Source organism: Nocardia sp. NPDC052001 (assembly GCF_040680615.1).
Taxonomy (GTDB): domain Bacteria; phylum Actinomycetota; class Actinomycetes; order Mycobacteriales; family Mycobacteriaceae; genus Nocardia.
Map to the genome: position 1 here is coordinate 288,358 of NZ_JBFAXC010000004.1, position 55,951 is coordinate 344,308.

Genomic DNA, 55,951 nt, shown 5'->3' on the forward strand with positions numbered 1-55,951 from the left:
ACCACCCTCTCCCCCGTAATCGGCTTCATCTCCAACGGCCACCGCGACCTCCCCGCCCGCCTCACCGCGAACTGATCCCGACCACTCGGGCCCGGCCACTCGCCGGGCCCGAGTTCGATCTTGGTAACTTCATGTCCTCGGCCTCGAATCGGCTGGGACCTGAAGGGGGACGGGTGAATACGGCACAGCGGTACGAGTTCTTCGCCGAGCACGAGGCGCGCGGCCATTCGGAGTGCTACGAACGGTGGTCTCGCGAAATCGCTCATGACGATCAAATTCTCGCGCTGATCGAACAACTGCCCACCGACAAGCGGCAACCGAACCTGATCCTGGGTGCGGCCCGCTATCTGGGCGCCGAGCCGTCGGAGTTCACCGACTTCAAACCGTGGTTGATCCGCCATTGGGCAGCGGTCGCCGAGACTGCGATCGCACGCCGCACCCAGACCAACGAGGCCGGGCGCGCGGCGGTGCTGCTGCCCGCGCTGGCGCGAATTCCGGGGCCGCTGGCCTTGATCGAGGTCGGCGCGTCCGCCGGACTGTGCCTCTACCCCGATCGCTACAGCTACCGATACGACGAACGAGTGGCCATCGACCCGGCGGACGGCATATCCGACGTTGTGCTCACCTGCGCCACCTCGGGCAACCCGCCCCTACCCGCCGAACTCCCGAATGTGGTGTCCCGCAACGGCGTCGACCTGAACCCCCTCGACGTCGAGAACGCCGACGATATGCGCTGGCTGGAATGCCTGGTCTGGCCCGAACAACAGCACCGCCGCGACCGCCTGCGCGCGGCCATCACCATCGCCCGCACGGACCCACCCCACTTGGTCACCGGCAACCTGCTCGACACCATCACCGACCTGGTGGCCCAGGCCCCCTCCGACGCCACCCCCGTCGTCTTCGGCAGCGCGGTCCTCGCCTACCTCGACCCCGCCTCCCGCCTCACCTTCGAAAGAACAATCCGCACCCTCCCCTGCCGCTGGATCACCAACGAGGGCGTCGGCGTACTCGATTCGGTCACGACCCGCCTTCCCCACTCCCCCAGCACAACTCGCGGCTCCTTCGCCCTCAGCCTCGACGGCCACCCCCTGGCATACACGGGCCCACACGGCCAATCCCTGGACTGGATCGCCGCGGGGCACGCGTAGTTCGGTCAGGCGAAGCGCCAGCTTGTTGCGCCGTGGGGGTCGGCCAGGGCTACGCCTACGGCGGTGTGGATGGTGAAGCGGTAGAGGTACCAGGGGGCGGGGCCGGCGCTTTGGGCGCTGTAGGGGGCGTTTACGGTGTCGCCTGCGCGTTCGGCGGGCCAGCCGCCGGTGCGGTAGATGGCGGTTACGGCGTCGAGTTCGGGGATGTCGGTGGTGCGGTGGGCGTGGCCTTCGAAGACGAGGTCTACTTCGGGGAGGCGGAAAGACAGTGTGCAGGCGGGGTTTTGGGTGAGGTTGCGGGATTTGCGGGTGCCGGGGCCGCTGGTGAAGTAGAGGTAGCCGTTGTGGGCTATCGCGCCGATGCCGGCCGAATGCGGGCTGCCGTTGGGGGCGACGGTGGAGAGGAAGGCGGCGGTTTCCATTGCGCCGATGCCTTGTTCGGCGGCCTTGAGCGCGCGGCTCCAGGGGAGTTCGTCGTCGCCGTAGATATTGAGGTTCTTGGCGGTGATCGGGTCCGGCAGCATGGCTCCTCCTCGTATCGGATATTGCCTATGGAGACGGTGCGCCGCGGCGGAATTCATCGCCGCGGATGATCAGGGCACGTGCAGGGTGGCCTGCGCCAGCATCGCGGGACCCATCCAGCGACGCAGGTAGCGGCGCAATTCTTCCTCCGAGCGCGGCGGATGACCGGGCGAGACGAAGAAGGATTGCATTGTGCGGAGCAGGTATTCGACCAGCTCCCGCAGGGATTCGTCGTCGTAGCCATACTGCGACCAGTCGACGTCGAAGCGTTTGATCATGGTCATACCGAAGGCCTGCGCCTCCTCGGAGGTGATGCCCTCCGGATCGGCGGCGGAGTAGGTCGGGGTCAGCAGAATGCCCAGGTGCGGGGTGCGATGCACCTCGGTGAGGGTGTAGACGACCGCATCGGTCATGGCCTCGACCGGATCCTCCTGTCCGCGCACCTGTTCGGTGAGCCGGTCCAGGAACCCCGCCACCGACGCCAGGGCCGAGGCGCGCATGAGCGCTTCCGCGCTCGGGAAGTAGCGATACACGGTCTGCCGGATGACACCGAGCGATTCGGCCACGTCGGCAATGCTGATTTCGCGGCCCGTACGACCGATCAGGTCGACGGCCGCGGCCACGATACGGCTCGCCGCCTCGTCGTCACTCTCCGGCGGACTACCGCCCCACCCGCGCCTTCGTGCCACGAAAACCGACGTTAGCACGTCGTGGTCACCCAATATTTCGATTGAACATACACCTAGACGTCAGAGTGTATGTTTGTATGGTCACCATGACGGATCTGATCGTGCGAAAGATGAATTTCGCCTTCGAGGACTACGACGTGCCCTTCCTCTGGAACGAGGAGAATCCGGCCTTCGCGAGCATGGCCAATGCCGTGTCGTTCCTGGCCATCGGCTTCGAGAAGATGATCGTGCAGATGATCATGCAGACGAAACCGCTGATCACCGATGCCGAAGTCGCCGAGGAGGCGGACGCGTTCATGCGGCAGGAGGGTCAGCATTCGACCGCGCACCGCCAGCATGTGCGCGGTCTGATCCGCAGCCATCCGGGTCTGCAGGAAACCCTCGACGAGGTGATCGGCGAATTCGACCGCCTCACCGCCAGCACCCCGCTGAACTACCGGCTCGCGTACACCGCGGACCTGGAGGCCACCTTCACCTCGGTCTTCAAACTCATGCTCGACAATGAGGCCGCGCTGTTCGCGCCCGGCGACGATCGCGTCGCATCCCTGTTCATCTGGCATTTCGTCGAAGAGGTCGAACACCGCAGTTCGGCGCTGATCATCTTCGATTCCGTCGTGGGCAGCGATCTCTACCGCATGCGCATGGCCCCGTCGATCTTCCGGCATGTGCTCAAAGTGGTCCGGATCGCCTGCGCGGGCTTCAATAAGCATGTGCCCGTGGAGGATCGGAAGGTGGACGCGCTCGCCATGTTCGCGAACTACCGCAGACAGCAGCACCTGCGCCGCCTGCTACCCGGCCTGCACCCGCGCAACAGCGGCCCGATGCTGCGCGCGTTCGACGCGCTGCCGCTCGGCGAGCAACTGGTGGCGTTGAAGGGCATCATTCGCAGTCAGCTGCCCAAACACAATCCCGCGCACGAGAAACTACCCGCGCTCGCGGACGTGTGGTTCCGGCGTTACGAAGCCGGATACGACGTATCCCGCTGGTACACAGCGGATTCGATCGGAGCGAAGTAAATGACCGACCACTGTGCCCCCACCTTCGATCAACTCGCGCACTCGCTCGGCTTCTCCTGCGAGGAAGCGGGCGGCCTGGTCGAATTCCGTAATCCGTTCGGCCTGGAGAACTGGACCCTGACGGTCCTGGAAACCACCGTCATCCTCGGCTCCATCCTGGCGCTGATCTGGGCGGTGATCCGGCTGCGCCGGCACGGCGACCCCACCAATCTGGCGCTCTGGTTCGGCGCGACCGCCTACCTGTTCATCATCGAACCGCCGCTCTACTTCCCCGCCGCCTTCGGCATCGAAGAGCACGTCGATACGATGTTCGCGCACAACGTCTTCACGGTGGATTTCCTATGGGGCCGCCTGCCGCTCTATATCGTCGCCATCTACCCCTTCATGGCGACCGTGGCCTATGAGATCGTGCGCTCACTGGGCGTATTCCGCCGCCACGGCGCGCTTCTGGGCGCGACCTGCGTGGGCTTCGTCCATCACGCCTTCTACGAGATCTTCGATCATCTCGGCCCGCAATTGCGCTGGTGGGAATGGTCGACCGGCAATTCGCTGAATCAGCCGTTCTTCGATTCGGTCCCGCTTCCCAGCGTGGTGGTGTTCGCCGCCCTGTGGCCGATGTCGCTGGCGTTCTGCGTCTACTGGTTCGTCGGCCGCAAGGTCGACGCGGGCACCCGCTTCACCGGCCCCCAATTGGTAGGCCGCACAGTCGGAATCGGCCTGCTGGCCTCCCTCGGGACCTTCATCCTCCCGCTCCCCGCCACCGTCTTCGGCGCGGGCAGCACCACCGTGCGCGGCACCCTCTACGCCGCCGAACTGATCGTGCTGTCCCTGGTCGCCATCCCGATCCTGTTCCGCAGCTGGCAAAGTCAACGCCAGTCGACCGAAATCCCGCATTACACAAACGCTTTCGTCCGCGTCTACAGCCCCCTCTACCTGCTGGTGATGGCCATTCTCTGGATCACCGCACTCCCCGATCTCCGCGACGCCACCAACGGCCTGACCGCGAACGGCGATCCGATCGGCAACCCCTGGTACACGCTGGCCTGCTTCGTCATCGCAATCCTCTGCGTAGCAGCCATATTCACCACGGCATCGCCCGGGCACCGGTCGGCGCAGCCGGAAATCAGCGATGGAAGTCAGCGCTCGACAGAGCGTGCAGCGACCACCACAGAAGCGGCACCGTAGCGATTACGACAAGCAGCGTGGCGCGGATGACCAGGAGGGCACGATTCAGGACGACGGCTTCGACCACCAGGGTGGCGAGAACAATGGCCGTGACGCCGGTGGCCACCCAGACCGCGTCGGGCTGATGCGTGAATCTGCCCAGGGTCCAGCCGAAGAGCAGCAATAGCGGCACCGTGAAGATCAGCCAGCCGAAGGCGAATCGGAGCAGGCGTCCGCCGTGCGCCGGGCGGTCGGTCTCGGGTACACCGTCGACCAGTTCGTCCGGCACCGTGCGGGCTCGGGACAATTGCACGACGGCATGACCGATACCGGCCAGCAGGCAGGACACCAGCAGGGTGCGATAACAGGCCGCGAGATAACCGGAGGACTCCCGGGGATAGCGCCACGCCCACAGCGCCGGGAGCCATCCGGCGGCGAACATCAACGCCAGGGCCGGAATCGTTTCGGGCCGCACGGATAGCCGCTGCCGCAGATAACCCGGCGGCAGGGCACGGCGCGTGCGGCCGAACAGCAGATAGATCTTGGACAGCGATACGATGCCGATGATCAGGGTGAGCCAGCGCCAGCGTGCGGCATCGGTGAACATCGAGACGACCGCGAGCGGCAGGCTGGTAACCCAGATCGCGGTCGCCGCCCTGCCGACCGCCATCCACATGGCATCGGCCGCGACCAGACGCGGATCCGGGACGAACTCGTGTTCCGAATCCTCCTGCGCCGCAAAATATTCCGCGACCGCCTCGCCCTCGGGCACGGGCCATTCGCCGGTGTGTCTCGAACCCGGGCACAGCAGCGGGCTGTCGTCGGTGTCGTAGTCGTAGTCCGGATCGACCAGGCCGCGCCACCGCATGGCCGACATGCGGGCGGTGATGGCCAGCCCGTGCCAGGGCTCATCGCAATGGGGGTTCGGGCAGTCCGGATAGGTCGGATCGTCGAAGTCGTAACCGGTTTCGGGTTCGCCATCGCGCATGCTGTCCTCGACGAGCGCGTCGATCTCGTCGAGTAGCCGCAGCACCGGATCGACGGGTGCGGCGTCCTCGGCGTCGAACGGGTTCACGGCGGGATTCGGCCGGGGCGCACCGGCATCCTCGGCACGGCGTCCGATCGGGCGCACCCGCTGTTCATCCCCGGCAATACTCACCCGCCGATAGTAGGGCGGGCCCCCGACACCCGTCATCGAAAAATACCGCGAACCAACGGGATACGTCAGTGCGCGTTGAGGGCGTCCAGAATCATGGGGCGGGCGTTCGCCAGCGCCTGTTGCCAGTACGGCCAGGTGTGCGTGCCATTGCCGAGTTCGATGCGCGCGGGAATCCCCAAGGCTCCCAGCCGATCCCGGAACATCTGATTCGCGATCAAGGTCATCGCTTCCAGACCCATGGCATTGAGGGTATTGCCCAGCCCGAACGGCAGATCGGCCAATCCGGGCAGCGCATTGCCGGACCAGATGTACATCGGCAGCCCGCGCAGCAATTCGGCCTGATCGGTGGCGTCATTGCGCACCCACGCGGGATCCGAAGCCGGACCCCACATATCGTCCACATTGAAGTTGCCCTCATCGCGCATGGCGGCGCGCATGGCCTCATTCCACATCGGGAACGTCGGGTGCACATAGCCGGAGAAGGATCCGGCGAAGCGGAATTGATCGCGATGATGCGCGGCCAGCGTCAGCGCCGCATTACCGCCCATGGACGCGCCGACGATCGCGTTATTGGTGCGCGAGACACCGTAGCCCGCCAGATACGCGGGCAGATCCTTGGTCAGGAAGGTTTCCCACTTGTACTTCGTCGCTTGCTGATTGGTGCTGCTGGGCCGATACCAGTCCGTATAGAAGCTGGAGTGCCCGCCCACCGGGAACACCAAAGTCACATTGTCCCCGACGAATTGGCGCAGCGCGTCGGTATCACTGGTCCATTGACTGTGATCCCCCGGTGCGCGCAACCCGTCCAGCAGATACAGCGCCGAACTCCCGCCCCGCGCCGCCCACTGCACCTGAACCTTGATCTTCCCCATCGCGGACGGTACCCAGAGCTCCTGGTAACCGCCTGCGGGAGAACGCAATACCGGACCGTGTACCGGTGCGGCAGCGGAGACCCCCGTACCCGCCGCACCCAGTAGCGCCGCCGCCACCGCGATAATGCCGACTTCACGCAGTCGACCGCCCCATTGATTTCGAGTTCGTTTTGCCGTCACCACTCGTATACCTCCCACCTGCCTATCGTAAGTTACCCGAACTACCGCGAATTCCGCTGTGTCTCAAGCGAAATTGCAGCTCATCGGGTGTCGCCGGTGGGCGCGGGACGCATATCGGGAGGATTGGCCACACCCGGGGCGGTGCGAGCCGCCCCGGGTGGTCCGGTTACGGAAGCAGCAACCTCCCGAGGAGGTCGTTGACCGCTGCGACCAGGTCACCGATGAAATGCGGGATCATGCCTTTCCTCCTTCGCGAAAGATACTTATAGATCAACTAGATTCGCCCTTCCCTGCGAACCGGAATCCGGATCGAAGGGTGTGCTGATCATTTATTCGTTGCCGGGAGCGGGAAGGATGGCGACCGGTACGAAATCAGCAGGCCGTAGAGCAGCACGGCGAAATAGACCAGGATGTGGGAGTTCTCCAGGATGGCCTCGCTGTGCCAGGGTTTCGGTAGCAGGAAGATTCCCACCGATACATAGTTCTCGCCCCAGTGATACGCCCACGCGCCGGTCGCGACGAACAGCGCTGCGGCGGCGATCCACCAGCGGGAGTTCGATTGCGCGCGATGGACGAGATGGACCAGCAGCGGGACGAACCACACCCAGTGGTGGCCCCAGGCGTACGGGGATACCGCGCAGGCCGTCATACCCGCGATGGTCACCACCAGCAGGCGTTCGCCGCGGCGCTGCAGGGCCACGGTGAGCGCGAGGCTCGCGAAGGTCACCAGTACGACGACCGCGAACCAGAGCCAGATCGGCGCGGAACCGCCGGTCCAGTGGGCGAGCATGCCGCGCAGTGATTGATTGGCCGGGTTGGTGTCGGGTGCGATGCGTTCGGACTGGAAGAAGGTCTCGAACCAGTAGCGATGCGAATCGGCGGGCAGAATGAGCCAGGCCAGTGCGATCGAACCGAGGAATCCGGCCACGACGGTTGCCGCCGAACGCCATTGGCGCAGTGCGAGGTACTGCACAGTGAAATACGCGGGGACGAGTTTGATGCCCGCCGCGATACCGGCTCCGATACCGCGCAGGCGGCTGTCATCCGCGCGCGCGAAATCCCAGAGCACCAACAGCATCAGCACCAGATTGATCTGGCCGTAGAAGAGCGTGGTGCGCACCGGTTCCAGGAACAGGCAGGTAATCGCAAGCAGCGCACTGATTCCCGCCAGCCGGGCGTTCAGGCGATATCCCAGGATGCGCCAGCTCAGCAGCACGCAGCAATACAGCACGACGACATTCACCAGCAGCGATGAGTATGTGACCCAGCTCCAGGGCAGCACGACGATCGGCAGGAAGACCAGTGCCGAGAACGGTGTGTACGTGTAGAGCAGCCCGAAAAACGTTGGCTCCGTGTACAGCGGACGCCCGTGCAGCACCCGGTCCGCGCCGTCGCGGTACACGTGCGCGTCCAACCCGCCCGCGAGGATGCCGCCGGATTCGTGCATCCAGGGGTCGACCGTGGCCAAGACCAGCGTCAATGCGATCACCGCACCGAGGGATAGTGCGAAAACCGTTGCACCCGAACATCTGAACTCGCGTAGCCCCTCTTTCAACACAGGTCTTTACCTTACGTAAAGATCTAGCCGTGTCATGACCCGGAAAGCTGGGTTTCGCCGTGGGGTTGCTCACCCCGAACCCCGCGCTGTGATGTTTCGGATGCGATCAGCGGGTAGTCCAACCAATGGCGCACTTCGCGCCATCACCCAATGTCGATGCGAAGGACCAGAATCCATGAGCACACGCGACACCACCACCCTGCTGACGCAACTGCGCACCGTGCGCGATCTGACCCATACCGAAATCCAGATCGCCGAAACCCGTACCGCGCAGGCTCGCACGGAGGCCGTGCGCCGCGAGCTGTCCGAGAACGCGGACAACGCCCGCGCCCGCGCGGAGGCCGTCGAGGCCGCCATTCGCGAACTGGGCGGCGTACCGCAGCTGATCGGCCCCTTCCTCGGACGGGCCGCCGCGACCTTCAAAACCGTTGGCGAGCAGGCACAGTCGTTCGACGAGGCACTGCTGAACGACCTCGCCCTCGAACACCGGCTGCTCGACCGAGCCCGCTATATCAAGGCTCTGGCCACCGATGCCCAGCGCGCGGATCTGGTCACCCTGGCCGACCGCCTGATCAGCGCGCACACCGCGACCGTGCAGTGGCTCACCACCGTGCTGGCCGAGGACGCCCTCGGCGGCCCGGCCGCCCTGCGCCGCACCCCCTTCCAGGCCGCCACCGGCACCGCGGTACGCCTGGCCAACCTCCCGATCACCTGGTCCACCCAGGGCATAGACCGCCTGCTCGACCTCTTCCGCTCGGCCGGCCCGGCCCTGGAGGAAGCCCTCGACCGTGGCGCCCACGCGAGCCAGGTAGCGGCCAAAACCCTGGGCGCCTCCCGTGACTCGGCCCTGGCCACCGCCGAGCGAGTCACCCGCCGCGAGGGCGTCGACAGCGCCGCCGACACCCTCCACTCCCTGCGCACCACCACCGGCGTCCTGGAATCCGACGAGCTCCCCGTAGACAACTACGACAACCTCAACGTCAACCAGGCCGTAAGCGCAATCAAATCCCTCACCCGCCCCGCCGATATCCGCGCGGTCCTCGCCTATGAGGAAGCCCACAAAAACCGCACCAACGTAGTCTCAGCAGCCGAAACCCGTTTCGCCGCAATAGCCCAGGACATAACGGGCCTCAACTGATAGTCATTTCAGCCGATAACGTGGTGGTGCGTCGTGGGACGCACCACCACCAGCCCCGCAGTGACCGAACAGGAATTTCACGGGTGACCGAGCCTCCGACTCGACAGCCGCGGTACACGAGAAAGACGGGTCGCGCAGCGGCCGCCCTTTCAGCTGTACTACTGGCCGCCGCCTGCGCAGATAACAGTGAGAACCTCCCATCGGGAGCAACGACACCGGTCAGTCCAGATAGTGCGTATGAGAAGCTGGGTTGTCTGCCGGTGCCCGAGGACCTCAGGTGGGAATACGGGTACCTGTATGGCGGTGATGGCCGGCTGAAATCGATGAGCGAGATTCGGGCTATGCCTGCCGATCGAGAACGAGGCGAGAATCCGGTGAGCGATGTCGTTGTGCTCTACGGGTATTTGACTGACCGGTATGGCCATCCCCCGACGTGCGGAGAGCCATATCCGAAGGGGAATTCCGGGCGGCTGAACCTGACCGCGCTGGATCATAAGGCGCTGAGCTGCAGCACAATCCCGGACAATCTTCGAGAGAAGTACGCTCAACTGTTCGATCGCAGTGGGCGGTTGAAGAGCTGGAGTGAGATTCAGGTGACGCCGGCATCCGGCGGCTCGATGGCGGTCAATACCGAGGACATGATTCCATCCCTGCGCAACGAGGTCGAAGCCGTTCTCGGCCATCCGATTTCGTGCCCTTCCTAGTCTCACAGTATCCCAGAGCACCGCTTGCTAGGCTCGTGCTGCCGGGGCGAGAGACGCTGCGACGGAGTTCATTCCGCCACGCTCGTCCGCGTTTCCCGTACCAAGGGCGTCTCCGATTCGAGGAGACGACGGATGAATGACAGCGCGACGACCTGGGGTTCGGGCGATTACCCGCTGATGGCCCGGTATCTCGAACCCGCCGCACTGGCCGCGGTCGAGGCGGCCGGTATCGCACCCGGTGATCGGGTGATCGATGTGGCGACCGGTACGGGGAACGCGGCACTGGCAGCGGCGGCGCGTGGCGGCGCGGTGGTCGGGGTCGATTTCGAACCGGCGCTGCTGCGGGTCGCGCGAGAGCGCGGCGTGAAGGCGGGGGCCGAGATTCGATGGCTTACCGGTGCGGTGGAAGAGCTTCCCGTGCAGGATGATTCGGCCGATGTGGCGCTTTCCGTATTCGGGGTGATGTACGCGGGCGATCATACGGGCGCGGCACGGGAACTCGCACGGGTGACCGCTCCCGGGGGGAGGGTCGCGCTCGCCTCGTGGGTGCCGGGCAGTGTGCTGCCCGATATGGGTCGAGTACTGGGTGAGTTCCTGCCGCCACCGCCCGCGGCGAGCGGGCCGCCCAGCGCGTGGGGTGACGCGGCCGGGCTCGCGACCATCCTCGAACCACACCGGTTGCGAATCACGGCGGTAACGCGTGGGCAGCTCACCCTGCCGTTCTCCGGTGTCGGCGCGGGTGTGGACTTTCTGATTCGCACGGCGGGCCATATCGTGCGCGAGCAGGATCGGCTGACCGCCGCCGGGCGCTGGGAGGATTTGCGATACGCGTTGCGGCTGTTCATCGAGCAGCGGGCGGAACACCGGGGTGATGGGCTCGCCCTGCCACTGGACTATCTGCTCGCCGCCGCGGTGAAGGAGTAGCGGATGGGACGGGACGCCATCCGGCGGCGGTCAGTGCGCTTCGTCAACCCCTCGACATCGAAGCGACGCAAACCGGATGGTCGTTCCGATCTCCGTTATCGACTCTAGGAAGTAGCGGGCGGGCGCGGTATCGGGCATTTGCCCTAGGTGTGTATTTGGTTGCCACCCGTCAAGCCCCCATCTTCACCTGCGTGAATCAAGCTCCACGCAATTTGAAGCGTGATAATTTCACTTGATCGGCGTGATCTCGAATTCGTGCCGGAGGTCCATGAACGCATGGGCATTTCGTAGTGGAAGGGCTCTCATGACAACTTCTCGGGTGCGCGGCGCCAAGCTCGCCGCGACGGCGATCGCCGGACTCGGCGCGGTATTGCTGGCGACCGCCCCGAACGCGGCGGCGGCCGACTACGGCGCCGTGACGCTGGATGGCTCATCGGCGCCGCAGGCCGGGTGCGGTTACACCCTGACCAGTGGAGATATCGTCGGCGGCGGTAGCAGTTCGACCAACAGCATGCCGATCACGTTCTCCGACAACGGCGCCGTCATCGGCACCGGCAAAGTGGGCGGCCTGATCCCCAGCCCGGCGAAGGTCACCTGGACCCCGAAGACCGCCGGCCAGCATGTGCTCACCGCGACCGGCGGCTGGGGCTCCGACTGGATCACGCTGGCACCGCTGACCGTTCAGGTCCGCGCCTCCGCCGCCACCGGCAGCTTCGGCTGCCCGCTGCCCAGCATCTCCGGCTAGCGCGCTACGGCACGAATATCTCGGTCACGGCCGGGATATTCGGCTTATCGGTGCGAAGCGTGAGTCGCACTCGGCCGGAACCGGTTTCGGCGAGGATGATCGCCGGACTCAATCGCTGGCCCGCCGGAATGAAGCGGGTCACCGTACCGGCCTGACCGCTGTCGAGGTTCTGCCAATCCACGACCGCCGTCACATCACAGGCCAGCAATTGCGGCCCCCATTCGCCCACCGGCGAAAACCCCTGTGTCACACGCAACACGACCGCATGCGCGGCCCCCGGAGCCTCGGTGTACTGCCCGAGCGGACCATCGAATCCGGTTCCGCCCGCGGACAACATGCCCGCGCACACACCGTTCCCGAGCGTGAAAACCGGGCTGAGCGTGAAGTCGGTCTTGGCGCAGGTGCGCGGTCCGACATTCGACCAGCCGAGCTGACAGGCATCCCCGGGATCGGCCGTGGCGGGTGCGGCAACGGCTACGCCCGCACCTATGAACGCGGCGGCGACAGCGCCGAACGCGGTGAATCGCATTGTCGTACTCCCCTCATCACGAACTCTCGTTACCAAAGGCAAGCATTGCGATGGTAACGATCGGACGAGCCCGAGTGGGTGGACGACTCGCTAATCAGGACCCGCGGCCCGGTCGGCGAGTGTGCGACGCCATTGATCCACCGCCTGCCGCAGCGCGTCGTTCACCAGGTCGAGAAGTTCGGCGGCGTATTCGAAACGCATTCCGGCGGGGGTGGCCGGGCCGAGTATCTCGGCGGCTCGTTTCGAGGCGTCGGCCACGGCGTGATTGGTCTGCACGGATGTCAGTAGACCGTGCAACCAGACCTGATCATCGATGACATAGCGCTCGCGGCGTGTACCGGCGACTCGCTCGCGCCGGAGCATGGCCTGGGTTTCGAGGTAGGCGACGGCATGGGAGACCGATGCCGGGCTGACGCCCAACCGCCGCACCAGATCGGCGGAGGTGAGCGCACCGGAATCGGCGAATTGCAGGCAGGACAGCACCCTCGCCTCCATACGGGGCAGACCCTGCGACATCAGCAGCTCGGTGAAGGTCTCGGCGATGTCCCGGACCGCGTGCGGGTCGCGGCCGTGCGCGTTGTCCAGTAGTGCCGGAGCGGCGGGACGGGGCTGTTTGCGGCGGCGGGCCCGCTGCCGAGTGTCCTTGTGCGCCTGGGCAGCCCGATAACCATCGGGGCCGCCATTGCGGGTGACCTCGCGCATGATGGTCGACGCCGGGCGGTCCAGTCGACGCCCGATCTCCGCATAGGCGAGCCTGGCCGCCAGTCCGGCGGCGATGCGCTGACGGTCTTCATCGGTGAGTCTGCCTCCGGGCATCGGTGCCGAGCTCCTGTCTGCCGAGTAGGTGCGCCGCTTCAGTATGCGTTCACGTCCATCTCATTGCAAAGACATACCGGCGCACATTTTGCATTCATCACCAGAATCATTGCAATGCAAGCTGATAGAAGCCGACAAAGATATTGAACAAACAGTAAACGCAATGTATTTTGGCGATCGTTCAAGAAATCCCGAACACTGCGTTGAGCCCGGCTTCACGATGGAGGACCACACATGCTGGAGCGGCTCGAACTGGAGGCGTTTCTCACGCTCGCCGAACAACTGCACTTCGGTCGCACCGCCGAACGCCTGCACGTCACCACGAGCCGAATCAGCCAGACCATCCGCAAACTCGAAAGGCGGATCGGCGCGCCACTTTTCGAGCGCAACAGCCGCACGGTCACGCTCACCCCGCTCGGCAGACAGCTGCGCGACGAGCTGCGCCCCGCCTACGACCAGATCTCCGCGAGCATCACCGCCGCCAGCCGGGGCAATAGCGTCGAACGAACCATCACCCTCGGTTTCTCGGGAGCCTGGAGCGGGAATCTGCTGGTGCGCGCGACCGAGCTGTTCCGAATCCGCTACCCGCACACCGCCGTCGACATCGAGGAAATCCAGCTCACCGATCCGCTCGGCCGAATGCGTTCCGGCGCGGTGGATCTCCAGCTCACCGAATTCCCGATCGCCGAACCCGACATCACCACCGGTGCGATCATGTTCGCCGAGCCACGCGGATTGCTTGTCCCGCAGGGGCATTCATTCGCGACGCGGGAATCGGTGGCACTGGAGGACCTCGCGGACACCACACTGGTCACCCTCAATGACGCGCTGATCCCGCGCTACTGGATGGACCACCACTTCCCACGCCGAACCCCGTCCGGCCGCCCGATCCCGCAGGGACCGGCCACCACCTTCTGGCCAGAAGTTCTGGTACACGTGAGCCAGGGCATCGGCGTCAGCACCGTGGCACTGCGCGCCGAACAATTCCACGCCCGCCCCGGCATCGTGTTCGTCCCCTTCCACGATGCGCCGACCATCGACTACGGCCTCATGTGGCCGAGCGCGGGCCGGAACCCACTCGTACCGCCCTTCCTCGAAGTCATCGCCGAAGCCGCACAACACGAGTGAGCGTTGAGCCCGGCTACACCCGGCGTTGCCGACTCGGCGCTTGCCGGGCCCCGCGGCCAATGGCGAAGATTGTGCTGCGGACCGAAAACATATGTCGCGCATCACAGTGAGCGAGTGATGAATTCCGGCGCGAACCGTCGTCCTGACAGGTGAGCGCGCCGGATATCGCCGCTGAAAACCATTCGCCGAGAAGGACATTACGTTGGAAACCATAATTACGCCCGGGGGCGTCGAGCTGGCATACGATCGCGTCGGTGGCGGTGACGCCGGAACGGTGATTCTTATCGGCGGAGCGTTCAGCTACCGGAAATTCCCGAAAATGGTGGAATTGGCCGAGAAATTGGCGCACGACTACGGTCTCACGGTGGTGAACTACGACCGGCGAGGGCGTGGCGACAGCACCGATTCGCCCGGCGAATATCACGTGGGCAATGAGATCGACGATCTCGCCGCGCTGGTCGAGGCGGTCGGCGGCCGGGCCGCGATCTTCGGCTGGTCCTCGGGCGCGGGCCTGGCATTGCAGGCCGCCGCCTCGGGCCGGATTCCGGGCCTCACCAAGGTGATCGCCTTCGAACCGCCCTTCGTCACCGATCGCGAGAACTTCGTGCCACCGGCCAATCTGGCGGTGCGGCTGCATGAGTTGATCGCCGCGGACCGGCGCGCCGAGGTGGTGCGCTACTACATGATCAATGCGATGGGTATGCCCCGCGCGTTCACCGCGATCATGCGCTTCACCCCCTTCTGGAAGAGTCTGCTGGCCACCGCACCCGCCGCCGCGCACGATTGGGCGGTCATGGGTCCGTTCATGCGCGGTGAGGCTTTGCGCCCGGCCGATTGGGCGAATATCGAAATCCCGACCCTGGTTATCTCCGGCGGTAAGAGCGGAGCACTGCTGCGCACCGCCGCACGCGCCATCACCGCGGTACTTCCGAACGCGCGTCATACCGAAATCCCCAAGCTGAGCCACAATCCGAATATCGGACTGCTGACGCCGGTTTCGGGGGAATTCCTGATCAGCGCGGATCAATTGGCGCACTGACGCGCCCGCTTGCTTGATATTTTCGAGAGGATCAATTCCATGCGAATCCGCATTCTGCCGCTGACCGCTCTGGTCGCATTATCGGCAGTGATCGTCAGTGGCTGCGGCAACGACGACACCGCCGATGCGGGCACGTCCACGACCATACCCGCCGCGGCGGCCGATCGCGCATCGGCCGACGGGAAAGGCCACTACGCCCAGATCAACGGCGGCAGCGTCTATTACGAGACGCAGGGATCCGGACGGCCGATGGCGCTGCTGCACGGCGGGCTCGGCACCGCCGAATCCACTTTCGGCCCTTACGTTTCCGAGCTCGCCAAGACCCGCCGGGTGATCTCGGTGGAGTTGCAGGCGCACGGCCACACCCCCGACCGCGATCGGCCGCTGGCCTACGAATCGCTCGCCGACGACGTCTCGGCGCTCATCACCCATCTGAATCTCGGCAAGGCCGATATCGTCGGGTACTCGCTCGGCGGGTCGGTGGCCATGCAGGTGGCCGCGCGCACACCGGAGCTGGTCAGCGGGTTGGTCGTGATCGGCGCACCGTTCCGATCGGACGGCTGGCGGCCCGAAAGTCGCGCCGGCATGGCCGCAATGGATCCCGAAGCCATGCGCGGCACCCCGCTGCACCAGCTGTACACCGGTATCGCCCCGGATCCGAACGGCTGGACCTCCCTGGTCACCAAGACCAGGGAACTCCTCGCCCAGAACTACGACTGGACGGCGCGACTGGCCGAGATCCAGGCCCCCGCCCTGGTCGTGACCGCGGAATCCGATGTGATCTTCCGGGAGCACGCCGCCGATACGGTCACCCGGCTCAATGCCGCGCATCCCAACCTGGCCCGTCTGGAAATAGCTCAGGGCACAACGCATTACGACATCATGTACCGCCCCGACCTGCTCCTGCCGATGCTCGCCACCTTGCCGAAACAGTAGTTAGGTGCCATATTAGTCGGGTGGACACCGATTCGACCGGGATGGCGACCCCCACCCTGGCGCAGGCCCGCTCCCAGCTCCGGCGATACGGACTGGAGCGCGAGGCGGACCCGCAGGCGGTACTCGTCGCGGTACGGCTGCTGGCCACCGGGGCGAGACTGAGCCAGGCCACCGAGATTCATTTCGCCAGATTCGGGCTGTCCACCGGCCGCTATCGGCTACTGGCCCACCTCGAGGACTGCGACGGCGAGCAATCGCCCTCGCAGCTGGCGGCCGCCCTCGGTGTCACCCGGGCCACGGTGACGGGCCTGATAGACACGCTGGAGAAGGAAAAGCTGGTGTGCCGCACGCGATCCGGTGAGGACGGCCGTTCCGTGATGGTCGTCCTCACCGCTCGCGGTGCGAGCAGGCTGCGGGAGATCGCACCCGAACACTTCGCCCGCCTGCAATCCATGGTCGCCACCCTGACCCCGGAGGAGCGCAAGCTCTTCCTCGATCTGCTCGAGCGCATCACCTCCGGTATCGGCGCGCTGGTCGCGGACTGAGGTCCGTCGCCCCGCGCGCTTTTTTGCAGACACATAGTTAGGTTCCTAACGATATGTCCGATAAGCCGCCACCGAAGTTCGTGCTGTGGCGCGAAGTCCTGGTCGCCTATCTCGCACCCGCGCTGTCCGCCGGTATCGGCGGCCTGCTCACCGGACAGCGGGACCTGCTGTACGCGGCGTTCACCTCGATCGCGGGAACTTCTGCCATCGTTGCCGCGCTCATTGGAATGTTGTTGCGAGGCAGCAGATATCGACGACATTCGGGCACACCGAGGGTTCCCGTCGTCGCTGCCGCTGCCGTCGCCGCAGCCGTGCTTGCGGCGGTAATCGCTTGGCTCGCAACGCATTACCTGCCCGGCCTGCCCGACCGCATCCGCATCGACTTCCCCATCGCCGCGGCGCTCGCGGCGACCATCACCACCTGGCGCTGGATCGGCAGCACCCGAAGGGATTCGCAATGATCGTCGTCATGGGCGCGTCGAGCGCAACGGGATCCGCGTTGATACGCGGGCTCGCCGCGCTCGGCAGGCCGAGCCGGGCCCTCACCCGCGACCCCGAACGCCTGCGCACCGAGCTGTCGCCAGCCACACTGCGCTGGACCGAAATCCACCCCGCCGACGCGACGGATCCCGCCACGCTGCGAGCCGCGTTCACCGATGCCCGGCAACTGTTCCTCACCATGACCAACGGTCCGCGCCAGGTCGAACTGGAGAACCGGTGCATCGATATCGCGGCGGCCACCGGTATCGAGCACATCGTCAAACTCTCCGCCCCGGCCGCCGAACCCGGCTCCCCCGTTGCCTTTTCACGCTGGCACCACGCCATCGAAGAGCAGCTGCGGGCGTCCGGAATAGAACACACCATCCTGCGCCCCTACGCATTCATGCAGAAGCTGCTCACCCTGGCCCCCGGCATCGCCGCTCGATCCCTGTTCACCGGAGCCATGGGCACCGCCGCCTGCAACTACATCGACTGCCGCGATATCGCCGATGTGGCCGCAGCCGTCTTCACCCGCCCCGAACTCACCGGCCGCACTTACACACTCACCGGCACCGAGGCGATCACCCACGCGGAACTCGCCACTCGCCTCACCCGGCTACTCGGCCATCCCATCCGCTATCTGGACCTGCCGCCAACCGCGTTCCGCGACAGCCTCATTCGAGAAGCCGGTATGCCACCCTGGCTCGCAGCCCACGTGATGGAAATCCAGCAGCTCGCGGTGACTCGTCCCGAACACCCCACCGACACCGCCACCCGGCTGCTCGGCAGCAGTCCGCGCACCCTGGACGACTTCCTGTGCGAAAACCTCGAACTGTTCCGGCGGCCGTGAGAACCCGAAAACAGACTGGTCGATTGTGTTGCCTGGCAGTGCAGGTACTGTCTGGCAATTATGGGGTACGACGTTAGTTTTCATGCGGTTGATATGCGGATGGCCGAAAGCCGAGTGCTTCCGTATATCGCCGGTTACGGCGACGACCGGGATCTGGATGATCTGATCCGGTTCGGCGTGGAGCAGGCCAAGGTCCGGTTCCGGGCCAACGCCTGGGGGCTGGGAACGATGCAGGCGGTCGGGCACGACAGTGGCTTCGACGCACAGCTGTATGTGTGGGGGCGACCGTATTTCGTCACCGCGCAATCTCCGGAGGATGTCGCGGAGACGGTGCTGCAGTACAACCGGTGCACCCCGGATCAGGTGGATCAGATTGCGATGCACCAGCTCTCGATTCTGGACTCGCGACTGCCGGGCCGGGTGCGGCCGGATACCGAGGGCAGCCTCCCGGCGGATCAGCATCTCGCCGAAGGGATTTCCGGTAAGGTCGTGCTGCTGCGCAATGCGGTGCGGGCGCTGCGTGCCGGGCAGCCGTTCACCAAACCCAATGGCGAACAATCTCATCCGGGCGAAGTCCTCACCGGCAACCTGCAATTCGTACTGGTCGAGTTCCTCGCGAATATCCTGCCGGGCTGGATCCAGCGCGGTAAGGCCTGGCCGACGCTGCTCGAGCGCGAGGCCGAACTGACCGGCTATTCGGGCCTGGTCGACAACTCGGCGCTACTGGGCCTGCTGCGCACGGAATTCCCGGCGCTGGAATGGGAAGCCAACTACACGATTCCGACCAACTACGAGATCGGCGGATTCGTCAGCCCGCCCGCCGTCCAGCTCACCCGGCATTGGCTGGCGCGCAATGCCGAGGAACTGCTCGAGCTGGGCGAGGACGATGACGATCGCGACTTCTATCGCGTCGCGATGCGCAAGACCGATGAGGCGCTGGCCCTGGCCGCGCGGATCGGCGGTGCGTTCGTGGAGGCGGCGGAGATCTACATTCCGATGGAAGGCTCGATGAACTGAGCCGGGCCGGGGCTAGAGGTACGAACAGGCCGAGAAGCTGCCGTCATCGCAGACGACCATCAGGTGGTACTGCAACTGCACCGTCCCGGCCCGCACCGCCTCCGCCAGTGCGGGTCTGGCGCGCAGCGCTTCCGCGAAATCCGGTTCCGCGGCGAGCATTCCGTCGAGGTACGGACGGGAGCCCTGGTGCGTATCGACCTCGTCGAATTCGCGGAGCGCCAGGTACGCGCCGACATCCTCGCCCGCGGGCACATCGAGCACCACATCCATTACCAGCAGACTCGTGGGACCGGTCTGCGCGATGACATCCAGGGTGCGCTCGCGCGTCGGGGGCCAGTCGTCCTCGGCACCGATCACCAGCACCTCCGCGTGCTGGTTCCGGGCATAGGATCCCGCGATCCCCACCCGGAGCCGGTGCGCGCGAGCGCCTTCGGACCGCTGATAGTCGAGCATCTCCTCGTGGATGGCCAGCAATTCCTCCAGACGTTCGGCGGGGAAGCTCGTCATCGTCTCGGCGTCGACGGGATCGTGTTCGAACAGCGGGATCTCGAGCTCGGCGTCGGTTTTCACATCGACGGCGATGGAGACGAGTTCCTGCGGCCATTCCGCCGAACTGACGTACCGGAACGCCTCCACCGCGGCATCCGCGACCTCTTCGAATTCCGCGTAGGCGCCCGGCCATCCGATGATCCGGAACCAGCTGTCCATACCCTTTTTCGGGTCCGGCTCCTGCCATTCGCCATAGCTCCACATATCGACGCTGCCGCGCCGCTTCTTGGGATTGCGCTGTTCGCTGTCGTGCGTCGTCGAGGTCTCGCAGAGCAGGAACTCATCGAACCTGGTGAATCGCATGAACCTGTCGGTCTCGCCGTCGACCAGATTGGCGAAGATCAGGCGGCTGTCCGGCGGCAGCGTGAACAGCGTGTACGTGAGCGCCTCGGCGAACCAGTCCCACATGCGTGTTCGCACCTCGGCGGACTCCGACATCGGACTCGACCCGAGCGATGCGAACGCATCGGCCATCGACATGGTCTCGACGACCTCGTCGCTACCGTCGAAGGAGACCGTGGTGACGGTGAAGTTCATGGCGCTGAAGTCCGTGGCGTCGAACGCCGCCCGATCCCGTGCCTCCCGTAGCTCGTGCTTCCAGAATCGGCTCACTGTGGCCCTCCCCAATCCAACCCATGAAACGAACAAAGCCGCAGGCTCAATGCCTGCGGCTTTGCCAATGCGTGGAGCTAAGGGGATTCGAACCCCTGACCCCCTCACTGCCAGTGAGGTGCGCTACCAGCTGCGCCATAGCCCCGTTGCCCCGATTGCCCGGGGCGACTGGAAGAAGTTATCGGAGACCGGTGCGGAACCGCAAATCGGCTGGTGAACGAGGTGTGGGTGAATACGCGTCGGTGGGGGCTGAGGTTTTGCTGAATGTTTTGCGGGACAGCGGAATATGGGGAGGTGCCGGGGTGGGCGCGCGCGTAGACTCGGCGGGGATTCGAGTTGTCCTAGGTGGGCCGAGGGAGCGCGGTTCATCGGGCTTGGAGGGATCGCACGCGGTTGAGGCTGATCAATGGCCGGTATGAGCTTCGGGAACTCGTCGGCAGAGGGGGTATGGCCGAGGTCTGGGATGCTTGGGACCGGCAGCTGCGACGGCGAGTTGCGGTGAAGGTGCTCGACTCGGGCAGTTTGATGCCGCTGGAGCGCGATGAGCGGGTCCAGCAGGAGCGGTTCGAACGCGAGGCCCGGATCGCGGCCCAGATGAACAGCGTGAACATCGTAATGGTGCATGACGCGGGGGTGTTCGTCGAAAACGGCCGCAGATTCCCGTTTCTGGTGATGGAGTTCATCGCCGGGGAGAATCTGCGCCAGCATCTGCGGTACCGGGAGAACTGGGCGCTGCCGAGCCTGCTCCGAATTCTCACCGATGCGCTTGGCGGGCTGGTGTACGCGCACTCCAAACAGGTGGTGCACCGCGATATCAAACCCGAGAACATCATGATCTGCCGGGACGGGAGCGCCAAGCTCGCCGATTTCGGGATCGCCATCGAAATGCGGGAGAACGTCCAGCGGCTCACCCAGGTGCACGGGGCGCTGGGCACCCGGCAGTATTCGGCCCCGGAGTATCTGCACCACGGCCAGATCACCGACCTGAGCGATGTGTACTCGTTCGCGGTGGTGTGCGCCGAGGTGCTCAATCACGCCTACGGTCCGGCCGGGACGCCGGATGAGATCAAAGTCGTACTGGAGCAGTCGCTTTCGCTGGATCCGACGCAGCGGCACCAATCCGCGGCGGAATTCCAGCATTACTTCCGCGAGGCGATCGAACGGTCGCGGCAAGCCAGCCGAGCGCCCCGGCCCGCGGTTCCGGATCAACCACACCTGACATCGGTGCTCACCCCGGGTCCGCCGCGTGAGACCGAATCCGAACCGCCCGACCCGCTGGTCTATTCGTCCACCTGGAGCTACCTGACGGCCCCGGTGCTGGCGTCCAGGCAGAAGCTCTTGGCCGGATTGTCCAGGGACGACTACCGTTTCGTGGCCGCCCTGCTGGCCACCACCGCGGTCATCGGAATCATGCTGGGCGGCTTGGCTTTCACGCTGCTCACCTGGGTGATCGTCGAAATCGGAAAGCTCTTCTAAAGGTGATGCGGTGAGATATCGACAGGCGGGCATGGCATGGCAGCGTTACCTCTACCCGGGTTCGCGTGCCTCGCACTGGCTTTGGATAGGCGTCCGGGTGGGCGTGGCGTTCTTCGTGCTGACCATCGTGGTCATGACCTTCGCGGTGCTCTCGTGAGGTGCACACGGTGAGAACCGTCTGCCTGAACTGCCTCACCGAATTCCGCTACGACCGTGAGCGCAACCGCTGGTACACGGTCATCCGCCAGCGCAACGGCGGCTATGCCAAACAGATCGAAACCTACTTCGACAAGCTGAATCTGCGCTGCCCCAAGGGTTGTGAACTCGATCCGGTCACCCTGGATCACCCCACCAAGGTGATCGGCTTCGTCGGTGAGTCGGCCTCGTCCAAGAGCCATCTGATCGTGTCCATGATCCATTCGATGATGAACGATCCACACCTGGCCGGGCGCTTCTCCTTCATCGTCTCCCCCAAATCCGCGAGCCTGTGGACCGCCCTGGAAGCCCGCCTGCTCGATCGCCGCGCCCTGGACGCCACCGGACCGCGCCGCATGGCCATGGACCAGACCCAGCGCACCGACGGCATCGCCATGAACGCGCAGCGGCAATCCCAGGGCCACACCTGGGCCGGGCTGGAACAGCGCAGACCCATTCTGGTGACGGCGTATTCGGTGCACACCGCGAGCGCGGTGAATCTGGCGTTCGTGGACGTGGCCGGGGAGGACATCGCCGACGGTGCGGTCGCCGCGCGGGTGAGCCCGCATCTGGCGGTCGCCGATTTCCTCTGGTTCGTGGTGCCGTCCACGCTGAACAAGCAATACTTGGCCCTCATGCGCGAACAGGCCGATCCCGATGATCAGGAGAGCCTGAGCAATATCGTCGAGCATTCGCAGACCGTGGGGCGCACCACGCTTATGATCGATCAGATCGCCAAACTGTGGCGCGCGGCGAACAGCTATCCGATCCAGTTGCCCATCGAACCGCCGCGATTGCACGTATCGACCATTGTCGCCAAGACCGATCTGCTCTCGCTGCTGGATCTGCCGGAGGCCAATATCGTTGCCCCGCCCGCGAATTGGGCGGACAGCCCGGTCAGCACCAACGGTTCGGGCAATGCCTACGATCCGCCGCGCATCCGGGAGCGCTGCGAGATCACCCGCAATATGGTGCGGCAGCTGTTCCCGGCGGTGGATTCCGCACTGTCCATTCACTTTCCGTGGAATATGTATTTCCCGGTATCGGCGGTGGGCTGCGGTAAGCGCGGCAACGGCACCTATCCGGTCTTCAAACCGTACGGCGCGGCCGATCCGGTGGTGTACATGCTGGAGATGATCGAGGAGCTGCGGGCCTACCGATGACTGGATTTCCACAGCTGGTGTGTGGCTGGGCGCTGGTTAATCTCGAATCCTCCGGCGCCGGAGTGGGTGTGGTGGCGCGGTCCGGGAATTGGCCCGCGGCACTGGGTTTCACGGTGCGCGAACTGGGATCGCTGGCGACCCTGCCCGAGGGCGGTGAGCCGGTGGGGTTCGCGCTGGAGTTCACCGTGACCAGGGGGATCGCCGTCGCCGGATTGAAGACGCCGTCCCAGGTGCGGCCGGGCACCTGCGTCACGCACTTGATCGCGGGCAATCGCGAGCAGCTCGACGGGGCCATGGCGCTGCGGCTCTTCGGATCCGGTGCGTTCCTGCACACCCTGACCGAGTCCGTCTCACCGACCGACAGCTGGCCGGAGGCCGCGGCCGAAGCGGGGAGCGGGCTCGCCGAGGCGGTCGAGAGCGCCCTCGGACAGTCCTGGCTGCCGGTGCTCGTGGGCGCGGTGCTAGCCCACCTCGACGGCCGGGGGCCGACCCTCGCGCTCCGGGTCGAGGATGCGGGCGAGGCGGTGCGCATGCTGTCCGCGCTGTACGGCGTGCTGCCACGGAACACGCTGCGGGAGTTGACATTCACCACCGGCGCCGCGCCCATGGCGGAGTTGCCGAGTATCACCGCGGTGATCGGCCGTACCGCTCCCCCGCCGCCGGATCGGCGGATCATCGACGCCGCCAGCGGTATCGACAATATCGCCGACACCTATCAGCGCCTGGGTCGCGATATCGTCGAGCATCGACTGGCTGGGCTGGCTGTGCCCGCGATGCTGGTGTCGGTCAACGATATTCGGCAGTGGTGCTATCAACAGCAATTGCGCGCCCTGGAACCCGCGCTGCTCGATGACGCGCAAATGGTGCAGGTGCTCACCGATCCGACCCTGAGCCCGGACTGGTTCACCGATGCCACCGTGGCGCGGCGCGCGATTCATCTCGCGCTCGACAACACCGACGTCACAACGGCTTTGGCGAATCTGCCGGTGCGGAATCAAGTGCGCGAGGTCTTCGAGCAGACGCTCGTCGATCGAGTCATGAGCGAGACCCGCGATCGCGGGCACGCCACCCGGGTCGCCCAGCAGCTCGGCTTCGATCTCAGCGAAGTCCTGGCGGCGGCGGCCTTCCGGCGGCTGGACACCGGAACGCTCAGCGCGAGCGATGCCAAAACCGTCTGGCCGCAACTCGAACGGGACTGGATCACCGGCGATACCGAACAGCGCGCCCTGGTCATCGAACGGCTGCAACGACATCGGGCGCTGCGCGAGTTCACCGTCCGCGCGAAGGACCGCTATCTGGTGTACGAGACGGTGCGCGCCGAGATCGGCGATCCGGCGGTGCACACCGGCAGCAGTCAATTGCTGCGCACCGCCATGTACAGCCAACTCGCGATCGTCGCGCAGCTCATGGTGAATATCTCCTGCACCAGCCGGGATCGCTATGTGCTGGAGCAGATCATGGCGTGTGCGCCGCCGGATCGGCTGCCAGGGCTCATCGCCGAATGCACCCGGTACCCGGCGGTGGACGCCTTCGAACTCATGAAGGCGGTCACCATCGTTCGCGCCGAACCGGCCGAATTGGTGGACGCGCTGAAACCGGCGTGGAGCGCACTGCGCCGCGTCATCGGCCTGCCGCAGGCGCTGGAGGATCTGGCGGTGCTCGATGCGCAGGCGGCGCAACCGCAGGCTCAGGCCGGGCGGAATCGGTTGCGGCCGAATCTCTTCGGGCGCAGCGGCAAAGGGCGCGGCGACTGGACCCGGGCGGAGGTCTCGGCGCTGATCCGGGCGGCGATCGACGACCCGCTGCTGATCGCCGAACACCGGGAAATGCTCAGCGCGGCAATAGAAACCGATAACGAGTTCGTCGCCCGCCGCATGTCCGAACACTCGGACGCCACCGGCGCACCCGCACTGCTGAAGCAGATCCTCATCGTCGCCGGACACGACCGGGTGCCCGCACTGCTCACCCTGTGCGCACAACAGCACGACCTGGAGCCACACGCCCTGTTCCGCGCCATCTGCGATCTGGATCTGGACTCCGCCGCCCTGGTCGAACTGCTCGACGGCGGCTGGCCGCACCTGCGCACCCGCCTGGACCTGCCACACCGCATAGCCAACCTCATCGTGCTGGACGCGACGGCCACACTACCCGCCCGCCTGAAACCGCTCTCCGCCCCGAAGAAGCAGCGCCGCAACAGTTTCTGGCGCTGAGGCGGCTGGCCGGGTGCGGATCCCGGCCAAAAGCACGCCGGGATGACGGGGTCTCACTCCAGGGGTGTTCAGCAGCCGAGGCAGCCGGGCGGGATGATCTCGCACCACCAGGGTTTGGGTGGCGGGATGGGGTCGTCGGGGCTGCCCGCGCCCGAAACCAGCCACTCACCTTGCACACTCACTTCGCGGGGGTCCAGGGCGCGGGTGGCGGGGCCCGCCGCGACGGAGCCGTCGAGGTTGAATTTGCTGCCGTGGCAGGGGCAGTTGACGGTGCCGCCGGAGATATCGTTCACGGCGCAGCCGAGGTGGGTGCAGATCACCGAGAGGCCGATGAAGTTGCCCGGGTTCGGCTGTGTCACAACGGTATTGCCGATGATTACGCCGGAGCCGACGGGGATGTCGGAGGTTCGGGCGAGGGCGTTGTCCGGTGCGCCGGGGTCGGTGATGACCGGGGCGGCCTCCGGGATCGGTGCCTGTTCTTCGGAAGCGGGTGCGACCGGCACGGCCGGAGCGGGACCGGCGATGAGCTGACCGTCCCGCACACTCACCTCGCGAGAGACGAGTGGCCGGGTTGCCGGACCCGCCACTACCGAGCCGTCGAGGGCGAAACGGCTGCCGTGGCACGGACAATTGATCGTTCCGCCGGATAGCGAGTTCACCGCGCACCCCTGATGGGTGCAGACGGTGGAGAAGGCCAGGAAGGTTCCGGCGTTGGGCTGGGTGACGACGGTATCGCCGAGAATCGCGCCCGATCCGACCGGAATGTCCGACACCTGGGCGAGCACGGTGCCGTCGATCGGCGCGGGACCCGGTGCCGGGGGCGGTGGTTCGGTCGTCGGCGGCACGGTGGTGGATGGCGGTGCACCGGAGGTCGTGGTCGGCGGGGATGACATCGACGAACCCGCGGGCGCGGAACTCCGCTGCCCGCCGGTGCACGCGGCCGCGAACACCAGCACGCTCGCCCCCGCCACTATTTCCCGGCGTCTGATCGGATCTGTGGTCATGTCGACCTCGGTTCACTCGGCACGCTTCGCTGGTTCCACGAGGCGACACCGGGATCGGTTCAGTCGAGCACGGTCTGACGTTCAGTCGCGAACAGCCTGAAGTTCAGTCCTGCACAGCCCTCAACAGCCAGGGGCCGGACGGTTCCGGACCCGGCGCGCACGCCGCCGTGGCGCGCTGACCAGCAGTGGAGCGATCGGCCCGGTGTACCCGCTCGCGATCAATTCGACGGTGGCGAGGAACTTTTCGGCGAAGCGCTCGGCGGTCTCCGGATCGAACCGGGCCATCGGATACAGGAACGGCCCATCGATTCCGACCGGTACGCCGGTGTGGTCGTAATGCTCGGTGAGCCCGAATTCCAGATCGTGTTTGGCGCGCACCACCCCGGTCGGCACCTCGGTCACCGACAATCCGCCCGGAATCGATTCCCCGGGCGGGGCGGCGTCATCGCGTTGCAGGATGAGCGTGGCCTGGAAGAGCGGATGGTTCGGATCCTGCGGCAGGCAGCGCAGCAGTCGCGGATTGGAGGTGTCCGGATTCGCGAAGGCGGCCAGGGCGACTCGGCGCACCTGGTCGAGCAGTTCGGTCATATCGGCGGCGCGGTCCAGGCGCACCCGCATGAGCACATCGTCCGCGAGATTGCCGACGATATCGGCGAGCAGCGGATCATCACGACCGGAGACCGCGGTCGCCACGGTGACATCGGGCGATTTCGCGAAGGCCGACACCGCCACCGCGAAGGCGGTCTGCAGCATCATGAAAACGCTCGAACCGCTCTGCCGGGCGCGATGCAGCAGCATGCGGTGGATATCGGCGTCCAGGCGCACCCGCAGCAGCGCACCGGCGGCGTCCCGATATCCGGAACCGGCTCTGTCATAGGGCAATTCGAGCGGGATGGGCCGTCCGACCAGATTGTTCGCCCAGTACCGCAGCTGGGTGCTGGCCCGGCTGGACGGATCGTCGTACGCGCCCAGGTATTCGTGCTTCCACAGCGTGTAGTCGATGTAGTCGACCGGCAGCGGCGGCCACGCGGGAGCCTGTCTGCTTGCGCGCGCCAGATAGGCGGTGACCAGATCCCGCATGAGCGGACCCATGGATTGACCGTCGAGGGAGATGTGGTGCACAACCAGTGCCAGCACCACATCCCGCGCCCCGAGCCGGAACACTCGCGCCCGGATAGGCACCTCGGTGCCGAGGTCGAAGGCGCGACCGCTGAATTCGGCGATGCGCTCGGTGAGTTCGCCCGCGAAACTGTCCACCACGCGCACATCGATCCGCGCCACATCGGCGTCCATGACCACCTGCACGGGTCCGTCCGCGGTCGCCGGATAGCAGGTGCGCAACGGAGCGTGCCGCCGCATGATGTCATCGATGGCGCCCAGCAGTGCGGGGATATTTACCGCCTGACCACGAATCCGAAACGCGCGAGCAACATTCCAGTCAGCGGAGTATCCGGCCGCCGCGGCATGCCACATGCGTTCCTGAGCCGGTGCGAGCGGAATCCGGGGTGTGCGCGGCATCCGCCGCAGCGTCGGCGCGGCATCCACGATGCGCAGGAATTCGGCAGTGTCAGCGGGCTTTTTCCGCTCCACCGGCCCGGTCCAGGCAGCAACGGGTACCGCCATCGTCGCCGTCCTCTCAGCTGCCAGCCGATCCGAAATCACCGCCGCCCAAAGATCCGGCAGCGCTGCGGGACGACAGTGCGGAGAACGTTAGCAAAGCTATGGCAATTCGGGGCACCCAGAAAAGAGACACAGACCACTGCGTGCGAGAGGTTTACGCAAGCCCAAGAAAACCTGGGCGCGGCCCAATGGTCGGACCATCGGGCGCTGAGCCCGGGAGTCCGGGCTCAGCGGAGGAGGTCAGCGACGGGTGACCGTGGTGGGGATGCTGGCGAAGCCGCGGTTGTTCGAGGAGTGGATGCGGCGCAGACCGTCCGGATCGATGTCGTAGTCGGAGACCACGGCGGCGATCTCGGACAGCGCGGTGCGCAATTCCAGCAGCGCGAGATTGGAGCCGAGGCAGTGGTGCCGGCCGCTGCCGAACACCAGCGAGGAGGTGGTGTCGCGGTCCAGATAGAAGGCGTCCGGATCGGAGAAGACCTCCGGATCGCGATTGGCCGCACCGGTGAGCAGCAGTACCCGGCCGCCCGCCGGAATGGTGACGCCGTGCAGCTCGATGTCTGCGGTGGCGGTGCGCAGATTGGTCTGGGTGGACGGATCCCAGCGCATGGACTCGTCGATCCAGTCCTCGATGCGGCCGTCCAGGGCGAGGCGGCGCTGATCCGGATGCAGCCAGCCCGCATGCCAGGTATTGCCGAAGGTCAGCATGGCGGTTTCGATGCCCGCGCCCACCAGCAGAATCAGTACGCCGACAATCTCTTCCGGGGTGAGGCGGTCATCGCCGTCGGCGGCGTCGAGCAGTCCGGACAGCAGATCGTCCTGACGCTCCTTGCTCCGCTCGATGGTGAGTTCGGTGTAGTACCCGACCAGTGCGCCGATGGCCTGCACGGCCTCGGGCCGCAGATCGGTGGACTCCTCATCGGTGTACATGATCTCCATGCCGAGCTTGCGGATCATCTCCCGATCCGCCTGCGGTACCCCGACCAGTTCGGAGATCACATCGGTCGGAAACGGCCCGGCGAAATCGGTCATCAGATCGAAGCTGCCGCGTTCGAGCAGCGGATCGAGCACGTTGCGCGCGATCTCGCGTAGTCGCGGCGCGAGCCCCTGCACCCGATGCGCGGTGAACGCGCGCGCCACCAGCCCGCGCAGCCGGGTGTGCTTGGGCGGATCCATCGCGACGAAGGAGAAGAAATGTTCGGCCTGCGGACCCCAGAAGGCGGGCTCCATCCGGATGCCGTTCACACTGGAGAAGCGTTCGGAATCGCGCAGTGCGGCCAACACGTCGGCATGCCGGGACAGCGCCCAGAAGTCGTCGGTGTCGTTCCGGTAGACGGGAGCCTCGGTACGCAACCTGGCATAGTGGGGGTACGGATCGGCGTGAACTTCGAAGTCGTATGGGCTGTAGCGCGACATGATCAAACACTAATCGAATTGGATTGGGAGCGTTGTGAACTCGGAATCGGCAGCGGAGCGGATCGACACCACCAAACCGCACCCCGCTCGTCGCTACGACTACTGGCTGGGCGGTAAGGACAATTTCCCGGCCGACCGGGAGTCCGCGGACGCCGTCGCCGAGGCCTTCCCCACGGTCCGGCTGGCCGCGGTGGAGAACCGCAACTTCCTGCGCCGGGTGACCCGATACCTGGCCGCGGAGGCCGGGATTCGCCAGTTCCTCGATATCGGCGCGGGCCTGCCCACCGCGGGCAATGTGCACGAGATCGCGCAGGGCATCGCACCCGAATCACGCATCGTCTACGTGGACAACGATCCGATCGTGCTGGTGCACGCGCGCACCCTGCTGAACTCCGCGCCCGAGGGCCGGACCGCGTACCTCGACGCCGATCTCAACGATCCCGAGCGCATCCTGAACCATCCGGATCTGCTCGCCACCCTGGATATGAAGCAGCCGGTGGCACTCATGCTGGTCGCCATCATGCACTTCTTCACCGACGACCGGCATCCGTACGAATTGGTGCGGACGCTCTGCGACGCGCTGCCGCCGGGCAGTCACCTGGTGATGTCGCATGCCACCAACGACTTTCTGGAGCCGGAGGATCTGGCGGCCACCACCGAGGCCAACAAGCGCAGCGGCGTGCCCTTCCAACTGCGCTCCAGCGCCGAGTTCGCGAAGTTCTTCAGCGGATACGAGATGGTGGCGCCGGGTATCACCGCCGTCATGGAGTGGCGGCCCGACGAGTATCGGGCGCAGCCGCGCGCGGAGGCCGTATCGATGCTCGGCGGCGTCGCGCAAATCTCGTAAATCGCGACAAAGCGCCCAATTACAGCCTGCCGGTTTCCTTCAGCACCCGGCGGGCCTGCGCGAATAGCATGCCGACATTCACCGTTTTACGGCAGACCACCACGATAACCACGTCATCGCGGCTCTCGGTGCGAATGAACAGGTGTGTGAGGTTATCGCTGTTGACCAGAATCTCCTGGAAATAGTGCCGCTCCAGGCGAACTCCGCGCCGCTCCTTCCAAATATCCTCGATCATCACCACATTGCGCCCCTGGAACAGATCGAGGGTGGCGGCGGCGAGCAGATCGAGCACTTCCTGCGGATGATTGTCGACGGTCTCCACCGCCAGCAGCATTCCGGTGGTCATATCGATGGCGCCGGCGGCCAGGCATTCCGGAACTTCCGAGCGCAGCACTTTGACCATAATTCCGATGCGGTCCGAGAGGCTGCCCGGTCCGGTCGCGTTCGTGGTACTCATTGCGTCCTTTCTGTTTTCCGCGCGGTGGCGGTCCGTTGATAGGCACGGGTGGCCGGTTGCGGCGGGCGCGGCGGCAACGTGTCATTGATGCCGCTGGCGCCGCGGCGGCGGCGCGGCAGCAGTGATCTGGCCCCGCCGCGCGCGGGTTCGGTCATCGGCAGCTGCACGCGTTCCAGCGGGGCGATAGCGAGCAGATCGGCGTCGAGCATGCGCACCACGTCGACGGTCACCGCGTACAGGCTGCGGCTGAGCTGCATGGCGATATCGCGGCAACTGTGCCGGCCGTTCACCCAGAGCAGGATCTCCCGCCACTGCGCGGCGCTGCCGTGACCGTCCTCGTGGCCGGCGAGCAGTTCACGGCCGGTATCGGTGAGCACCAGGTGATTTCGATGCGGGGAGACGCGGCCGTGCGCGAGGGCGGCCAGCCGCCGCTCGGTCTCGAACAGCAACCAGGCGGTGTCGATGCCGGGCAGCTCGCCCGACTCCGCGGGCGCGTCCTGCCAGCCGCACCCCGACACCCAGCCCGCGGTGATGGCGAAAATCCCGTCCAGGGCCGCCATCTGGGCGACCAGGCGCACATCGGCCGCACCGGTGCTGATACGCCCGGGCCGCGCGAGCAACTGCCGCACCCCGGGAGCGCCGGGCGATTCCACCGTAATGATCTGTCCGGCACGGAAATACAGATCGCCGCCGGGTTCACCGGTGACTCGCAATATTCCGGTGTGCGCGATGGCCGCCGCATTCTCCGATTCGCCGACCAATTCGCGGGCGGACTCCCGGCCGAGCACCGTCAGGCGACCGGACTCGGCGAGAGGACCCGTGGTCATGCTCGAACTCCTGGAAATGGTCGTGCACGAATGGCGAAAAACACACGCCCGGTATGTATTTCGGCGCGCTTTCGGCAGATCGAGTGCGCCGCGTGCTCGATATCCTGACAGCCCAGCTGTTTTGGAGCAACGGAATGCGGGGAATTGGGGACCAAAGTCCCATGGTCAGCTCGTCAAGCCGGGTATGCGCGGGGGTTGCCGGGGAAATAGTTTGCTGAAATGACCTGTCCAGCAACAAATACCGGCCGGTCGAATTCGACCGGCCGGTATTTGTGAACGGTATCAACGATCAGTGATCGCGCTCCACCACGCAATCGGCCAATTCCATCAGATCCCGCGCACCCCGATATCCCGCGATACACGATTTCGCCGCCCGCACCCGGCGGATGGACTCGGCCTGCGCCCAGCGTCTGCCACCGGCGCGGGTGATCAGATCCGCGGCGCGCAGAGCCGCTGCGGCGTCCAGCGGTTCGCCCGAGCGGTACATCTCGGCGAACTCCCGCCCGGCCGCGGTACCGGACTCCAGCGCCACCACGACCGGCAGACTGCGCTTATGCCGCATCAGGTCGTTGCCGACCGGTTTTCCGGTGCGCACCGGATCGCCCCAGATGCCGATCAGATCGTCCACCAGCTGGAAGGCGATGCCCAGTTCCCGCCCGAAGTGGTCCATCGCCTCCACGACATCGGGGCGGGCATCGGCGCACAGTGCGCCCATGGCACAGGCGCAGCCGATCAGCGCACCCGTCTTGTACTGGAGTGTTTCCAGGCATTCATCAAGGGTCACTTCGTCTTTCGACTCCGCCGCACAGTCCCGCTGCTGACCCAGGCACAGTTCGATGACCGCCTGTTCGAGTCGCGCTATTCCGGACAGTCCGGCGATCGGCGCACCGGCGAGGGTCCAGATGGCCAGGCCGTGCATGGCGTCTCCGGCGAGCACCGCGTCGTCGATGCCCCAGACCCGCCAGGCGGTGGGCCGGCCGCGCCGGAGCTCATCACCGTCCATCACATCGTCGTGCAGTAGCGTGAAGTTGTGCACCAATTCCACTGCGGCAGCGGCATGTACGGCCTTTTCGGGTGATCTGTCCGAGTCCCCGCGCCCGCTCGCGGCACGCGCGGCGGCGAGCACCAGCGCGGGCCGCAGGCCCTTACCGCCGGATTCGCCGAGGGTCGGCACCCCGGCGGCATCCCACCAGCCCAGGTGGTAGCCCGCGACCAGCCGCAGTTCGGCGGGCAGGGTGTCCACCGCGGCGCGCAGCAGTGGTCTGGTCAATTGCTGGGCGCGCGAAAGGATTCGGTTCGCGTCACCGCCTTCCACCCAGGGCATTCCATTGCCGTACGCGGGATCTGCCGCTGCCGAGGAACTCATGGCCACCTCCATTGACGCTGGGACTCGTAGTCGCCGAGTCGATCTCGTGGATTTCGAACCGGGGACTACCGGCCCGTGGTCGGCGTGCAGGCGATGGAGGGGCGGCGCTGCGGGCGCGGGAGTTGACGGCGAGCGCGGCGGGACAGCGTCCAGGGCTCCATCGTCAGGCCCCTCTCGCTGGGCGAAGTGCGAATTCGCTGGGCAGATTAAGAAACGAACTTGCGTCAGAACCTTTACCGCTACAACGTGATCCGAGTCACAGATCATGGTAAAGGCCCATTGGCCGTTAGCCAACACTTCGCAATCACCGCCGACCGACCGGTACCGTACGTCCGACTCATCTTCAGGAGGCTCAGCCATGACCGGATCCGCACTCGACCGCGCCGAAATCCTGCGACGCGTAGCCGCACGGGGCCGCATTCGCGTGGTCGTGGCCGGTGGCGGCACGGGCGGGCACACCTACCCTGCGGTATCGGCCGTGCGCGCACTGCGCGATCTGACGGCCGAGGCGGGTGCTACCGCAGAGGTGTTGTGGGTCGGCGTGCCGAACAGCTTGGAACAGCGCGTCTCGGATGAAAACGACATTTCGTTCACGGGCATCAAGGCCGGAAAACTGCGGCGCGATCGCAATCCGCTGAAGATGCTGAACGCGGCCAATGCCAAGGACGCATTGCGGGTTCCGCTCAGCGTGCTCACCGCACAGGCGGTGGTGCGGCGCTTCCGGCCGGACGCGGTGCTGTGCACGGGCGGATACGTCTGCGCTCCCATCGGGCTCGCCGCGGCACTGCGGCGACGGCCCCTGGTGATCCACGAGCAGACCACCGGCATCGGCAAGGCCAACCAGCTACTCGCCCGCGCCGCCGACCGGATCGCGCTCAGCTCCGCGGCGTCGGTGGAACGGCTGCCCGCCAAGGTGCGCGGGCGCGCGGTGGTGACCGGCAATCCGATTCGGCCCGCGCTGACCACCGGTGATGCGAAAGCAGCTGCGCCGGCGCTGAATTGGACCGGATACTCCCCCGAGCTGCCCACCGTGTACGTCACCGGCGGCGCGCAGGGCGCGGTGCAGATCAACGATCTGATCGATGAACTGCTGCCCGAACTGCTCACCATCGCCAATGTGATCCACCAGTGCGGCAAGCTCTCCTACGATCGGGTGCGCGAACGCGCGGCCGCGCTCCCGGCCGACCTGCGCGAGCGCTATCTGGTGCGCGAATTCCTCGGCCCCGAACTCCCCGATGTGCTCGCCCTCGCCGATGTGGTCGTATCCCGTTCCGGCGCGGGCACACTGGCCGAGCTCACCACCCTCGGCAAGCCCTCGGTGCTGATCCCCTACCCGCATTCGGTGGGCGGCGAACAGATCCGCAATGCCCAGATCCTCGCCGACCACAATGCCGCCCGGGCGCTGTCCGGCGCGGACGCCACCGCCGCCAACCTGCGCACCGCCCTGTTCGAACTGCTCACCGAACCCGATTCGCGCACAGCGGTTTCCGCCGCCGCCCGCGCCCAGGGCCATCCGGACGCCGCCGAACAGCTCGCCCTCAACGTCCTGGACCTCGCCACCCGCTGAGCCTTCGTAACCGAAGCGGCACTACAGCTTCCGGGCGATCAGCCGCCTAGGACGGGGTCAGCCGCCGATGACGAGGCAGGTGCTGGTCGCGGTGGCGAGCAGTGTTCCGTCGGCGTCGCGGACGTCGGCTTCGGCGAAGGCGACGCGGCGGCCGGGTTTGGTGACCCAGCCGTGCACGGTGAGCTCACCGGTGTGCGCGTGGATGGGGCGCAGGTAGTTGATTTTGATTTCGATCGAGGTGTAGCCGACGTTCGCGGCGAGGGTGGTGTGCACGGCGCACCCGGCGGCGGTGTCCAGCAGGGTGCAGGCGACGCCGCCGTGGATCATGCCGATCGGGTTGTACATGGATTCGTCCGGCGTGCAGACGAACACGACATCGCCGTTCGCCACCTGAACGGGGCGCATATTCATGAGCCCGGCGATGGGCGCGCCCGGAATCTCGCCGTCCACCATGGCGGTCAGGTACTCCAGGCCGGTGCGACCCGGCGCTGCCTCCAGCGAGACCTTGGGGTCATGCCAGTAGACGGTTTTGCTGCGCACCTCACCCCAGGATTCGGGGCTCGCGGGCGGTTCGGTGGTGATCGTCATGGAAATGACCCTAACACCCTGGGTTCACAATGTGAATGTAGATAGGATGTAGGGCATGGCACGGAACTGTTCGGTCGCGGCCGCACTCGGGATAGTCGGCGAGCAATGGGCGCTGCTCGCGCTGCGCGAGGTCTTCCTGGGCGTGCGCCGCTTCGACGCCATCCAGGAGGCGACCGGCGCACCGCGCGCGGTCCTGATCCGGCGGCTGCGCACGCTGGTGGATGCGGGCGTACTGGAACTGCACGACTATCGCGAACCGGGTTCGCGCACCCGCCAGGAGTACCGGCTCACCGCCGCGGGCCGCGAATTACAGCCGGTGCTGACCGCGCTCATGCAGTGGGGCGATAAGCATTTGGCGGGACCGGGTGGGCCGCCGCTGGCGGTATCGCACTCCGACTGCGGTGCGCCGGTACGCGCCGTGCTGCGCTGCGATGCCGGTCATCAACTCCCCGATACCGGGCGCGGGCTGATCGCCACCCCGGCCGGGCGTCAAGCGGAGTAACCCGATCCGCATCGCGGGCAAATCCGGTTGCGCACAATACCTTCCGGCACCGTTACGCACGAGTGACGTTCGCAACCGACCGATCGCCCCGAAAAACGGGTAATGTCAATGGTGTCAGCAAGTTCTCGGCTATTCCAAGAGTTTGGAGATGCCATGCAAATCCAGGTCTTCGCCGACAAGCACATCGGCGGCAGCGCGGCACTCATCGAGCAGGCGCAGGACACCATCGAATCCATCCTCGACCGCTTCGCGGACAATCTGACCCGCGTAGAAGCCCACGTCACCGACGTGAACGGCCATAAGGGCGGCTCCGAAGACAAGCAGTGCAACCTGGAGGCGCGCCCCAAGGGGCAACCCCCGGTGGCGGTCCGCCATCGCGCCGCCACCGTCGAAGAGGCGTACATCGGCGCCGCGGAAAGCATGGCCCACCTATTGGACAGCCGCTTCGGGCGACTCCACCAGCACAAGGGCGGCGAGACAATCCGCCATATGGCAGCCCGCTGAAATCAGCGAAAGACGCTGAGTACCTGGGTGATTCGCGTACGCGAATCACCCAGGTAGCGCGGGAGGTGAAGGAGAGTGCGTGACGATCGCCGCATCCCCTTACGCCACAACCGATACCCGTCAGCCGGGCCGCACCGGTCAGGGCAGCAGGCCCAGACGGCGGGCGCGCACCACGGCTTCGTGACGGGAATGCGCGCCCAGTTTGGTCATGGCGCTGCGCAAGTAGCTCTTCACCGTTTCCGGGCGGAGTGAAAGCCTCAGCGCCGCTTCCGAATTCGTGCAGCCCAGGGCGATCTGGGCGAGTACGTCCAATTCCCTGGGCGCCAGGGTTATCTCTTGATCCGGATCTGCCACACCGGACACCAGGCGGGCCAGCTTATCGGTGACAGTGCGTAATCGGTTGCGGGCCAAAGTATCCGATACCGACGGCGTGATTCCGCGCAATTCCGCGTGCAGATCCCGAAGCTGTTCGGCGAATGCGGCATCCGAGCCGGGTAGTGCCGTGGCCGCAGCGCGCGCGGTTGCCAACCGCAGCCGCCGGTCCACCTCGTCGCGTATCGCGAGTTCCACGCTCAGCCGTTGTCCGGATCGCACCATGGCATCGGCGACCCGATCCCCTATCGGCCCGGAGTCGCGGTTGGCCACATAGAGCACCGCTCGCGCCTGCCCGCCGACCACCACGGGTACCGCCACCACCGCGCGCAGGCCCTCACCGAGCACCGGGCCGTCGTAGTGGTGGGTGATCGTCGAGGCGGAACGGTAGTCCGCGACCGAACGCGGCCTGCCGGTGGCGATGGCACTGCCGCCCAGACCCGAACTGGGCGCGACCAGCAGGCCGCGCATGCCGTTGGTCCGGGTGCCGACGAATTCACTGAGCACCAGGCCGCCCGCGTGCACGGTGCCGCCGAACACCACGGGGGCCTTGGACAGCGCCGCGATCTGCCGTAATTCGGCGCGTAGCGCGTCGCCGTCATCGGGGCGGAGCAGATCGTCTGTGGCCGGGCTCATGGTTACCCCCGTTCGGGGCTGGTCGGGGTGGCGGTGTGACGTGGATCCTACCGAAGTGAGCATGAGCACGGACCGGCTCCGGCCGGTGAGCTATTCCTCGGGGGCGTGGAGCACGCCGCTACTCGGGGACACCATCGGCGACAATCTCGATGGCACGGCGGCCCGGTTCGCCGACCGCGACGCGTTGATCGACTACACCACCGGTGTCCGCTGGACCTACCGCGAGTTCCTGGCGGAGGTGAACGCCCTGGCGCTGGGCCTGCTGGCGAGCGGACTGGGCAAGGGCGACCGGGTGGGCATCTGGGCGCCGAACTGCCCGCAGTGGACGCTGGCGCAGTACGCGACCGCCAAGATCGGCGCGATCCTGGTGAATATCAATCCGGCCTATCGCGCGCATGAGCTGCGCTATGTGCTGGGGCAGGCCGGAATTCACACGCTGATCGCCGCGCCGTCGTTCAAGACCTCGGATTACGCGGCCATGATCGCGCAGGTGCGCCCGGAATGCCCGGACCTGGCACAGGTGGTGCTGCTGGACAGCCCGGAATGGCGGCGGCTCTTCGAAATCGGGCGCGCGGGCGATCCGGAACGGCTGGCGCTCGCCCAGGCCGCGCTCTCGGCGGACGATCCGATCAATATCCAATACACTTCGGGCACAACGGGTTTCCCCAAGGGAGCCACGCTCAGCCATCACAATATCCTGAACAACGGCTACTTCGTCGGCGAGCTGTGCGGCTATACCGAACAGGACCGCATCTGCATTCCGGTTCCCTTTTATCATTGTTTCGGCATGGTGATGGGAAATCTCGCCGCCACCAGTCACGGCGCGGCCATGATCATTCCCGCGCCCTCGTTCGAACCGCGCGCGACGCTGGAAGCCGTTGCCGCCGAACGCTGTACCTCGCTCTACGGGGTGCCGACCATGTTCATCGCCGAACTGGCCGATCCGGAATTCGACACCTACGACCTGTCCAGCCTGCGCACCGGCATCATGGCCGGATCGCCCTGTCCGGTCGAGGTGATGAAGCAGGTCATCGAGCGCATGGGCATGCACGAGGTGAGCATCTGCTACGGCATGACCGAAACCTCCCCGGTCTCCACCCAGACCCGCGCGGAGGACAGCCTGGCCCAGCGCACCGCCACCGTGGGGCAGGCCGGACCGCATATCGAGATCAAGATCGTCGACCCGGTCACCGGGCTGACCGTGCCGCGCGGACTGCCCGGCGAACTGTGCACGCGCGGCTATTCGGTGATGCTCGGGTACTGGAACGATCCCGAGAAGACCTCCGACGCCATCGATGCCGCGCGCTGGATGCACACCGGCGATCTGGCCACCATGGACCAGGACGGCTACGTGGCGATCACCGGCCGCATCAAGGATATGGTCATCCGCGGCGGCGAGAATATCTATCCGCGCGAGATCGAGGAGTTCCTCTACAGCCATCCGGACATCCTCGACGCACAGGTGATCGGCGTGCCGGACGCCAAATACGGTGAAGAGCTGATGGCATGGATTCGCATGCGCGAGAACGCGACTCCGCTCACCGCCGAATCCCTGCGCGAGTTCTGCACCGGCAAGCTCGCGCACTACAAGATCCCCCGCTACGTACATCTGGTGGATGAGTTCCCGATGACCGTGACCGGCAAGATCCGCAAGATCGAGATGCGCGAGATCGCCGTGAACCTGCTGAATCGATCCGCCGAGGAGACCGCATGACCACCGCGACGCCCACCGCCAATACCGCGGCCTACCGCGCCGCCCGCGATCTGCTGGTCGCGCACGCCACCGACTACACCGCCGCACTGGAGCATTTCGAATGGCCGCGCCTGACCGGCGTATTCAATTGGGCCACCGACTGGTTCGACGTCATCGCGCGCGGTAACGACCGGACCGCGCTCTGGATCGTCGAGGAGGACGGCGCGGAACAGCGCATCACCTTCGACCAGATGGCCACCGGTTCGGATCAGGTGGCCACCTGGCTGTCGAGTCTCGGTGTGGGCAAGGGCGATCGGGTAATGCTCATGCTCGGCAATCAGGCCGAACTGTGGGAGGCCATGCTGGCCGTGGCCAAGCTCGGCGCGGTGATCATGCCGACCACGGCGGCGCTGGGCCCGGAGGACCTCATCGACCGGATCGACCGGGGCGGTGCGGGTTTCGTGATCGCCAATGCCGCCGACACCGCCAAGTTCGACGAGGTGCCGGGCGACTACGTGCGAATCGCGGTGGGACAGCAGGTATCCGGCTGGCGCTCCTACGCCGAGGCCACGATGACCATGTCGGCGGGTCCGTTCGCGGCGGTCACCGAGGTGGACGATCCGCTGCTGGTGTACTTCACCTCCGGCACCACCAGTAAGCCGAAGATGGTGCAGCACTCCCAAATCAGTTATCCGGTAGGGCATCTGTCGACCATGTACTGGATCGGCGTGCGCCCGGGCGATGTGCATCTGGCGATCAGCGCGCCGGGCTGGGCCAAGCACGCCTGGAGTTGCTTCTTCACCCCGTGGCTGGCCGAGGCGACCATATTCGTCTACAACTACGGCCGTTTCGACGCCGCGGCGCTGCTGGAGCAACTGCGCCGTGCGGAGGTGAACACGTTCTGTGCGCCACCGACGGTGTGGCGCATGCTGATTCAGTCCGACCTCGGCGAGCGACCGGCCGGTCTGCGTGAAATCCTCGGTGCCGGTGAGCCTCTCAACCCCGATGTGATCGCACAGGTGGAGAAGGCGTGGGGTCTGACGATTCGTGACGGCTTCGGACAGACCGAGACCACGTTGCAGGTCGGCAATACGCCAGGACAGCCGGTCAAGCCCGGATCCATGGGCCGACCGGCCCCGGGAGTGCCTGTCATACTCGTGGACCCCATCACCGGAGAACTCGCTGATGAGGGCGAAATCTGCCTTGACCTGGGATACACTCCGGTCAACCTGATGACCGGATATCTGGGCGATCCGGAACGCAACGCCGCTGTCACGGCGGGGGGCTTCTACCACTCCGGTGATGTCGCCTCACGCGACGACGACGGATACATCACCTATATCGGCCGCACCGACGACGTCTTCAAGTCCTCCGACTACAAGGTGTCGCCGTTCGAGCTGGAGAGTGTGCTCATCGAGCACCCAGCCGTGGTCGAGGCGGCGGTCGTCCCGCAACCGGACGACACCCGTCTCGCAGTTCCCAAGGCATACGTTTCACTCGCCGCCGGATGGGAACCCGATCGCGAAACCGCCCGCGCCATACTCGAATACGCCCGCGACCACCTCGCCCCTTATCTGCGAGTGCGCCGCGTGGAGTTCACCGAGCTACCGAAGACCATCTCCGGCAAGATCCGCCGTGTCGACCTGCGCCACCGCGAAGAGCGGGCGCACGCCGCGGGCGAGCAGATTCCCACCGAGTTCCGATACGAGGAAGTTTTCACCGAAACGCAGCCGTAGTCCCTTACACCGCACCTCATTCCGACGACCGATTGGAGCCCTGCGTGCCCCACAGCGTGGAGACCGCCACCGCCTACGTCATCGCCGCCCTCGAGGACAAGGGCACCGCTACGCGCGACGATTTCGACGTGACCGGCATCGTCAGCGCTACTCACCGTCTCGCCGAGACCTGGGATTTCCGTTCGGTGGATCGCGGCAGGTTCTGGAGTATCGCGGCGACGTTCCTCAGGTCATGAACTCGAGCGATACCGGCATGTGATCAATTCGTATGCGCGGGAAGGGCGGAACCACGAGTTCGCGCTGGCGTACACTGGGATTCTGCCCTTCTCGAGCGACCCTTTCCGCATGACCCGGTCTGCTCACCCCACCGCGGCAGCCACTCAATGGAGAGGGCGCTTGATGATGACGGTATCCGGGCACCCCGCGCACCCCTCCCCTCCTCCGCTCACGCCCCCGGCGTGGCCGACCACCGGCTGAAATCCACAGTCGGGCAAGCACATGCCGCCGTTCATGGACCGCAACGACGCGGGCCGGCAGTTGGCCGGGCTGCTCGCTGCTTTTCGCGGTGACGATGTGGTGGTCCTCGCTCCGCCCGGCGGCGGGATGCGAGTCGCCGCCGAACTGGCCGCCACCCTGCACGTGCTGCTGGACGTAATCCTGGTGCGCCCCTTGGCCGTTGCCCGTCATCCCGACCTGGTGTACGGAATTCTCGGCGAGGACGAAACGCTGCTCATCGACACCACCGCCGTGGCGGGCGGGAGCCTGTGCGAAGCCGAACGGGCGGCCACCGAGGAGGCACAGGCGGAAATACTGCGCCGCACTGCCTTCAGCCTGCGCGGTGATCGCAAACGCGTGGACCTGTCCGAGCGCACGGTGGTGGTGGCCGACGATTGCGTGACCGATGCCACCGCCCTGCGCGATATTTGCCGAATGGCCCGGCTGCACGGCGCGATCCGCATCGCCGTCGCCGTTCCCGTCGCGGCACGGCGGGAACTGGGCACCCTGTCCCCGTACGCGGACAAGATCGTCTGCCTCAAAACCACCGCGCAGCCGCCGGACGCCGATCGCTGGTACGTGCGGAGTGATATGACCACCAGTACCGATATCGCCGGACTACTCGCGGGCAATCACTCCCGCGGCTGGTCCGATGGTTTCGCGGGCGGGGACAAGCGCACCACCCCGGCATCGAGATCGAGTTCCAGTCGCGGCCGGTGGTCCTGACCGCCGCTGTCCTCACTGCCCTCGTCGGTCAGCTTCTTACCCGGGAACAACTCGCCGATGACACCCACGCCGTCCACGATAGCTCGCGTGGCGAAGGCGCTCCGGGATCAGTGCGAGCGGCTCATTGCTCACCGCTGCCCAGTGCTCGCATCAGCTGATCCTCGGTGATCGGCGGCACCGGGAGCGGATGCGCGGCGGCCGCGCGCAGACCGTCGAACACCAGGGCGAGATGGCGTCGCCAGGCATCGGGGGCCAGCGTTCCGGTGGCCTCGACGATTCGGGTGTGCGCCCAGGTGATGAAGGCGATGTCCTCGAGCACCCAGTCCGGGCGCAGCACTCCGGCTCGCTGTGCACGCGTGATGATTTCGCGCATTCTGTGGTGGCCGTCCTCGCGGGCGCGGGCGATGGCGGCGCTCGGGGCGGCGCGGACGGCGAGTTCATTGAGCAGCCGGTCGCCCGCCTGGAGTTCGCACACCTGCTCCACCAGATAGGTGAAGGATTCCCAGGGGTCTTCGATCAGCAAGGCGCGCTCGGCGATTCGGCCCCCGGCCTCGATGCGGTCCTCGACGGCGGCGGCGATCAGATCATCGCGGGTGGGAAATCGGTTGTAGAGCGTGCCGATGGCGACGCCGGCCCGGGCGGCGACCTCTTTGAGCGGTGCGTCCAGACCGCGTTCGGCGAAGACCTCGCGGGCCGCGGTCACCAGGGCGTCGCGATTGCGGCGGGCATCCAGGCGCAGCGGCTTGTTCGAGGACATCCGCCGATCCTACAAATTCGGGGTGCGAAATATGTTGAGCATGGGTTCAACTTACGCTAGCGTCACGACAGTAACTTGAACCAAGGCTCAACTTAGTGAGGCGCTATGAGCAAGACCATCGCGATATTCGGTTACGGACCCGGGCTCGGCGTGGGGACGGGCCGGCGCTTCGGGCGCGAGGGTTTCCGGGTCGCGGTCATCGGACGCAACCCGGACAAGGCCGAACGGCACGCCGCCGACCTGCGGGACGAGGGCATCGAGGCGGCGGCCTTTCCCGCGGACGTCACCGACGCCGATCAGCTGGACAAGACCGTCGCCGCGATCGGGGAGACCTTCGGCCAGATCGATGTGGCCATGCACGGCGCGGCCGGGGAGATGAGCGATCGCGTCCCGAGCACCCTCGAATTGGATGTGCCCGGGCTCCGGGTTCCCATCGCGCTGAAACTGCATTCGCCGATCCTCATGACCCGGGCGCTCGCCCCGGCCATGATCGAACGCGGTGACGGTGCGCTGCTGTACTCGTCCGGATCCTCACCGCACGCGTCACAGCCGTACCTGTCGAATTTCGGTGTGGCGCTTGCCGCTCAGCGCGGTTACGTCCATCAGCTCGCCGATGAACTCCGAGGCACCGGCGTCTACGCGGGCGTGCTGAATATCGGCGTGCTGATCGGCGGCAGCCGTGCCGAGGAGATCGTCGACAACCATCCCGAACTGGTTCCGGCCGGGGTGGAGATCGCTCGCATGACCAATGACGCACTGGGCGAACACTATTGGCGCATGTACACCGAGCGGGACAGCGTGGAGATCGACGTCGGCTTCTAACGGCCGAACATGCGCGATTTCAGCTCGCGTTCGGCCTGCCGCAGGCTGGCGTCCAGGTCCAGCCAGGTGCGCTGGCGCGGGGTCTGACCCTCGCCCATCCCGGTCATGACGAAGGTGAACACGCCCCGCAGCACCTGCCGCCGCCTGCCCGGGGAGTGCACGGCCAGGGTCATGGCGATGACCATCCCGACCCGGGTGACCGTGAAGGTGGCATCACCGTCATGCCGTCCGGCGGTGAATTGCCGTGGCCGCGCGGTGATCTCGACCCAGTCGACGGTGGTGCGCGGAATCCGCTCGCACAGCATGTCGGTGAGCCGCTGCCGAATCATGGCGGGCGGATCGAAACCGAGCTGCCCCAGCCAGGTGGCGTCATCCGGCAGCAGGGTGAAATCGTCCGCGCACCATTGATTGATGCTCGGCTCATCCGATACGGCTGTTCTCATACTCACGCGCTCCCCTCTCTCGTGAGTGTCTGTGCAAGCGGTGCCCACCGCAACCGGTTTGGGCTAATCGGTTGCGGCGGGGGCGAAAATGCCCCGGGTCAGCGTGGTCATGATGGCGTCGACGAGTTCGTGGCGCGGGGTGGTCTGCTGTTTGGCGGCCTCCCACGCGGCATAGAGCAGCGCCCAGAAGGTGCGGCGCTGCCAGGACAGCGGCAGGGTCGCCCCGGTGGTCTCGCCGACGCGAATCAGGATGGCGTCCACCGCGTTCTCGCTCTGCGCGAGTTCGGCCCAGAGTTCGGCGTCACCGGCCAGGGCGGGTTCGGAGTAGACGAACAGCAGGATCGGGCCGAGGTCGAATTGGCCTTCCACGACCCGGCGCAGCGCGGCCTGCGGGGTGCCGCCGCCGGGTTCGGCGCGCTCGATGGCCTCGGTGCTCAGCTCGGTGACGTGCCGGGCGAGGGCGCGCAGCAGATCGAGTCGTTCCGGGAAGTAGCGGTGCAGGGTGGTGCGGCCGACATCGGCGGCGGTGGCTATCTGGCCGAGCGAGGCCGCCGGAGTGGTGATGAGCACCTCGGCCGCCGCGTCCAGGATGGCGGCGCGGGTGCGGGCCCGGATACCGGTTCTGGCTGCTCCGGTGCCGGTGGCGGCGGGTGTGGCGGGCATATCCGGAACGGTATCAGGCCGATCCTGAACAGAGCACAACTTGACTCTAATGGAACATATATGTTCCATTAGAGGTATGCAGAGTACCGAAGTCACCGTTGCCGCGACCGGGCGCGCCCAGCATGTGATGCTGCTGTGGTCGTTCGTGCGCCCGCATCGGGGACGGCTGCTGCTGGCACTCTGCCTCGGCTTCGGCTATACCGCGACGGCGCTGGCCACTCCCCTGGCCACCAAATGGATTCTCGATTCGGTGGGAGCCGATGGCTCACTGCTGCAACCGATCTCGCTGCTGCTCGGACTGCTGGTGCTGGGCGCGGGGTTCGGGCTGGCCGAATGGCTGCTGCTCGGCCGGATCGCCGAGCACATCGTGCTGGACGCGCGCGCCTCGCTGGTGCGCCGGTTCTTCCGGGGCGTGCTGCCCGATCTGCAATTCCGTCCCCCGGGTGAACTGGTCACCCGGGTCACCTCGGACACGCTGCTCCTGCGCGAAGCGGCCTCGTCCAGCCTGATCTACCTGATCAACGGCACCATCTCGCTGGTGGGCACACTGATTCTGATGGCGGTGCTGGATGTGCCGCTGCTGCTGTGCACGCTGGTGGCGGTGCTCGTCATCGCGGTGCTGGCAGGCTGGCTCATGCCCGCCATCGCGGTCGCGCAGCGGCAGGCACAGGAGTCGGTCGGGCGGCTCGGCGGTGTGCTGGAGGGCGGTCTGCGGGCGGTGCGCACGGTGAAATCCAGTGGTTCCGAGGAACGGGAGAGCCGCCGGGTCATCGCGCACGCCCGGGATTCGGCCGCGCACGCCAACCGCGCGGTGCGGGTGGAGGCCATTGCCTGGACCGTGGCGGGCAGCGGAATCCAATTGGCCATCATCGTGATCCTGGCCTTCGGCGCCTGGCGGGTGCATCAGGGCGCGCTGGCGGTCTCGACGCTGGTCGCCTTCCTGCTGTACGCCTTCGGACTGGTCGAACCCGTCAGCGAGATCACCCGGCAGCTGGCGCAATTGCAGTCCGGCGTGGCCGCCGCCGCGCGCCTGCGCGAAGCCGAAAGCATTCGCACCGAGGATGTTTCGGCCGGGCATTCGGCTGACGACAGTGTTGCCGGGCCGAATGTGCTTACCTTCGAGGATGTTTCGGCCACCTATTCGGGCGCCGATCGGCCCGCGGTCGACCGGCTGTCCGCGGTCATCCCGCGCCGCGGGCATACCGCCATCGTCGGACCTTCGGGCGCGGGCAAGACCACGCTGTTCTCGCTCATACTCCGGTTCCACGATCCAGATAGCGGCCGAATCACCCTGGACGGCAAGGACTATGCCGATCTGCGCATCGATTCGGTGCGCGCCCGCATCGGCTATGTCGAACAGGAGACGCCGCTGCTGACCGGCACCATTCGCGACAATGTGCTGTATCGCCATCCGGATGCGACCGATACCGAGGCGTGGGCGGCGCTGTACGCGGTCGGACTGGCCGAGACCGTGCACCGCCTGCCGGGCGGGCTGGACGAGCCGGTCGCGCAGACCAGCCTGTCCGGTGGCCAGCGCCAGCGCATCGCGCTGGCCCGGCCGATCGTACGGCGACCCGAGATACTGCTGCTGGACGAGGCCACCGCACAGTTGGACGGGCGCACCGAGGCGGCGGTGCAGGAGATCATTCGCGATATAGCCCGCGACAGCGCGGTGGTGACCGTCGCGCACCGGCTCTCCACCGTGATCGACGCGGACACCATCTGGCTGCTGGAGGACGGTGCGCTGCGCGCCACCGGAACCCACCGCGAGTTGTACGCGAACGATGAACTGTACCGCGAACTCGTTGCCGCACTGCGGATTTCCGCACCGACGGCGACAGCCTGAGAACGATTCGATCATCCCGCGCACGACTCGGGCCCAGCGGTGATCCGCTGGGCCCGAAGTATTTTCGTAGGTTGTCGAATCAGGCGACCGCGACGAACTCCTGCTGTGCGGCAGCCGCGGCGGGGCGGCGCAGCACGGTGAAGCTGATGGCCAGGGCCGCGACGAGCACGCCGGTGGCGATCATGAAGGCCAGGCGGTAGCCGTCGGTCAGGGCGGCGGCCTCGGTGGCCCCGGCGGTGAGCCGCTCCCCGGTGCGCGAGGCGGCCAAGGTGGACAGCACCGCGACACCGAACGCCATACCGACCTGCTGGGTGGTGTTGAACAGTCCGGAGGCCAATCCGGCGTCATCGGCGCGGGCGGCGGACATGCCCAGGTTGGTCAGCGCGGGCAGCACCAGGCCACCGCCGGCGATCAGCACCATCATGGGCAGCAGATCGGTGACATAGGAGGCGTGCACCGGAAGCCTTGTCAGCCAAGCCATTCCGGCCAACAACAGCACCAGGCCGCTGATCAGCACGGCGCGCTCACCGAAGCGGGTGATCAGGCGAGCCGAGACGAACAGTGACACACCGCCGATGGCCACCGCGGCGGGCAGCATGGCCAGACCGGTCTGCAGCGCGCTGTAGCCGAGCACCCGCTGCATGTACAGCGCGACGATGATCTGGAAGGCGAACATTGCCGAGAGGGTCAGCATCTGCACCACATTCGCGCCGGACACATTGCGGGAGCGGAAGATACGCAGCGGCAGCAGCGGGGTGGCGGCGGTGCGCTGGCGAATCACGAAGGCGGTCAACAGAATCAGCGACAGTGCGCCCAGGCCCAGGGTGTGCGCGGACAGCCAGCTGTACTCCTCGATCTTGACCACGGTGTAGATGCCCAGCATGAGTCCGCCGGTCACCAGCAGCGCGCCCAGCGCGTCGGCTCCGGCGGCCAGCCCCAGTCCGCGATCGGCGGGCAGCGCCTTGATGGCGAGCGCGACGGTCAGCACCCCGATCGGCACATTGATCAGGAAGATCCAGTGCCAGTTCAGCGCATCGGTGAGCACGCCGCCGAGCACCTGGCCGATGGATGCGCCCGCCGCGCCGGTGAAGCTGAAAATGCCGATGGCCCTTGCTCGTTCACCCTTCTCGGTGAACATGGTCACCAGGATGCCGAGCACCACCGCCGAGGCGATCGCACTGCCGACGCCCTGTAGGAAGCGGGCCGCGACCAGCATGGCCGGGCTGGTGGCCGCACCCGCCAGCAGCGAGGCGGCGGTGAAGACGATATTGCCGGTCAGGAACATTTTCTTGCGCCCGATCAGATCACCGAAGCGGCCCGCGAGCAGCAGCAGTCCGCCGAAGGCGATCAGGTACGCGTTGACGGTCCAGCTCAGCCCGGCTGGCGTGAAGCCGAGATCCTGCTGAATCGCGGGCATCGCCACGGTCACGATGCTGCCATCGAGGATGGTCATCAGCGTCGCGGCGGACAGCACCGCGAGGGCGAGATTTTTGGACGCAGTCATGATCTTCTCCTGTTCGAACCAACAAGAGAGACCGTACTAGATAGTTCCGTTGCAGACAATCTCTAACGGACCCTTTTTGTGAACCAGCTGGTCACTGCCGTGCACGCCGTGCCGTGGATGCCTCGGCGGTGGTCGAAAGGTGCCCTTCCACCAAATGATTCAGCGCTTTCACCAGAGCGTCCCGCTCCCCCTTGGGCAGCGACCCGAGCGCATCGCGATGCACCCCGTCCACGATCTCCTGACTGCGCGCGGCCAGCTTCGCCCCCTTCGGGGTAACCGCGATGATCCGCGCCCGCCGATCGGTACTGGACGGCTGCCGCTCGGCCAGCCCCGCCTTCTCCAGCGCATCGACGGTGACCACCATCGTGGTCTTATCCATATCCCCCAACTCCGCGAGCTGCGCCTGCGTCCGCTCCTGCTCCAGCGCATGCACCAGCACACAGTGCATCCGCGCCGTCAACCCGATCTCCGCCAGCGCCGCCGACATCTGCGTCCGCAACACATGGCTGGTCCGATCCAGCAGAAACGACAGATCACGTTCGGTGCGCACAGGCGCCAGAGCAGTCATACCGCAAAGTATAGTTTCGTAGCGGATAATCCGCATTCACCCGGATATGACTACCGGGCCGCAGCCCGCGCTCTGCGCTGTGCGGCCAGATCGGCATAGCGAGCAGGGGTGAAGTCGCCCAGGTATTCGGTCAGCGCGTTACGGGTACGCCGGGTCGGCACCCCCATATCGGTGAGCAGATCATCGATATGGTGGATCAGGTGCGGGCCGACATAGAAGCCGCGGGCGCGGGCCGGAAACTCCTCGGCCAGCCAGGCGCCCACCCGGGCTGTCTCGGCCTCCATCTCATCGACGGTGGGCAGCTTCAACTCGTCCGCGAATACCTGCGACAGCCAGTGCGCGGAGACCTCCGAGGTGAGCTGGCACGCGGTCGAGGAGGCGTAACCGATGAATCCCAGGCGCGGTTCGGCGGGCGGCAGGATATGCCGATATAGCCTGAATACATTGTCCTGCAACAGTTCCGAGGCGAGGTCCGCCGAGAGGAACGGTAATGTCTGACGCCAGCCGGTGGCGAACAGCACGATATCCGCCGCCAGCCGGTCGCCGTCCGCCAGGCACACCTCGGCGTCCGGGCCGAACGATTCGATCGTGGTGCGGCGCAGCCGGATTCGCCCGGAACGCACCATCGGATAGAACTCCGAGGTGAATCCGGCATTCTCCAGGCCGCGCGGCAGGCGCTGTTCCGGAACCAGGATGGACGGCATGCGCAGCAGCGTGCGCAGAACCAGTTCGACTGTGCGCCAGAAAATCCGGGGCAGCGCGCGGCCGCGCCCGTGCAGGAATCGCTCGACCCTGTTTCGCCGGTGGTAGGGCATGAACAGCTCCGCAATTCGGCCGAGCAAAACCTGGTCGGCCGGGATGCGGCCGGGAAACCAGCGCGGAGCCATCCAGTGCGGGGTGCGGAATACCAGGGTGCAGTCGCTAGCGTGCGCGGCGGCCCAGGCGGCGCAGTCCAGCGCGGATTTTCCGGCCCCGACGACAATGACCCGTCTGCCCGCGAACAATGCCGGATCGGTCGCCTCGCTCGAATGCAGCACGGTTCCGGCGAAGCGTTCGCGGCCCGCGATATCCGGCAGTTCGGGTTCGGAGTAGGTGCCGGTGCAGACCACCACGAAATCGCAGGCCAGCTCGGCCGGACCGTCCGGGCCGATGCCGGTGACCGTGAAGCCGTCCTCGTGCCGGGCCACCTCGGTCACCCGGGTCGACAGGCGAATCACCGGGTTCAACTCGAACCGGGCGGCATAGGAAGCCAGGTATTCGCGTACCTGGGCGGCCGTCGGGAACATATCCGCGCCCGGATCGTACGGATGATCGGCGAACGCGTAGGTGTCACGAGAATTGTTGGTGCGCAGTCCCGGATAGGTGCGCGACGGCGTCCACACACCGCCGATCTCGGACTCCTTTTCCAGCACGCGAACGTCGAATCCATCCTCGCGCAACACTTTTGCCGTCACGAGCCCCGAGATTCCGGCCCCGATCACGACAACCCGCTTGCATTCGACCATTACGCCAGCCCCCTCGCGCCGAAAGACCTCCCGATGCTAGCCCTTTCGGGCGGTATCGGGAGGTTCGATCGGCAGGCGGTCAGCTCGCCTTGGGGCGGTCTCGGTAGAACCAGTCGTCGAGGGAGAAGTCTTCGCGGATTTTCTTCTGGTCCACCAGGAATTTTTTGGTGCCGGTGAGGAGGGTGATGCCCTGGGGGGAGAAGAGGTCTTCGGGGATGGATTCGAGGCGGGCGGTGGCGCGGACTACGGCTTCGGGGGCTTTGGATTGGGTGACTTCGTAGTTCACGTAGTCGGTGAAGTGGTCGCGGGCGAACTTGTTGGCGTCGTTCAGGATTTGCTGCCAGGTGGGGCCGAAGTCCTTGTGGGTGTCCAGGAAGTCCTGGCTGCTCACGGTGGAGCTGGTGCCGGCCAGGGTGGGGTGGTTGTCGCGGACCGAATCGACCAGGTGGAATCCCTTGGCCAGGAACGCCTGTAGGGAGGCCGACGGGTTCACGTCCGGTAGGGCCACCGCGGCGACGTCGCCGCCGTTGAGCGGGGCCTCGGCATCGGTGGCGAGCAGGTGGATCAGCTGCGCGGAGATGCCTTCGGCCTGGAGTGCGCCCTGTAGGTAGCGGTCGATATAGGAACCGAGCTGGACGCCGACCTTCTTGCCCGCCAGATCCTTCAGCGTGCGGATGGCCGGATCCTTGGCGACCACACCGGCGTTGTAGTTCACCGAATTGATGCCCAGCAGCCGGGTTTTCAGGCCGCTGCCGCGCGCCACCAGGGCGGGGGTGTCGCCGTAGCTCGCCACATCGAGCCGTCCGCCTACCAGGGCCTGGTTCAGGTCCGGGCCGTTGGGGAAGCTGTAGACCTCGATATTGTCCACGCCGAGGGGTTTGAGCGCGGGCAGCACCACACCGCGCTGATGTGCGAAACCGAGGGTTCCGGTCAGCACGTTGCCACTGCCGATGACGCCGATGCGGAGGGTTTTGATCTCGGTGCGGGTGGCCGAACCATCGGCGCCCGAACCGCAGCCGGACAGCACCAGTGCGAGTGCGGCCACGGCGGCGGGAACGAGCTTTCTCAGGGTGCGCATGAAGAACTTTCGTGAAGATCAGGGTTCGGAATGCAGCTCTGTCAGTTCGGACAGGCGCGGCGGTGGAGCGCCATGGGGCAGGCGCGGGCCGATCGCGACCAGGCTGCCGGGCTTGCGGCCCTGACCCCAGCCGATCTCGCGGCGGTAGCGGCCGACGTGTTCCTCGGGAATCGCCGTGGGGTCGGGCAGCGGTGTCACATCCGGCGATACGTACAGGGCGTCGGTCGGGCAGTACGCCTCGCACATGAAGCAGGTCTGGCAATCCGATTGCCTTGCGATGAGCGGGATTCCGCTCTCGGTGCGATCGAAGACATTGGTCGGGCAGACATCGACGCACTTATCGCAGCCGATGCAATCCTGGGCGCGGACGAGCTCGATCATCAGGCCACCGCCGCACTCGCGCCGACGGGCCGCTGTCCGGGAGCCGCCGAGGTGGAGGTCCAGACCTCGTGCAGACCACCCGAGAGAATGTGATGGTGCTGCGCCGGATCGAGATCGGGATGATCGGCGCGCTTGCTCATACCGCGAGTCTCGGTGCGGGACAACGCCGATCGATACATGAGGCGACCCACCGCGGTGATGGCGGCGGCCTGTCGGGCGCGTACCCGCTCATCACCGGTGGCGTCGCCGCCCAGGCCGCGCTCGGCGCGCTCCCACAGCGAATCGAGTTCCGCCAGCGCGGGGGTGATGCGATCGCCGTGCCGCATCAGGTTCTTCTCGAACGGGATCAGCTCCGCCTGCGCGGCCGCCACGACTTCTTCGGCGGACACGGATTCCGAAGTGTCAGGGCGCAATCCGGCCTGCCCGACCCCGCGCAATGCGGCGTGATCGGGACGCGAATCGCGTGCGAACTCCGCCGCGCCCCGGCCCGCCCAGCTGCCCGAGGACATGGCCCAGGCCGAATTATGGCTGCCGCCACCGGTGAAGCCGCCGCAGATGCGCTCGCGGGTGGCCGCGTCACCGGCCGCGTACAGCCCGGGAACCGTTGTGGCGCAGTCATCGTCGACGATATCGATGCCGCCGGTACCGCGCACGGTGCCCTCGGCGAGCAGATCCACCTCGAATCGATCCTGGAACGGGTCGATGCCGCGGCGATCGAACTGCAGGAAGAAGTTCGGCTGACCGAGTCGCATCTGCGCCTGCACGGCGGCATCGGCGCGATCCAACTGCGCGAACACCTTCTCCGACAGCAGGGTTCGCGCGATCACCGAGCGACCCTTGGTGGAGCCCGCGCCCTCGACCACGCGGCCGTCCTCGTGGAAGAAGGTGGCGTAGCCGTAGTAGGCGGTCTTGGTGATGGTCGAACCCTTGGGCACGATGGCGTAGGCGTTGGAGAACTCCATACCGGAGAACCGCGCACCCACCTCGGCGGCCATGAGCGCGCCGTCACCGGTGTTCACATTGGTGCCCAGCGCCCGCGACAGGAACGCACAGCCGCCGCTGGCCAGCACCACCGCGCCCGCCGCGATGCGGTAGTCACGGTCGGCCTGCCGCTGATAGCCCGCCGCACCGCGCACCACGCCGTCGGCATCGACCAGAAGTTCCAGTGCCGGTGAATGATCCAGGATGGTGACCCCGGCGCGCTTCACCCAGGCGCGCATGCGGCGCATGTATTCCGGGCCCTGCACACCGGTGCGCATCTGTTCGCCGGTGCTCTCGTTCACCGGGAACGGGTACCGGCCCTCGACCGCGAGGCGGTTCATATTCGCGTAGGTCTGATCCAGCACCCGATCCATCCAGTAGTGGTCGGCCAGGTGCCCGCCGAGCGTTTCGCGGCTGGCCTTGGCATTGGCGCGAGCGGTCGCCTCGGGAGCCACGTACCAGACGCCGGTGCCGGAAGGCGCTGTGGCGCCGCTGGTTCCGCAGTAGCCCTTGTCCACCAGCGTCACCTCCGCGCCGGCCTCGCGGGCGTGGATGGCGGCCCAGCAGGCGGCGGGTCCGCCGCCGATGACCAGCACATCGGTACTCAACTGCCAGGTTTCACTCATGGTCGGCTCCTGTCGGTACTTCGGGGTCGACGCCGAGTGCGAGCAGCAAGCGGCGGCGGAGGTCGGAGAAGGTGGGGTCGAGCACCGAACGCGGTCTCGGCACGGTGATGTCGAAGGATTCGGCGATCTGCCCGTCGCGCAGGACGAGGGCGCGATCGGCCAGCAGCAGGGCCTCCTCCACATCGTGGGTAACCAGGAGCACCGCCTGCCGGTGCTGGGTCCACAGGCGCGCGACGAGCGCCTGGGCTTTGAGGCGGGTCAGCGCGTCGAGTGCGCCGAAAGGTTCGTCCAGCAGCAGCAATTCGGGATTGCGGACGAGCGCCCGGGCGAGGGCGACGCGCTGCGCCTCACCGCCGGAGAGAGTGGCGGGCCAGACATCGGCCTTGGCCGCCAGGCCGACCTCCTCCAGCGCGGCGATGGCCTGCGCCTTGGTGGCGCGATTGACGCCGAGAACGACATTGCGCCACACCGACATCCACGGGATCAGTCGATGCTCTTGAAAAACAATGGCTTTCGATGCCGGGGCCTCGAACTGTCCGGTGAATCCCCTATCGAGCCCGCCGAGTCCGCGCAGCAGGGTGCTCTTACCGGATCCGCTCGCGCCGAGCAGCGCCACGAACTCCCCCGGCGCGATATCCAGATCGACGCCGCTGAGCACGGTGCGCCCGGCGAAAACCCGGCGCGCGCCGCGAATGCGTACCGCGCTCGCAATGCTGGTGGTCATCTACGCTCCCTCGAATCCGGTTCGCCAAGAAAGGAATCGACGCTCGAGCGCCCGCACGAACAGATCGGTGAGCAGGCCCAGCACGGCGTAGATCACCAGCACCAGGAAGATCTGATCGGTGCGCAGGAACTCCTTGGCGTCGTTCATCAGGAATCCGAGACCCACCGGCGTGGTCTGCATCTCGGCGACGACGAGTGTGAGCCAGCCCAGCCCCAGCGCCTGCCGCAGCCCGACCAGGATCTGCGGTAACGCGCCCGGCAGGATGATCTTCGAGGTCAGCTGTAACCGGTTGAGCCCCAACGATTCCGCCGCCTCGACCAGGCGGGTGTCAACCCCGCGAATACCTGCCAGCACGTTCAAGTAGATGGGGAAGATCGGCGCGACGATGATCAGCGCGATCTTGAACTCATCCCCGATCCCGAACCAGATGATGAACACCGGCACCAGCGCCAGCGTCGGCAACATCCGCATCGCCTGCAGCGGCCCGTTCACCAGATCTTCCGCTATGCGGAACAATCCGGCCGCCGCCCCCAACACCAGCCCGACAACGATCCCGATCGACAACCCCACCGCGACCCGCCGCGAAGAGGCCGCCAAATGCTCCCACAACTCCCCCGAGACAATCAGTTCCCGCCCGGCCGCGAGCACCTCCGTGGGCGCGGGCGTGGTGGCCCCCAGCCACCCCCGGGCCCCCAACTGCCACAGCACGAGTACCAGCACCAACCCGGAAGACTTCCGAACCACCGACACCAACCTGCGCGCGATCACCCGCGCCCGGGATTCCGTCGTATCGAATGGTGAAGCCTCGGGCACAACAGCCGGGCGAGGGTCGGAAGCGACCGCCACCGCCAATCCAGGCGGGTCCAATTGCAGAGTCATCGGACACGTTCCTCACGGGAGAGTAGGTGCCCGGAACCGTAAGACGCCCAACCGTTCCCACTGAACGTTTCAGATCAGACCGATTCTGAAGCCCCCAATTTTTCCACGATGTGGAAAGCCCCTTGCGGAATTCCGCCCGGCCACCGTCCTGGGTCGACTACGGCCGCGTCATCTGAAGAACGGTCCGCTGAACCATCTCACAGCCGCGAGGGTTCGGTCGTGACGACCGTGCCGGCGCGACGCAGGGATCGGCTGATGAGCCAGCCGAAGGCGGCGGCGAATGGGGACATGACCACCGCGTATAGGGCTGCGGGGACGGCTATTTCGGTGCTGTCCAGGACGCTGATGGCAATGGTGATGGCGATGGCGCTGTTGTGGACGCCGATCTCCATCGAGGAGGCGATGGCTTGGCGTTCCGGTACGCCGAGCAGGCGCGGAAGCCAGTATCCGACGGTGAGGCTTATCGCGCACAGCAGGGCTACGACGAGGCCGATTGTGAGGAGGTCGCCGTTCATGCCCGAGCGGTCCGATGCCACCGCGCCGATTACGACGAACACCAGGATGATCGCCGATGCGATGCGGACCGGACGATCCATGCGGTCGGCGAACAGGGGGCGTAGTGCTCGCACCGTCATGCCGATCGCCACGGGGATCAGCACTATCGCGAATACCTGTACGGCCTTTCCGAATTGCACGCCCAGTGAGCCCGTTCCATCCTCGGGACCGAAATGGTCGATAGCCGCGTTGGTGATGAGCGGCACCGTGAGCACCGAGATGACCGAATTCACCGCTGTCAGCGAGACATTCAGCGCGACGTCACCGCCGAACAGGTGACTGAAGAGGTTCGCGGTCGCGCCTCCCGGGGAGGCCGCCAGCAGCATGACGCCGATGGCCGCCAGTGGTTCCAGCCCGAACAGTGTCACCAGGCCGAACGCCACCAGCGGAAGCACCACCATCTGGCAGACGAGCGCGATCAGCACCGCTTTCGGCTGCTGCGCGACGCGGGTGAAGTCCGCGGGGGTGAGGGACAGGCCCAGGCCGAACATGATCACGCCGAGCGCGATCGGCAGTGCTACCGCGATAAATCCGGAATTCATTGCGCCCCGTCACCTTTCACCGCACCCACATAGCACTCGAACCACTCACCTACGACAGTAGCGGGAGGGTACGACGTTTTACGCGCGTTCGGACCCGCCACGACTGGGCAGGCGCCGGACACGTTCGGCGGGTGCGCGATCGACGCCACACCGGCGATCGATCCGGAGGGCACGCGATCCACACCGCCGGGAGGGCCGTAATCGGGGTTCAGCTGGAGGTTCGGGGTGCCTGCGCGACTTGTCGGTGGGGTCACATACCTTGGGCGCATCGTATCGATCGGGAGGGAAGCGATGGCCTCGGAATCGGGTGCCTTGCCGGATCAGCCGGCATGGGAAAGTGCTTCTGTCGTAAGGGTT

General features: G+C 66.2%; 57 protein-coding genes and 1 tRNA gene (1 of these 58 cut by a window edge). 29 read left to right on the forward strand and 29 right to left on the reverse strand.

Features of this window, described 5'->3' with window-relative positions:
• Both AB0L82_RS21405 and AB0L82_RS21410 read left to right on the forward strand, forming a co-directional pair.
• Positions 1 to 75 carry the 3' end of a cytochrome P450 gene (locus tag AB0L82_RS21405; RefSeq protein WP_364638773.1) on the forward strand. It extends 1,143 nt beyond the left edge of the window, so 75 of the gene's 1,218 nt are visible here — the last part of the coding sequence; its start codon lies beyond the left edge, outside the window; it ends in the stop codon at positions 73 to 75.
• 98 nt (positions 76 to 173) lie between these two features.
• Positions 174 to 1,148 carry a DUF2332 domain-containing protein gene (locus tag AB0L82_RS21410; RefSeq protein WP_364638776.1) on the forward strand — a complete coding sequence of 325 codons (975 nt, stop codon included), beginning with the start codon at positions 174 to 176 and terminating at the stop codon, positions 1,146 to 1,148.
• 5 nt (positions 1,149 to 1,153) lie between these two features.
• Here AB0L82_RS21410 and AB0L82_RS21415 read toward each other — a convergent pair whose 3' ends face one another.
• Entirely contained in the window at positions 1,154 to 1,672 is a 519-nt protein-coding gene (locus AB0L82_RS21415) for a pyridoxamine 5'-phosphate oxidase family protein (RefSeq protein WP_364638779.1), read from the reverse strand.
• A 69-nt stretch (positions 1,673 to 1,741) separates the two neighbouring features.
• On the reverse strand, positions 1,742 to 2,359 hold the full coding sequence (locus AB0L82_RS21420) for a TetR/AcrR family transcriptional regulator (protein ID WP_364638782.1): 618 nt from the start codon (positions 2,357 to 2,359) through the stop codon (positions 1,742 to 1,744).
• An 86-nt stretch (positions 2,360 to 2,445) separates the two neighbouring features.
• Here AB0L82_RS21420 and AB0L82_RS21425 point away from each other — a divergent pair, with 86 nt between their 5' ends.
• On the forward strand, positions 2,446 to 3,375 hold the full coding sequence (locus AB0L82_RS21425) for a metal-dependent hydrolase (protein ID WP_364638785.1): 930 nt from the start codon (positions 2,446 to 2,448) through the stop codon (positions 3,373 to 3,375).
• Entirely contained in the window at positions 3,376 to 4,560 is a 1,185-nt protein-coding gene (locus AB0L82_RS21430) for a hypothetical protein (protein WP_364638788.1), read from the forward strand.
• Here AB0L82_RS21430 and AB0L82_RS21435 read toward each other — a convergent pair.
• The 3 genes from AB0L82_RS21435 to AB0L82_RS21445 all read right to left on the reverse strand — a co-directional run bounded on the left by AB0L82_RS21435 (position 4,499) and on the right by AB0L82_RS21445 (position 8,239).
• Complete coding sequence (locus AB0L82_RS21435) at positions 4,499 to 5,698, reverse strand: hypothetical protein (RefSeq protein ID WP_364638791.1); 1,200 nt, start codon at positions 5,696 to 5,698, stop codon at positions 4,499 to 4,501. The two genes, AB0L82_RS21430 and AB0L82_RS21435, sit on opposite strands and share 62 nt — an antisense overlap.
• 65 nt (positions 5,699 to 5,763) lie before the next feature.
• Positions 5,764 to 6,696, reverse strand: a complete 933-nt coding sequence (locus AB0L82_RS21440) for an alpha/beta hydrolase family protein (RefSeq protein ID WP_364640405.1) — start codon at positions 6,694 to 6,696, stop codon at positions 5,764 to 5,766.
• 379 nt (positions 6,697 to 7,075) lie between these two features.
• Complete coding sequence (locus AB0L82_RS21445; protein ID WP_364638794.1) at positions 7,076 to 8,239, reverse strand: glycosyltransferase 87 family protein; 1,164 nt, start codon at positions 8,237 to 8,239, stop codon at positions 7,076 to 7,078.
• A 244-nt stretch (positions 8,240 to 8,483) separates the two neighbouring features.
• Between AB0L82_RS21445 and AB0L82_RS21450 the strand changes: the two genes are divergently transcribed.
• The 4 genes from AB0L82_RS21450 (at position 8,484) to AB0L82_RS21465 (ending at position 11,819) form a co-directional block, all read left to right on the forward strand.
• Positions 8,484 to 9,446, forward strand: coding sequence for a ferritin-like domain-containing protein (locus AB0L82_RS21450; RefSeq protein ID WP_364638797.1), 963 nt, complete (start codon positions 8,484 to 8,486; stop codon positions 9,444 to 9,446).
• A gap of 260 nt (positions 9,447 to 9,706) precedes the next feature.
• Entirely contained in the window at positions 9,707 to 10,150 is a 444-nt protein-coding gene (locus AB0L82_RS21455) for a hypothetical protein (RefSeq protein WP_364638800.1), read from the forward strand.
• A 132-nt stretch (positions 10,151 to 10,282) separates the two neighbouring features.
• Complete coding sequence (locus tag AB0L82_RS21460; protein WP_364638803.1) at positions 10,283 to 11,074, forward strand: methyltransferase domain-containing protein; 792 nt, start codon at positions 10,283 to 10,285, stop codon at positions 11,072 to 11,074.
• 304 nt (positions 11,075 to 11,378) lie between these two features.
• Positions 11,379 to 11,819, forward strand: coding sequence for a hypothetical protein (locus AB0L82_RS21465; RefSeq protein ID WP_364638805.1), 441 nt, complete (start codon positions 11,379 to 11,381; stop codon positions 11,817 to 11,819).
• A 4-nt stretch (positions 11,820 to 11,823) separates the two neighbouring features.
• On the opposite strand, the gene AB0L82_RS21470 is transcribed toward AB0L82_RS21465, so the two are convergent.
• Both AB0L82_RS21470 and AB0L82_RS21475 read right to left on the reverse strand, forming a co-directional pair.
• The gene (locus tag AB0L82_RS21470; RefSeq protein WP_364638808.1) at positions 11,824 to 12,348 is read right to left on the reverse strand and encodes a hypothetical protein; all 525 of its coding nucleotides are present in this window, start codon (positions 12,346 to 12,348) and stop codon (positions 11,824 to 11,826) included.
• A gap of 90 nt (positions 12,349 to 12,438) precedes the next feature.
• A complete protein-coding gene (locus AB0L82_RS21475; RefSeq protein WP_364638811.1) occupies positions 12,439 to 13,164 on the reverse strand; it encodes a helix-turn-helix domain-containing protein in 726 nt (241 codons plus the stop codon).
• Positions 13,165 to 13,398: 234 nt separating this feature from the next.
• Here AB0L82_RS21475 and AB0L82_RS21480 point away from each other — a divergent pair, with 234 nt between their 5' ends.
• The 7 genes from AB0L82_RS21480 to AB0L82_RS21510 all read left to right on the forward strand — a co-directional run bounded on the left by AB0L82_RS21480 (position 13,399) and on the right by AB0L82_RS21510 (position 19,159).
• Positions 13,399 to 14,292, forward strand: coding sequence for a LysR family transcriptional regulator (locus tag AB0L82_RS21480; protein ID WP_364638814.1), 894 nt, complete (start codon positions 13,399 to 13,401; stop codon positions 14,290 to 14,292).
• A gap of 202 nt (positions 14,293 to 14,494) precedes the next feature.
• Positions 14,495 to 15,331, forward strand: coding sequence for an alpha/beta hydrolase (locus tag AB0L82_RS21485; protein WP_364638817.1), 837 nt, complete (start codon positions 14,495 to 14,497; stop codon positions 15,329 to 15,331).
• 39 nt (positions 15,332 to 15,370) lie between these two features.
• Complete coding sequence (locus AB0L82_RS21490; protein ID WP_364638820.1) at positions 15,371 to 16,267, forward strand: alpha/beta hydrolase; 897 nt, start codon at positions 15,371 to 15,373, stop codon at positions 16,265 to 16,267.
• 20 nt (positions 16,268 to 16,287) lie between these two features.
• Positions 16,288 to 16,812 carry a MarR family transcriptional regulator gene (locus AB0L82_RS21495; RefSeq protein WP_364638823.1) on the forward strand — a complete coding sequence of 175 codons (525 nt, stop codon included), beginning with the start codon at positions 16,288 to 16,290 and terminating at the stop codon, positions 16,810 to 16,812.
• Between the two features lie 53 nt (positions 16,813 to 16,865).
• Positions 16,866 to 17,273, forward strand: coding sequence for a hypothetical protein (locus tag AB0L82_RS21500; protein WP_364638826.1), 408 nt, complete (start codon positions 16,866 to 16,868; stop codon positions 17,271 to 17,273).
• Positions 17,270 to 18,142 carry an NmrA family NAD(P)-binding protein gene (locus AB0L82_RS21505; protein WP_364638829.1) on the forward strand — a complete coding sequence of 291 codons (873 nt, stop codon included), beginning with the start codon at positions 17,270 to 17,272 and terminating at the stop codon, positions 18,140 to 18,142. The genes AB0L82_RS21500 and AB0L82_RS21505 overlap by 4 nt, the downstream gene beginning before the upstream one ends.
• 99 nt (positions 18,143 to 18,241) lie before the next feature.
• Entirely contained in the window at positions 18,242 to 19,159 is a 918-nt protein-coding gene (locus tag AB0L82_RS21510) for a hypothetical protein (RefSeq protein WP_364638832.1), read from the forward strand.
• A gap of 12 nt (positions 19,160 to 19,171) precedes the next feature.
• On the opposite strand, the gene AB0L82_RS21515 is transcribed toward AB0L82_RS21510, so the two are convergent.
• Both AB0L82_RS21515 and AB0L82_RS21520 read right to left on the reverse strand, forming a co-directional pair.
• Positions 19,172 to 20,320, reverse strand: a complete 1,149-nt coding sequence (locus tag AB0L82_RS21515; protein ID WP_364638834.1) for a hypothetical protein — start codon at positions 20,318 to 20,320, stop codon at positions 19,172 to 19,174.
• A gap of 72 nt (positions 20,321 to 20,392) precedes the next feature.
• Positions 20,393 to 20,465: transfer RNA gene (locus tag AB0L82_RS21520), tRNA-Ala, on the reverse strand.
• Positions 20,466 to 20,767: 302 nt separating this feature from the next.
• Here AB0L82_RS21520 and AB0L82_RS21525 point away from each other — a divergent pair.
• From AB0L82_RS21525 to AB0L82_RS21540, 4 genes are read left to right on the forward strand one after another with little or no spacing between them, the layout of a single operon-like run.
• Complete coding sequence (locus AB0L82_RS21525; protein ID WP_364638837.1) at positions 20,768 to 21,796, forward strand: serine/threonine-protein kinase; 1,029 nt, start codon at positions 20,768 to 20,770, stop codon at positions 21,794 to 21,796.
• A gap of 10 nt (positions 21,797 to 21,806) precedes the next feature.
• On the forward strand, positions 21,807 to 21,953 hold the full coding sequence (locus AB0L82_RS21530) for a hypothetical protein (protein ID WP_364638839.1): 147 nt from the start codon (positions 21,807 to 21,809) through the stop codon (positions 21,951 to 21,953).
• A 10-nt stretch (positions 21,954 to 21,963) separates the two neighbouring features.
• Entirely contained in the window at positions 21,964 to 23,154 is a 1,191-nt protein-coding gene (locus tag AB0L82_RS21535) for a hypothetical protein (RefSeq protein ID WP_364638842.1), read from the forward strand.
• Positions 23,151 to 25,364, forward strand: coding sequence for a hypothetical protein (locus AB0L82_RS21540; RefSeq protein ID WP_364638845.1), 2,214 nt, complete (start codon positions 23,151 to 23,153; stop codon positions 25,362 to 25,364). The genes AB0L82_RS21535 and AB0L82_RS21540 overlap by 4 nt, the downstream gene beginning before the upstream one ends.
• A gap of 68 nt (positions 25,365 to 25,432) precedes the next feature.
• Here the strand turns inward: AB0L82_RS21540 and AB0L82_RS21545 are convergent, their stop codons facing one another.
• The 3 genes from AB0L82_RS21545 to AB0L82_RS21555 all read right to left on the reverse strand — a co-directional run bounded on the left by AB0L82_RS21545 (position 25,433) and on the right by AB0L82_RS21555 (position 29,404).
• Entirely contained in the window at positions 25,433 to 26,368 is a 936-nt protein-coding gene (locus AB0L82_RS21545; RefSeq protein WP_364638848.1) for a Rieske (2Fe-2S) protein, read from the reverse strand.
• A 120-nt stretch (positions 26,369 to 26,488) separates the two neighbouring features.
• A complete protein-coding gene (locus AB0L82_RS21550; RefSeq protein WP_364638851.1) occupies positions 26,489 to 27,991 on the reverse strand; it encodes a condensation domain-containing protein in 1,503 nt (500 codons plus the stop codon).
• A 237-nt stretch (positions 27,992 to 28,228) separates the two neighbouring features.
• Positions 28,229 to 29,404 carry a cytochrome P450 gene (locus tag AB0L82_RS21555; protein ID WP_364638854.1) on the reverse strand — a complete coding sequence of 392 codons (1,176 nt, stop codon included), beginning with the start codon at positions 29,402 to 29,404 and terminating at the stop codon, positions 28,229 to 28,231.
• A 34-nt stretch (positions 29,405 to 29,438) separates the two neighbouring features.
• Between AB0L82_RS21555 and AB0L82_RS21560 the strand changes: the two genes are divergently transcribed.
• Positions 29,439 to 30,251, forward strand: a complete 813-nt coding sequence (locus AB0L82_RS21560) for an SAM-dependent methyltransferase (RefSeq protein ID WP_364638856.1) — start codon at positions 29,439 to 29,441, stop codon at positions 30,249 to 30,251.
• A 19-nt stretch (positions 30,252 to 30,270) separates the two neighbouring features.
• Here AB0L82_RS21560 and AB0L82_RS21565 read toward each other — a convergent pair whose 3' ends face one another.
• The 3 genes from AB0L82_RS21565 to AB0L82_RS21575 form a co-directional block, all read right to left on the reverse strand.
• Complete coding sequence (locus tag AB0L82_RS21565; protein ID WP_364638859.1) at positions 30,271 to 30,708, reverse strand: hypothetical protein; 438 nt, start codon at positions 30,706 to 30,708, stop codon at positions 30,271 to 30,273.
• Positions 30,705 to 31,535 carry a hypothetical protein gene (locus AB0L82_RS21570; RefSeq protein WP_364638862.1) on the reverse strand — a complete coding sequence of 277 codons (831 nt, stop codon included), beginning with the start codon at positions 31,533 to 31,535 and terminating at the stop codon, positions 30,705 to 30,707. The genes AB0L82_RS21565 and AB0L82_RS21570 overlap by 4 nt, the downstream gene beginning before the upstream one ends.
• Positions 31,536 to 31,824: 289 nt before the next feature.
• Positions 31,825 to 32,901: a polyprenyl synthetase family protein gene (locus AB0L82_RS21575; protein WP_364638865.1), complete on the reverse strand. Its 1,077-nt coding sequence runs from the start codon at positions 32,899 to 32,901 to the stop codon at positions 31,825 to 31,827.
• Positions 32,902 to 33,259: 358 nt separating this feature from the next.
• On the opposite strand from AB0L82_RS21575, the gene AB0L82_RS21580 reads away from it, so the two are divergent.
• Positions 33,260 to 34,468 (forward strand): UDP-N-acetylglucosamine--N-acetylmuramyl-(pentapeptide) pyrophosphoryl-undecaprenol N-acetylglucosamine transferase, encoded by a 1,209-nt coding sequence (locus AB0L82_RS21580; protein ID WP_364638868.1) that lies wholly within the window; start codon positions 33,260 to 33,262, stop codon positions 34,466 to 34,468.
• A gap of 57 nt (positions 34,469 to 34,525) precedes the next feature.
• On the opposite strand, the gene AB0L82_RS21585 is transcribed toward AB0L82_RS21580, so the two are convergent.
• Positions 34,526 to 35,056: a PaaI family thioesterase gene (locus tag AB0L82_RS21585; RefSeq protein WP_364638871.1), complete on the reverse strand. Its 531-nt coding sequence runs from the start codon at positions 35,054 to 35,056 to the stop codon at positions 34,526 to 34,528.
• 55 nt (positions 35,057 to 35,111) lie between these two features.
• Here AB0L82_RS21585 and AB0L82_RS21590 point away from each other — a divergent pair, with 55 nt between their 5' ends.
• Together AB0L82_RS21590 and AB0L82_RS21595 are read left to right on the forward strand one after the other, a co-directional pair.
• Positions 35,112 to 35,558: a helix-turn-helix domain-containing protein gene (locus AB0L82_RS21590; RefSeq protein ID WP_364638875.1), complete on the forward strand. Its 447-nt coding sequence runs from the start codon at positions 35,112 to 35,114 to the stop codon at positions 35,556 to 35,558.
• Positions 35,559 to 35,711: 153 nt separating this feature from the next.
• Positions 35,712 to 36,062 carry a ribosomal subunit interface protein gene (locus tag AB0L82_RS21595; protein ID WP_364638877.1) on the forward strand — a complete coding sequence of 117 codons (351 nt, stop codon included), beginning with the start codon at positions 35,712 to 35,714 and terminating at the stop codon, positions 36,060 to 36,062.
• A gap of 138 nt (positions 36,063 to 36,200) precedes the next feature.
• On the opposite strand, the gene AB0L82_RS21600 is transcribed toward AB0L82_RS21595, so the two are convergent.
• Complete coding sequence (locus tag AB0L82_RS21600) at positions 36,201 to 37,070, reverse strand: LuxR C-terminal-related transcriptional regulator (RefSeq protein ID WP_364638880.1); 870 nt, start codon at positions 37,068 to 37,070, stop codon at positions 36,201 to 36,203.
• A 61-nt stretch (positions 37,071 to 37,131) separates the two neighbouring features.
• Between AB0L82_RS21600 and AB0L82_RS21605 the strand changes: the two genes are divergently transcribed.
• The 4 genes from AB0L82_RS21605 (at position 37,132) to AB0L82_RS21620 (ending at position 41,720) form a co-directional block, all read left to right on the forward strand.
• Entirely contained in the window at positions 37,132 to 38,784 is a 1,653-nt protein-coding gene (locus tag AB0L82_RS21605; RefSeq protein ID WP_364638883.1) for an AMP-binding protein, read from the forward strand.
• Positions 38,781 to 40,499 carry an AMP-binding protein gene (locus tag AB0L82_RS21610; RefSeq protein ID WP_364638886.1) on the forward strand — a complete coding sequence of 573 codons (1,719 nt, stop codon included), beginning with the start codon at positions 38,781 to 38,783 and terminating at the stop codon, positions 40,497 to 40,499. Before AB0L82_RS21605 ends, AB0L82_RS21610 begins: the two co-directional genes overlap by 4 nt.
• A gap of 44 nt (positions 40,500 to 40,543) precedes the next feature.
• Positions 40,544 to 40,735, forward strand: coding sequence for a hypothetical protein (locus AB0L82_RS21615; protein WP_364638889.1), 192 nt, complete (start codon positions 40,544 to 40,546; stop codon positions 40,733 to 40,735).
• A gap of 274 nt (positions 40,736 to 41,009) precedes the next feature.
• Positions 41,010 to 41,720, forward strand: a complete 711-nt coding sequence (locus AB0L82_RS21620) for a phosphoribosyltransferase family protein (protein ID WP_364638892.1) — start codon at positions 41,010 to 41,012, stop codon at positions 41,718 to 41,720.
• A gap of 121 nt (positions 41,721 to 41,841) precedes the next feature.
• Here the strand turns inward: AB0L82_RS21620 and AB0L82_RS21625 are convergent, their stop codons facing one another.
• The gene (locus tag AB0L82_RS21625) at positions 41,842 to 42,477 is read right to left on the reverse strand and encodes a helix-turn-helix domain-containing protein (protein ID WP_364638895.1); all 636 of its coding nucleotides are present in this window, start codon (positions 42,475 to 42,477) and stop codon (positions 41,842 to 41,844) included.
• A 105-nt stretch (positions 42,478 to 42,582) separates the two neighbouring features.
• Here AB0L82_RS21625 and AB0L82_RS21630 point away from each other — a divergent pair, with 105 nt between their 5' ends.
• Complete coding sequence (locus tag AB0L82_RS21630) at positions 42,583 to 43,299, forward strand: SDR family oxidoreductase (protein WP_364638898.1); 717 nt, start codon at positions 42,583 to 42,585, stop codon at positions 43,297 to 43,299.
• Here the strand turns inward: AB0L82_RS21630 and AB0L82_RS21635 are convergent.
• Positions 43,296 to 43,748 carry a hypothetical protein gene (locus AB0L82_RS21635; protein ID WP_364638901.1) on the reverse strand — a complete coding sequence of 151 codons (453 nt, stop codon included), beginning with the start codon at positions 43,746 to 43,748 and terminating at the stop codon, positions 43,296 to 43,298. The genes AB0L82_RS21630 and AB0L82_RS21635 overlap by 4 nt on opposite strands.
• Positions 43,749 to 43,805: 57 nt before the next feature.
• Entirely contained in the window at positions 43,806 to 44,405 is a 600-nt protein-coding gene (locus AB0L82_RS21640; RefSeq protein WP_364638904.1) for a helix-turn-helix domain-containing protein, read from the reverse strand.
• A 76-nt stretch (positions 44,406 to 44,481) separates the two neighbouring features.
• Here AB0L82_RS21640 and AB0L82_RS21645 point away from each other — a divergent pair, with 76 nt between their 5' ends.
• Positions 44,482 to 46,251, forward strand: a complete 1,770-nt coding sequence (locus AB0L82_RS21645) for an ABC transporter ATP-binding protein (RefSeq protein ID WP_364638907.1) — start codon at positions 44,482 to 44,484, stop codon at positions 46,249 to 46,251.
• Between the two features lie 79 nt (positions 46,252 to 46,330).
• Here AB0L82_RS21645 and AB0L82_RS21650 read toward each other — a convergent pair whose 3' ends face one another.
• From AB0L82_RS21650 to AB0L82_RS21690, 9 genes are all read right to left on the reverse strand, one after another.
• Positions 46,331 to 47,755, reverse strand: a complete 1,425-nt coding sequence (locus tag AB0L82_RS21650) for an MFS transporter (RefSeq protein WP_364638910.1) — start codon at positions 47,753 to 47,755, stop codon at positions 46,331 to 46,333.
• Between the two features lie 91 nt (positions 47,756 to 47,846).
• On the reverse strand, positions 47,847 to 48,323 hold the full coding sequence (locus AB0L82_RS21655) for a MarR family winged helix-turn-helix transcriptional regulator (protein ID WP_364638913.1): 477 nt from the start codon (positions 48,321 to 48,323) through the stop codon (positions 47,847 to 47,849).
• Positions 48,324 to 48,373: 50 nt separating this feature from the next.
• Entirely contained in the window at positions 48,374 to 49,828 is a 1,455-nt protein-coding gene (locus tag AB0L82_RS21660) for an NAD(P)/FAD-dependent oxidoreductase (protein WP_364638916.1), read from the reverse strand.
• 79 nt (positions 49,829 to 49,907) lie between these two features.
• Entirely contained in the window at positions 49,908 to 50,906 is a 999-nt protein-coding gene (locus AB0L82_RS21665; protein WP_364638919.1) for an ABC transporter substrate-binding protein, read from the reverse strand.
• Between the two features lie 18 nt (positions 50,907 to 50,924).
• Positions 50,925 to 51,287 (reverse strand): ferredoxin family protein, encoded by a 363-nt coding sequence (locus tag AB0L82_RS21670; RefSeq protein ID WP_364638922.1) that lies wholly within the window; start codon positions 51,285 to 51,287, stop codon positions 50,925 to 50,927.
• On the reverse strand, positions 51,287 to 52,894 hold the full coding sequence (locus AB0L82_RS21675; RefSeq protein ID WP_364638925.1) for an FAD-binding protein: 1,608 nt from the start codon (positions 52,892 to 52,894) through the stop codon (positions 51,287 to 51,289). The genes AB0L82_RS21670 and AB0L82_RS21675 overlap by 1 nt, the downstream gene beginning before the upstream one ends.
• Positions 52,887 to 53,618, reverse strand: a complete 732-nt coding sequence (locus AB0L82_RS21680) for an ABC transporter ATP-binding protein (protein WP_364638928.1) — start codon at positions 53,616 to 53,618, stop codon at positions 52,887 to 52,889. The genes AB0L82_RS21675 and AB0L82_RS21680 overlap by 8 nt, the downstream gene beginning before the upstream one ends.
• Positions 53,619 to 54,362, reverse strand: a complete 744-nt coding sequence (locus AB0L82_RS21685) for an ABC transporter permease (RefSeq protein WP_364638931.1) — start codon at positions 54,360 to 54,362, stop codon at positions 53,619 to 53,621.
• A 332-nt stretch (positions 54,363 to 54,694) separates the two neighbouring features.
• Entirely contained in the window at positions 54,695 to 55,594 is a 900-nt protein-coding gene (locus AB0L82_RS21690; RefSeq protein WP_364638934.1) for a bile acid:sodium symporter family protein, read from the reverse strand.
• Positions 55,595 to 55,951 lie beyond the last annotated feature (357 nt).

Excerpts from the sequence above, each read along its gene's own strand:
- AB0L82_RS21500 (WP_364638826.1), top strand. The coding sequence starts at position 16,866 with ATGTCCGATAAGCCGCCACCGAAGTTCGTGCTGTGGCGCGAAGTCCTG.
- AB0L82_RS21415 (WP_364638779.1), bottom strand. The coding sequence starts at position 1,672 with ATGCTGCCGGACCCGATCACCGCCAAGAACCTCAATATCTACGGCGAC.
- AB0L82_RS21510 (WP_364638832.1), top strand. The coding sequence starts at position 18,242 with ATGGCCGAAAGCCGAGTGCTTCCGTATATCGCCGGTTACGGCGACGAC.
- AB0L82_RS21645 (WP_364638907.1), top strand. The coding sequence starts at position 44,482 with ATGCAGAGTACCGAAGTCACCGTTGCCGCGACCGGGCGCGCCCAGCAT.
- AB0L82_RS21655 (WP_364638913.1), bottom strand. The coding sequence starts at position 48,323 with ATGACTGCTCTGGCGCCTGTGCGCACCGAACGTGATCTGTCGTTTCTG.
- AB0L82_RS21490 (WP_364638820.1), top strand. The coding sequence starts at position 15,371 with ATGCGAATCCGCATTCTGCCGCTGACCGCTCTGGTCGCATTATCGGCA.
- AB0L82_RS21585 (WP_364638871.1), bottom strand. The coding sequence starts at position 35,056 with ATGACGATCACCACCGAACCGCCCGCGAGCCCCGAATCCTGGGGTGAG.
- AB0L82_RS21450 (WP_364638797.1), top strand. The coding sequence starts at position 8,484 with ATGAGCACACGCGACACCACCACCCTGCTGACGCAACTGCGCACCGTG.
- AB0L82_RS21425 (WP_364638785.1), top strand. The coding sequence starts at position 2,446 with ATGACGGATCTGATCGTGCGAAAGATGAATTTCGCCTTCGAGGACTAC.
- AB0L82_RS21590 (WP_364638875.1), top strand. The coding sequence starts at position 35,112 with ATGGCACGGAACTGTTCGGTCGCGGCCGCACTCGGGATAGTCGGCGAG.
- AB0L82_RS21555 (WP_364638854.1), bottom strand. The coding sequence starts at position 29,404 with ATGTCGCGCTACAGCCCATACGACTTCGAAGTTCACGCCGATCCGTAC.
- AB0L82_RS21580 (WP_364638868.1), top strand. The coding sequence starts at position 33,260 with ATGACCGGATCCGCACTCGACCGCGCCGAAATCCTGCGACGCGTAGCC.
- AB0L82_RS21475 (WP_364638811.1), bottom strand. The coding sequence starts at position 13,164 with ATGCCCGGAGGCAGACTCACCGATGAAGACCGTCAGCGCATCGCCGCC.
- AB0L82_RS21595 (WP_364638877.1), top strand. The coding sequence starts at position 35,712 with ATGCAAATCCAGGTCTTCGCCGACAAGCACATCGGCGGCAGCGCGGCA.
- AB0L82_RS21480 (WP_364638814.1), top strand. The coding sequence starts at position 13,399 with ATGCTGGAGCGGCTCGAACTGGAGGCGTTTCTCACGCTCGCCGAACAA.
- AB0L82_RS21570 (WP_364638862.1), bottom strand. The coding sequence starts at position 31,535 with ATGACCACGGGTCCTCTCGCCGAGTCCGGTCGCCTGACGGTGCTCGGC.
- AB0L82_RS21505 (WP_364638829.1), top strand. The coding sequence starts at position 17,270 with ATGATCGTCGTCATGGGCGCGTCGAGCGCAACGGGATCCGCGTTGATA.
- AB0L82_RS21630 (WP_364638898.1), top strand. The coding sequence starts at position 42,583 with ATGAGCAAGACCATCGCGATATTCGGTTACGGACCCGGGCTCGGCGTG.
- AB0L82_RS21430 (WP_364638788.1), top strand. The coding sequence starts at position 3,376 with ATGACCGACCACTGTGCCCCCACCTTCGATCAACTCGCGCACTCGCTC.
- AB0L82_RS21575 (WP_364638865.1), bottom strand. The coding sequence starts at position 32,901 with ATGAGTTCCTCGGCAGCGGCAGATCCCGCGTACGGCAATGGAATGCCC.
- AB0L82_RS21650 (WP_364638910.1), bottom strand. The coding sequence starts at position 47,755 with ATGACTGCGTCCAAAAATCTCGCCCTCGCGGTGCTGTCCGCCGCGACG.
- AB0L82_RS21680 (WP_364638928.1), bottom strand. The coding sequence starts at position 53,618 with ATGACCACCAGCATTGCGAGCGCGGTACGCATTCGCGGCGCGCGCCGG.
- AB0L82_RS21670 (WP_364638922.1), bottom strand. The coding sequence starts at position 51,287 with ATGATCGAGCTCGTCCGCGCCCAGGATTGCATCGGCTGCGATAAGTGC.
- AB0L82_RS21675 (WP_364638925.1), bottom strand. The coding sequence starts at position 52,894 with ATGAGTGAAACCTGGCAGTTGAGTACCGATGTGCTGGTCATCGGCGGC.
- AB0L82_RS21550 (WP_364638851.1), bottom strand. The coding sequence starts at position 27,991 with ATGGCGGTACCCGTTGCTGCCTGGACCGGGCCGGTGGAGCGGAAAAAG.
- AB0L82_RS21470 (WP_364638808.1), bottom strand. The coding sequence starts at position 12,348 with ATGCGATTCACCGCGTTCGGCGCTGTCGCCGCCGCGTTCATAGGTGCG.
- AB0L82_RS21620 (WP_364638892.1), top strand. The coding sequence starts at position 41,010 with ATGGACCGCAACGACGCGGGCCGGCAGTTGGCCGGGCTGCTCGCTGCT.
- AB0L82_RS21660 (WP_364638916.1), bottom strand. The coding sequence starts at position 49,828 with ATGGTCGAATGCAAGCGGGTTGTCGTGATCGGGGCCGGAATCTCGGGG.
- AB0L82_RS21525 (WP_364638837.1), top strand. The coding sequence starts at position 20,768 with ATGGCCGAGGTCTGGGATGCTTGGGACCGGCAGCTGCGACGGCGAGTT.
- AB0L82_RS21465 (WP_364638805.1), top strand. The coding sequence starts at position 11,379 with ATGACAACTTCTCGGGTGCGCGGCGCCAAGCTCGCCGCGACGGCGATC.
- AB0L82_RS21605 (WP_364638883.1), top strand. The coding sequence starts at position 37,132 with ATGAGCACGGACCGGCTCCGGCCGGTGAGCTATTCCTCGGGGGCGTGG.
- AB0L82_RS21565 (WP_364638859.1), bottom strand. The coding sequence starts at position 30,708 with ATGAGTACCACGAACGCGACCGGACCGGGCAGCCTCTCGGACCGCATC.
- AB0L82_RS21545 (WP_364638848.1), bottom strand. The coding sequence starts at position 26,368 with ATGACCACAGATCCGATCAGACGCCGGGAAATAGTGGCGGGGGCGAGC.
- AB0L82_RS21540 (WP_364638845.1), top strand. The coding sequence starts at position 23,151 with ATGACTGGATTTCCACAGCTGGTGTGTGGCTGGGCGCTGGTTAATCTC.
- AB0L82_RS21625 (WP_364638895.1), bottom strand. The coding sequence starts at position 42,477 with ATGTCCTCGAACAAGCCGCTGCGCCTGGATGCCCGCCGCAATCGCGAC.
- AB0L82_RS21665 (WP_364638919.1), bottom strand. The coding sequence starts at position 50,906 with ATGCGCACCCTGAGAAAGCTCGTTCCCGCCGCCGTGGCCGCACTCGCA.
- AB0L82_RS21690 (WP_364638934.1), bottom strand. The coding sequence starts at position 55,594 with ATGAATTCCGGATTTATCGCGGTAGCACTGCCGATCGCGCTCGGCGTG.
- AB0L82_RS21610 (WP_364638886.1), top strand. The coding sequence starts at position 38,781 with ATGACCACCGCGACGCCCACCGCCAATACCGCGGCCTACCGCGCCGCC.
- AB0L82_RS21460 (WP_364638803.1), top strand. The coding sequence starts at position 10,283 with ATGAATGACAGCGCGACGACCTGGGGTTCGGGCGATTACCCGCTGATG.
- AB0L82_RS21600 (WP_364638880.1), bottom strand. The coding sequence starts at position 37,070 with ATGAGCCCGGCCACAGACGATCTGCTCCGCCCCGATGACGGCGACGCG.
- AB0L82_RS21640 (WP_364638904.1), bottom strand. The coding sequence starts at position 44,405 with ATGCCCGCCACACCCGCCGCCACCGGCACCGGAGCAGCCAGAACCGGT.